Here is a 57,671-nt window from a genome sequence, read left to right as displayed (position 1 = left end):
TCGCACCAAAACACGGGCGTCAACATAGTCTGTGACCAATTCCTCGACTTCAACATCTGCAACAACGCGCCCGTTTTCGATCAGCGGATATATCTTGGCAAGGGTGCCATTGGTATCAGGACCCAAGCCGGAAATAGCGATTTTGGCACCCTGGACCAACGCAGCGGCATGGCGTTCAGGAATGGCGAGCCGAAGAAAAAAACCGCCGCCTCCGATGCTGGCAATTTCTTCGCCCGGCATCACCACCGAGCCTTCTGTCAGCGGCACACGTAAAACACGGCCTGAGATTGGAGCGAGCACGGCCCCTTCAGCGGTTCGCTGTGAAAGAACATCCGCTTCTGCCCTGACTACGTCCATGCGACCCTCAATCACTTCGACTTGGGTGCGCAATGAATCCACGCGTTGTTTGGTGGTCACGCCTTGTTTCAACAGGCTTTCGCCACGCGTCAGTTCAGTTGACGCATTTTGCAGCTGGGACTCGAGTGATCGCATCTGAGACTCGACCGCAGCCATCTGCAGGCGCAGTTTTTCGTCTTTGACAACACCGATCACCTGGTTTTTTTGGACTTCAGTTCCTTCAGAAACTTCGATCGTTTCCAGAACGCCTCCTAAGCGGCTCCTTGCGGGCACTCGATCACGCGTCTCAACGCGCGCAAAGACAGCCTTCCATTCCGGCACTTCAACCAACCGGGACATTTCGCCGGCAGTTGCTTGGGATGAAACGAAAACCAGGATTGCCAGGGTAAGCTTCCGGATAGATCCAATCATGCGTTCAACTCCACTTCGCGACCCCAAACGTCTTGGGGTGGTTGGTATGATTATTATATATTCCATTTTCTGCAATTGTAAGGGTGACCACCCTCTTTTCCCTCGCCGGTGCGATCAAAGTCATTTTTGTACGAAATGAAATTGCGAGTTATTTGAACCGTTCCTAAAGACGGTTCCCATCCAATCATCAGCCAGACAGATGAATTTCCAGCCACTTGGCCCTTCTCAACTTTTTCGACACGTATATGAAAAGCTCCAGCAGCGTGAACCTACTCCTTTCAACTACTGAACCCAGAAGCTGTGTTTAAAGAAATCGCTGAGTTCAAGCACCCAACTCGCAGGTGGAAGGTGCCATATTGCCATGCCCATGAAACCCAAAACAAGGACACCGGCGACAATTGCCTCAACCCAGTGCCCGAAGTGATGAACCTTGTTTCCGAAAATCAAAGACTTCAAAACCCTGAGGTGTAATATCGCGTGCCAAAGTGAAAACCCGACGAAGAGGGTCATCAGAACACTGTGAATGTCCGCCCATTCGTGGCGATCAAGGCCAAGAACGTCCCAATCCGTTTGTTTGGACAAGCGGCCTTTTGGTGCAAAATATAGTATGGCTCCGCTTGCCAACATCGGAAGAAAGGAAAAGGTCACACCAAAGGCGGACAAGGCCCGACCGGAGACATGTGAAACTAGCTTAAATCGTGAAACACTTTGCGTGGTCATAGAGCAATTCCCCAAATCTGAAAATGACACCCAAATACTACTTCATGCGTTCCTCGCGAGCTCTGATCCAAAACAAACCACATGATTGTTCTGAGCCACCTTTGGCCAAGTCACGCTCAATCTTGCCAGATAAAAAATGAGGCTTCGGTTGGAGATGCATTCGAACGGGCCCCATTGAGAACGACCAATTCCAATGAAATGCTGACGGTTTTGATTTGGCTCCGAATAGAAAAACAGAAGGCATTCTTGATCTGCCTTAAAGCCGTCGGGAACCGCTCCTCTAAAATGACAGGACACTGGAGGATCAACATGCCCGATCATGGTCACAGTCATCAAGAAGTTGCAGCACGTATAAGTGCACCACCTGGAACAGGCGTACTTCGAGATGCTGTACTTGGTGCAATTGATGGGTCAGTCACGACTTTTGCAATTGTTGCAGGTGTCGCGGGAGCAGGACTGCCACCTTTCGTCATTGTGGTGCTGGGCTTGGCCAATGTGTTGGCAGATGGTTTCTCAATGGCAGCCGCAGCCTACTCTGGGTCTCGAGCAGAGAAGGACAATTTCCGCCGCATCCGAAAAATCGAGGAACGCCACATCAAAGATTATCCCTTGGGCGAGTGGCGTGAAGCGCGTGCGATACTGGCGCAGAAGGGACTTTCAGGTCGGGTTTTGGATGAAGCAACTGATGCAATTACAAAGAACCATGACCGCTGGATAGCCCTGATGATGGAGGGCGAGTATGGATTGGGTGGAATAAGCCCGCATCCGCTGCGGGCTGCGGTAACCACATTCCTGTCATTCCTCGTCGCGGGAATGGTGCCATTACTGCCCTTCATATTGAGCCTAGACAGTGCTTTCACCTTGTCAGCGTGGATGACGATGGCGAGTTTCTTTACCATTGGTGCGCTGAAAAGCATCTGGTCGCTCAGCCCTTGGTGGCGATCCGCATGCGAGACCCTGGTGATCGGTGGGGCTGCAGCTGCAATCGCTTATGGAGTGGGCTCGCTGTTCAATTTCTAAGGTCCGGGGTTTCCGTTCTCTATTTTCTGAGGTGCCCGGCCAAACATTGGCAGCATTCGGCGCACTTTATTTCGCACTATTTGTACGCGCCATGAACTGATCGCTGGGCCAGGCCCGCCACAATCTACTTTACAAACTATAAGTGACAGTGCCGCTTCAGCCTCCGAACGGCAGGCCATCAAAGGAGGCCCATCCCAATGAAAAGCTGGCGATTGTGATCTTTGATTGCGCGCCGGCCATGCATTACGCGGGGGCTGTCGATCACAGCCACATCGCCATCTTGCCAATTCATCTCGACCGTGCAGGTTTCAGTTAAGTTGCGCAATTCCTCAATTTCACAGATGCAACGATCGACCCGTCTTCCAGCGTGTAGACTGGCGGCTCATAATTGTGGGACGGCCCGAAGATCCCGTTTGCAAAGGCCTGCCAGTTCGACAGCGTTGAAGCGCACCGGCAGGTGATTCAGTAAAAGAGTTTCTTGTGCTGATCGGGATATTCCTTCTTTTTGTCGACACCGATGCACTCAATACAGCCATTGAATGCATCGGTGGCCGGCTGTCTCCAGATTGGGAAGAGTACGCCAAAAATGCCAAGGATCGCGGTTCTCTGGCCGTAATGTGCGTTCTAATTGGAGCAACTCTATATTTGGCTGCCGCCTGCGCCCCTCGACTTATTCTTTGGGCAGCAGCAAGCTGAAAAGCCAAGGCCCTGCCAAGTCGGTTGCTATTGCTGCTTTTCTTAAACAAGCAAGCCTGACTTAGGCAGCCCCCTCATCAGAGAGTGCTGGCTCTGACATTGATGTGGGCAACAAAAAAACCGGGCCTTGTGCCCCTCGTGGGCTTAGGAAAGAACTACGCATGGATGCGCAAGTTCGGCCCAGAGATCGCGAAACAAACTTTCAAGCACAGATCTTGGCGAGGCCTGAATAGGCATTTGGACGAGGCCCATATTCGAGTTGCTGGAAAATCGCACGACCTTTGGCGTGCTGCCGATCAATAGGGCCAAATGGTTGATTGGCGCTTCAATTTTTTTCTGGGTCTGGGGAGTGTGTAATGACGACCCTTGACATCCCCCAATACATTCCCATATCGGAATGCGTTGTGGATAATCGAATTGCGCCACACCTACCCGAGGGGAAATATTATGACTATTAATAAAGCCGTTATGGCATTGGCCGGGTTCATGGTTCTGCTGTCCGTCTTACTCACTTGGTTTGTCTCGCCGAATTGGATGCTCCTGACAATCTTTGTCGGTGCCAACTTGTTTCAGTCGGCCTTTACTGGGTTTTGTCCGGCTGCGATGATCTTTCGCAGTTTCGGGCTGAAATCAGCCTGATCGCTGATCCGCCCAATCGGAAACCACCATTTACAATTTGACCCCGGAATTCTTCAAGACTTCCGGGGATGCTTTTTGGACAGCCTCCCCGCGACGACCGGCCAAGCTTTTGCATTGTGGCTGTATTGCGTTCCACAAAAACTCTTGCAAAAATCGAGCAATTGTCGCCCATTGGCCCAAAATCTAAGCACGATTGTTGAAACTCCACGCGGAAATTTTCGAATTTCCAACCTATTCAATACGCCTTAGGGTGGTGTCAGACAAATTCGAACTCGTCTCAGCTAGGCCAGTGAGACTGCCCTTTATGCCGCACAAAGGCCGCGCCACTCATCCAGAGCAGCGGTACGGTTCATCTTGAAATGATCTCTTTGGGAAAGGCTGCGCTCCTGATTGAAGTGGTTAAAACGGATGCATGGACGGAAACAAATTTCTGCAAGGTTCGCATGCGCCTAAAGCGGATCATGGCACGCTCTCGTCGTCGAAACGGCAAGTGCGAATTTTCAGCGCGATTGTTTTTCCAACGACCCGTTTCCTGTTTCGCCACGTTACCAATTACCTTCATCGCGGCGCCGTATGAGCGAAGTTTGTCGGTTACTAGCACCTCGGCTCTGCCATGACGTTTCATGGTTTTCTTGAGGAATTTCAATGCAACCTTGCGATTCCGGCGTTTCGTAACGTAGGATTCCAACACTTCGCCCTCATGATCCACGGCACGCCATAGATAGTGCAATTCGCCGTTTATCTTCACAAAAACCTCGTCTAGGTGCCATTGCCAATTCGAGCAACATCGAATCCGACTGACACGTTTCCGGCGGATTTCAGCGGCGAACATTGGGCCAAATCTATTCCACCAGTACCGCACCGTTTCGTGGCTCAGGTCGATGCCGCGCTCGTGCAGCAGGTCCTCGACGTTTCGGAGCGAAAGTGGAAATCGAACGTACATCATGACCGCCAGGCGAATGATCTCCGGGCTGCTGTGAAAGTACTTGAAGGGGTCTTTTTTCATCATATGCAGAAGCTACGAAACCGCCCTGCCCGTCTCAACCGAAGTCCTTCTGACAAGACCCCTGGTGACGTTCGAAAGTAACGAAATGGGCTGCGCTTGGTCATGGCGCGACGCTACGAAACCGCCATGGTCTCCTCAAGCGCCATCGCTCTGACAAGACCCGATTTAGCCCGACAAGACCCTAGGTGGTTCTCATTTTTCCAATTAGATAGCTCACTGCTTTTCCGGGTGTGGAAATACAGCTGTAATCCGTCTCGGGGATCGAAACCTCAAGACGGTCGTGCAGCGCAGCCACTAGATTGAGGATATCCATTGAGTCCAGTTCAAGATCGTCTTGCAGGTGCTCTTCGTCGGACACCGAGTCAGGTTCGATATCCGGCGCGACCCTGTTGATCTCGTCCAGAAAGGCGGCTCTGATTTCGTCTTCGGTCATAGCAACTCCGATTTTGATAACCTGCTCTCCAGTTCGAGCATGAATTTTGAAGCCTGCCGTCCGTCACAGGCCCGGTGATCGGCGGACAACACGAATTTCGTGACCTCGCGTGGTTCGACCCGGTCGTCTGCAACCCAAGGCCTGATGTTGGGGGAACCGATACCCAACAACGCCACCTGCGGTGGAAAGATCACCCCGGTCATTTCTTCGGCGCCTCCCGCTCCGAGGCTCGATACCGTGAATGTGCCGCGAGTGAATTCCGACGCCAGCAAGCGCCCTGCCCGGGCGCGCGTCACCAGATCCCGCATGCCTGCCATGACCTCGTCCAGGGACAAGCGGTCAACATCGCTGAGCGCAGGAGCCACCAGGCCGCCTCCGCGCAGGGAAATGGCGATCCCCACATTCACTTGCTTCGAGGCGTGAAACCCGTCCTCGTGGTAGGAACCGTTCATCGCCGGTACAGTGCGCGCCGCGAGCGCCGCGGCTTTGACAAACACCGCCCCGGACAGGACTCGCTTTGTCGGTGGCTTGTCCGCATTTCTGGCAGCGAGCCAGTCGGATATGCGCTGTGTCTCGATATTGTGGGAAACATAGAAATGCGGAATTTCGCGTTTAGAACGGGTCATCGCTGCGGCAATCGCTTTGCGCATTTCTGAAATGCCATCTGCTGCGGGAGGACGTCTGGCCTGGCTTTGTCCAACACCTTCGACATCGGCCAGAACAACCGCCTCACCGGGACCTGTCCCTGCAACCGAAGCAATATCGATACCGGCCTCCTGCGCGGCCAACCGCGCAGCGGGGCTTGCCCGCCCCCCCTGACTCGACGCATGAAACTGTGGTGGTGTTTCATGTTTGACGGTGGCGGGCGTTGCTTTGGCGGGTCTGGTTTCTGCCGGGACCTCGGTCCCGGCCCCCGGCCCCACGCCGGGAACGCCGATGTGGGCGAGTGGTTCACCAACCGGAAGCGTCTGACCAATGCCAGCGATGAGTTCCAGAACCTCTCCGGCTTCAAAGCATTCGATCTCGATCGCGCCCTTTTGCGTTTCAACCACAGCCACGACATCCCCGCGTGCAACGGTGTCGCCCGGCTGTACCAGCCATTCAACCAGCGTGCCCGCTTCCATGTCCGAACCGAGCGAGGGCATGCGGAACACACTCATCTAACCGCGACCCAAGACCGCCCTGGCGGCGGCTATGATGTCGGACACTTGCGGGATCGACGCATCCTCAAGGTGCTTGGGATATGGGATCGGCGCCTCGGCCGAGCAGACCCTGCCGACCGGAGCATCCAGCGTCCAGAATACCTGCTCCATGATCCGGGCCGAGATCTCGGCTGCCAGCGACCCGCTGCGCCAGCCTTCATCCACGATGACTGCCCGGCGCGTGCGGCTGACAGATGCCATGAAGGTTTCATCGTCCAGCGGGCGCAGGCTGCGCAAATCGATCACTTCGGCGTCAATTCCTTCTTCGGCAAGACGCTCGGCTGCATCCAGTGTCTTGTAGAGCGATCCGCCGTAGGTGATCAGGGTAAGATCCTTACCCGGTCTACGGATCGCCGCACGCGCGATGTCGACAGCCCCTGCCCCGGTGTCGATTGTGCCGGAGCGGCTATAGAGCATTACGTTCTCGAAAATCAGCACCGGATCCGGATCCTGCAACGCGGTCCACAGCATGCCACGCGCATCTTCCAGTGTAGCCGGTGCCAGCACCTTCAAACCCGGTATATGAGCATACCAGCCTTCCAGGCTGTGCGAATGCTGCGCCGCCAGCTGTTTTCCTGCACCCGTTGCCATGCGGATGACCAAGGGTACGCCGAACTGCCCGCCCGACATGTGCCGCAGGGTGGCGGCGGTGTTCATGATCTGATCGAGCGCCAGCAGGCTGAAATTCACCGTCATCAATTCCACAACCGGTCGCATCCCGGCGCAAGCAGCCCCGATCCCGGCGCCGGTAAAGCCGGACTCGGACAAGGGCGTATCGCGTACCCGGGTTTCACCGAACTCTTCCATCAACCCCTTGGACACCGCGTAACAGCCGCCATAAGCGCCGACATCCTCACCCATCAGGAACACCCTTGGGTCGCGCTGCATCGCATCCCGCAATGCTTCGCGTACGGCGTCGCGGTAGGTTGTCTCGACCCGTTCTCCGGTGGTTGTCTCGGCAGGTTTCGCCGGTTCAGCAGGCCCCAGAACGTCGCGGGTCAGGGTTGAAACCGGCTCCCAGGTTCCCGCTTCGGCAAAGGCAACGGCCTTGTCGATCTCGGCATCCGCGTCTGTTTCCATCTCTGATATCTCGCTTTCGCGGATCAGCCCGTTTTCGAGAAGCCAGGACTGAAAGCGCAAAATCGGACCCTTTTGCCGCCAGTCTTCGACCTCGGCCTTTTTGCGATAAAGCTGTGCGTCAAACATCGAATGCGCCCGGAACCTGTAGGTGCGGCATTCAAGGAAAACCGGCTTACCGGTGTCGCGGATTTGGTTCAAGGCCTGTCTGGCCGCCACTTCGACGGCGACCACATCCATGCCGTCAACCACGCGGCTTTCGATTTGATAAGCGCTGGCCTTGCGGCTGATATCGGTTTCGGATTCCGACCGGTCCAGCGCCGTGCCCATGGCATAGCCATTGTTTTCGCATACGAACAACACCGGCAAATGCCACAGCGACGCTAGGTTCATCGCTTCGTGGAATTCGCCTTCGGCCACGGCACCCTCCCCAAAGAAACAGGCCGTGGCTGTATTCTCGCCCCGCATCCGGTCAGCCAGGGCAAGCCCAGCCGCCAGAGGCAACCCGCCGCCTACAATCGCGTTGCCACCGCAGAAATTGGTTTCGGAATCAAACAGATGCATGGAGCCGCCGCGCCCGCCAGAACAGCCTTCGGACTTGCCATACATTTCCGCCATGACCGTTGTCATCGGCACCCCGCGCATCAACGCGTGGCCATGTTCGCGATAGGTCGCCACCACCCGGTCCTTTGCCTCCAACAGCGGAATAATCCCGGCGGCAATCGCTTCTTCGCCATCATAGAGATGCAGAAAGCCGCGGATCTTTTCCTGCGTATAGAGTTCGGCACATTTCTCTTCGAAACGCCGGATCCGGATCATGTTTTTTAGCAACTGGTATACGTGGTCGTGATCCAGTTTCGGTTTTGTTGAAAGGCTCATGCTCCGTTCTCCTCCAGCGTCGAAGTATCTCCCTCGGGCAGCCCGAGTTCACGCGCCTTCAGCAGTCGCCTCATGATCTTGCCCGACCGGGTCTTGGGCAGGGTTGTGCAAAAGGCGATCTCGCGGGGGGCGACCGCAGCCCCAAGGCGCTTGCGGGCATGGCCGCGAATATCGCGTTCAAGATCATCGTTAGGTTCCACCCCGGGGTTCAGGGTGACAAAGGCCTTCACGATCTCACCTGCGGTTTCGTCGGGCACTCCGATCACCGCGGCCTCGGCCACCGCGTAATGCTCGATCAGGGCGCTTTCCACTTCGAACGGCCCGATCAAGTGGCCTGACGACTTGATGAGGTCATCTGCCCGCCCGACAAACCAGAAATATCCATCCGTGTCGCGCATCGCCAGATCCCCGGACAGGTACCAGCCGCCCGCGAAGCATTTGTCATAGCGCGTCTGCTCATTCAGATACGCGCGCATCATTGATGGCCAGCCGGGCCGAAGCGCAAGCTCACCCACCTCGCCATCAGGCAATTCACGCAAGCCATCATTGCCGGTCTCGACGATTCCGGCAGTAATGCCGGGCAATGGCACCCCCATGGACCCGGGTTTGACATCCATGCCTCGCAGATTGGCGATCATGATGCCGCCGGTTTCGGTCTGCCACCAGTTGTCGTGAAAGGGCCGACCGAACACGTCACGCGACCAGACTACCGCCTCGGGGTTCAAAGGCTCACCAACGCTGGCCAGAAATTGTAGCGAAGAGAAATCGTAGGGCGCAGCAACATCGGTTCCGGCACGCATCATCATCCGGATCGCGGTGGGAGCTGAATACCAAACCTGAACCTTCTCCCGTTCGACGATGCCATACCAGCGTTTGAGATCAAATTCCGCCTCGTCGACGATCATCGTGACCCGGTTCACCAGCGGTGAAATGATGCCATAGCTGGTCCCGGTGACCCAGCCCGGATCGGCCGTGCACCAGTAGGTGAAACCCGGTTGCAACTCTAGCGCGTAACGACCGGATAATGCATGGAACAGCACCGCCTCATGCACATGAACCGCACCTTTGGGTCGCCCTGTTGTTCCAGACGTAAAATGGATCAGCGCCGGGTCTTCGGGACCGGTCCGGACGGCCTCGAATTCAGCGGATGCGTCACGCAACTCCGGGCCAAGTGCCAAACAGCCGTCGGGCGCGTCGTCCCCCACGACAAGGATATGTTTGAGCGTTGGAAGATCTTTTAAAATGGGCGCGATCTTGCGGGTATAGAGGGATTTCGTTGTGACAAGAACCTCCGCCTTGCCGATCTCCATCCGGGTGCGCAGCGGTTCCGGACCGAAAGCGGCGAACAACGGTGTCAGAACCATACCTGCCTTCAGGGTTCCTAGCGCAGCCGCATAGAGTTCGGGTCTGCGACCCAAAGCCATGAAGACACGCGCGCCTTTTTTGAGCCCCAGATCGCACAGGATATTGGCGAACCGCGAGGACAGAACCGACAGATCGCCATAGCTGAAACTCTCGCGCCTTCCCTCCCTGGTCAGCCAGATCATCGCGGTTTGCTCACCGTGACCTTCGTTCACGTGGCGGTCCACCGCCTCGTATCCGATATTGATCGCCCCGCCAGACAGTCCGCCAACCAATTGCCAACCCAAATCATGCGCAGTCAAAGGGCTTTTCTCCGCTCCGGGCTGCCAGCAGGCGGCGTTTCGGTCTTCGGGCGTTTTCGAGATAATATCGCCCATTTCGGTCTCCTCTCGCAAGAAGACTGCAGGCCGCGCGCCTTTGGTTGCAATGATTCAAATCAATCTGCGCCCGCAGCACCGCGCTCGTCCATGTTTGACTCAGGTCATTGTCACGCCTGGGCGTCGCTTTCATGCTGATGCAGAATTCATCAAACAGGTAGGGCCATGCGGAACAAAGCGCGAGACTACTTGATCCCGACGCAACGCCTGAGGTGGCGCTGCGATCCTGAGGAATTGGGATTTCGGACGACTCGGGACATCGACGCGTCGGACGCGCTCTTTGGGCAGGACCGGGCGATGGAGGCCATCCAGCTGGCGTCTGAAATCCGGCACAGCGATTTCAACCTGTTTGTCTTCGGTCCCGTCGGCACAAGCCGCCGCTTTGCCGTGCAGGAGTTATTGGCAAAACAGGCCGCCAATATGCCGGTGCCGGATGATTGGGTCTATGTGAACAATTTCGACACCCCGGACAAACCCAACGCCCTGCGCCTTCCTGCCGGTATGGCCCAGAAGTTGCGGGGCGAGGTTGAAGAACTGGTTGATGATCTGGCCATCGACATACCGACGCTTTTTGAATCTGAAGACTATCAGGCTGCTCGGCGCGCCATAGATGAAGAGTTCGGCCAGCGCCAGGAAACCGCGATGGCCGAGCTTGCCGAGAAGGCAAAGGATCAGGAGATCGCCCTTCTCAGGACACCTATGGGCTTTATGCTGGCAGCCAAAAAAGACGGAGAAGTTCTTAAGAACGAAGACTTCAAGAACCTTCCTGAAGACCAGCAGAAGAAAATAGAAACCAGAATCGCCACTCTTCAGGAAGAACTGTCCGGGGTGATGCGGAACGCGCCCAGGCTCGACCGTGAGAGACGGCGCCGGATCGAACAGTTTTCTGCAGATCAGACCGGACAAATGGTGCGGGATCGGGTCGGGGACTCAAAGAAAAAATTCAAGGGAATCCATGCACTTCAAGCTCACTTCGACGTCCTGTGTGAGAACATGATTGCGAATGCCGAAATGTTCCTCTCGTTTGCCGCCGATGCCGAAGAAAAGCCGCTATCGGGAAAATTGGAAAAGGCTCACCGGGATCCCTGGTTTCACGCCTACATGGTAAATGTCATGGTGTCCCGGCCTCGCGAAGCGCAGAATGGCGCGCCGGTGATCACCGAAGACCTTCCCAACCTCGACAGGTTGACCGGGCGCACTGAGCACGATTCACGAATGGGAACCCTCGTCACTGATTTCACGATGATCAAACCCGGCGCTCTGCATCGTGCAAATGGCGGGTTTCTGGTGATCGATGCGCGCCGCCTGCTTTCCGAGCCGATGGCGTGGACCGCGCTCAAGCAATGCCTGCAGACACAAGTCATCACGATCACCTCGATGAGTGAGCGCTTGAGCCTGATGTCGACAACCTCGCTTGAGCCCGAGCCCATACCGGTCCAGACGCGGGTTGTGCTGATCGGGGACAAGCTGCTTTATGCGCTGTTGGTCACGCTTGACCCGGACTTTGGCGAATTGTTCAAGATCGAAGCCGAGTTCGAGGATGACATAGACCTGACCCCGGATACCCGCAGCCAATTCGCGCGGCTGATCGCGGCGACGACAAAACGCGATGAGTTGCGCCCGCTTGATGCCGGGGCAGTTGCGGGCCTTTTGGACGAAGCCACACGGCAAGCCGGTGACTGCACCAAGTTCAGTCTCAGAATCGGGAAACTGAGGGACATTCTACGCGAGGCGGATCACTATGCCGGTCAGCGAGAACAGGACTTCATCGATGCCGAAGATGTCCGCAAAGCAATTTCCGAAAAGGAACACCGGGCGGCGCGGGTCAGGGATCGCATGCGCGAAACCATCGCACGCGGGACAGTTCAGATCGACACTGCGGGCCAGGCGGTGGGTCAGGTCAACGGGCTGTCCGTGGTGGGTCTGGGCGGCTTCCGTTTTGGACGCCCGGTCCAGATCTCAGCGCGCACGCGTCTGGGCGGAGGCAAGCTGGTCGATATCGAACGCGAGGTTGAACTTGGTGGCCCGTTGCATTCCAAGGGCGTCCTCATTCTCGCGAACTATCTAGCGTCAACTTATGCGCGGGATCAGCCATTTTCTCTGCACGCGAGCCTCGTATTCGAACAGAGTTACGGCAACATAGACGGAGACTCGGCTTCGGCAGCCGAACTGTTTGCGCTCCTTTCTTCGCTGGCAGATGTGCCTATTTGGCAAGGGCTTGCAGTCACCGGTTCCGTCAGCCAGACGGGGCGGATTCAGGCCATAGGCGCCGTCAACGACAAGGTCGAGGGGTTCTTTGAAACCTGTGTCGATCAGGGACTGAGCGGCGATCAGGGCGTCCTGATCCCGTCATCCAATGTGGATCACTTGTTGTTGCGGGAAGATATCTTCGGGGCGGTCGAAGACGGCAAGTTCCACGTCTACGCAATTGAAACCGTCGATCAGGGCATCGGGATTCTCACCGGTCGGCCATCGGGAGAGCGCGGAAAGGACGGCTCTTTCCCGCCCGGAACGATCAATTTCTTGGTCGAAAGCAAGCTGGCAGGGTTTGCGGCCCGGCGCGTGGAACTGGCCTCGCAACGAGGTTCATCCGGTGACCTGAAATGACCGGGAAACAGAAGGGAAAACGCCTGCTGATCGGCGCGGAAAGTTTTGCAGACGCCAAGCCTGCCCTGCGGATTGCCGAAGCCCTGTTGCACCATGGGGTCAGCGATATCGGCGGAAGATTTGTCGAAAACCTGCAGAACACCGAAACGTGGCCTGCGCATGCGCAATGTGTTGTGACCTCAGGCGGCGCATTGTCTGACGCACCGACCGCGGCGCAGCAAAAGCAGCAGTTCGAGCGCGATGCAAAGGCTTTCCGTGAAGACCTGGCGCGTATCGCCAGTGCATCAAAGATTGACTGGAGGTTCGACCGGGAGAAAGGAGACCCCGTCCAACAGCTGGTTCTGGCCGCACGAGATTGGGATATGCTGGTGATAGGCCACAGGCGCCTGAGCCATCAGGCTGGCTGTATCCTTTCCATCCAAACCGACGGATCAAGGGCCGACAGGACCCGGACGCTGACCGATGAACTGTCCCGGGCATTTCGGGCCCGGACAATGGTCATCCCCGGCCAGCAACCAGAGGCAGCGCTGCTAACCTCGATTAACCGGGTCTGCGCGCGTGTTGTGGTGGTCAACGCCGGTGCCGAAACGGTGCAGGAAACGAGCCAGGTCCAAAGACTTCTCGAAGCGGCCCGATGCCCGGTTCTTATCCTCGAAAGTCCGGAGCGAAAGCAGAGGGAAAACGAATGACAAACCATGCAACCAGCGCTTTGATCTCCCGCCGGTCCGCGGGACTGGCCATGTCCGCCATCAAGGAAATGGCTGTTTTGAGCTCCAATATTCCTGACGCCGCGTCTCTGGCTTGGGGACTGCCGTCTTTCAGAACGCCGCAGGCCATACGCTCTGCCACCGAAATTGCTTTGCGGACCGATTCCAAAGCCGGAATGTACACGCTTCCGGCGGGTCCAGCTGAATTGCGTTCGGCTGCAGCATTGGACTTTGCCGCAAGGTTCGGTCGCTCAGTTGACCCGGAACGAAACCTTGTGATCGGCGCTGGTAACATGGAGGCAACAAATACGCTTCTGAATGTCTTACTTGATCCCGGCGACGAAGTCATCGTGACCGATCCGGGGTTTGTTTCGCATATCCAACAGATTTCCAAATGCCAAGGCGTGCCGGTGTTCTGGCCCATGGATGAGGCGAAAGGATGGGAGTTGGACACTGGCGTTCTGCCCGGACTGATGGGCCCCAGAACAAAGGCGATCATTCTGGTGAACCCCTCAAACCCTACCGGGCGGATTTTTTCCGAGGAAACCCTGCGGGCTACAGGCGAAATCGCTCGGAAAAACGGGCTTCTGGTAATCATGGACGATCCCTATGGACACTTCGTCTATGACGATCCAGAATCGTTGAGCAACCTCGCGTCCATGCCGGAATATGCGGACAACGTCGCCTATCTGTTTACTTTTTCGAAAGTGCACGCCATGAGCGGCTGGCGTGTCGGATACATGGTCTTGCCCGAAATGATCCGGAACGAGGTGGTAAAGATCCACGATCTCAACATGATCTGTACGCCCAGAATTTCCCAGATCGCAGCGGTTGCGGCTTTGCGAAGCGAAACGGATCATGTGGCAGAGTTTCGCGCGATCCTCGGTGAGCGCCGTTCGCTGATCTGCGAAAGGCTGGACCGTCTACCGCATGTGTTTCAATACGCTCGTCCCGATGGTGCATACTACGTGTTCCCGCGCGTGCTGGTCGAACACGAAACATCAGCGGAATTCGCAAAGGGCCTCCTGTTCAATACCAAGGTTGCCGTGACCCCGGGCGACGCTTTCGGGCCTTCCGGCAGATCCCACGTTCGCATGGCCTTTTGTGTCGACAGCGACACCATCAACCTGAGTTTTGACCGGCTCGAGGAACGCTTCGGCGTTTGAAGCCCGTGCCACTTGGTCCACTCAGGGAGTTTCGGTCAGGCGGTCAATAAAACCTACGGCATCCGCATCTCTTGATGTTCCTCCAGATCCTACAACTTGATTTCCTAAGCGATCGTTGTACGTTCGTTCCGAACAACAAAATTTCTCACTTACATCGAAAAAGGACGACTTTTGATCTCAGGCCCGGGTTGACCCGTACCGCAACAGCAGGTGCCATTGCTTTGACCCAGCCAGAAGCTTTTCACACGCATTAGAATGAAGGCACAGGTGCCCAAGCCAATTAGGATATTTTCTTACAAACTCCTGTTGGATGAGCCCTTCAAATACGGTTCGAATTGCATTTCATTCCCTAAAGAATTCAGATTGCTCCTTTGGCGATTCAAGATTGGATTTACCCTAACACCGTTCGACAATTCCGTGGTACAGATCGAAAAACCCTAATGCGTGTTGCCTTAGTGTATTTCAATCAGAGCATAAGAAACGTTTGACTTGTAATGGAAAATTTGGTCGGCCTTTCTGTCAGCGACGCGCTCTGGTATGCGATGGTCCTCTTGGCAGCCTCGTATATTCGCGGCTTTTCCGGGTTCGGATTTACCGCGATATTTCTTGCCGGATTAACTCTTATTCTGCCTGTTGTCGAAATCGTGCCCTTATCTATTGCCTTGGAACTGACCGCATCCTCGGCACAGGCGAAAGGCATTGCCCGCCATGTCAAATGGCGCGAACTTGGCCTCCTGCTTACAGCCGGCATAATTTTCACGCCCTTAGGGGTTTACCTGCTAGGCGTTATTGACGACCAGACCCTGAGGTTGACAGCTTTGGTTTTTGTCTTCGCATCGAGCTTGTATTTGGTTTTTTGGCGCACTCGCTTGCGGCAGTTTTCTCTCGGAATTTATGCGCTGGTCGGTTCTGCAATTGGTGTTGTCAACGGTGCGACGGCGCTTAGCGGGCTCGTTCTGGCGCTGTTTTTCAGCTTGTCGAACAAGCAAGCCATCGAGATGCGTGCGACGATGATATTCTATTTATTTGCCGCTGATATATGGGCTTTTTCGCTTTTGATCGGGGCGGGTTACTACGACAGTATCGCGATCACACGCGCCGCAGTTTCATTGCCATTGCTCGCGGTTGGCGTCTGGCTGGGATCAAGACATTTCGCAGCGGCAGGGCCTGAATCCTACAGAAAAGTCGTGCTGTGGCTGTTGTTGATGCTTAGCGCCGTGGGTCTTGTTGGGTTGTTCACGACATTGCTGGGTTAGAGGCGCCGCACAGGTGTTGTCAGACAAATTTGAACCAGTCTCTACAAGGCCAACATCACTGTCCTTTATGCCGCGCAGAGACCGCGCCACTCAGCGAGAGCAGCGGTGCGGTTCATCTTGAAATGATCTCTTTGGGAAAGGCTGCGCTCCTGATTGAAGTGGTTGAAAACGGAAGCATGGACGGAAACAAATTTCTGTAAACTTCGCATACGACGAAAGCGGTGCATGGCACGTTCTCGTCGTCGAAAAGGTAGGTGTGAGTTTTCTGCGCGATTGTTTTTCCAGCGCCCTGTTTCTTGTCTGGCAATATTTCCGATAACTTTCATCGCGGCGCCATAGGATCTTAGTTTGTCGGTCACGATGACTTCCGGCGGCCCATATCTTTTCATCACTTTCTTCAAGAACTTAAGGGCTGCGGTGCGATCTCGGCGCTTCGTTACATAGCTTTCCAACACCTCCCCTTCGTGATCTACCGCGCGCCAAAGGTAGTGTCGTTCACCGTTGATTTTCACGAAAACCTCGTCGAGATGCCAACGCCAGTTCGAGTAACATCGCATCCGGCAGGCCCGTTTTCTGCGTATTTCTGAAGCGAACATGGGGCCAAATCTGTTCCACCAAAACCGTACAGTTTCGTGGCTGACATCAATGCCCCGTTCATGCAGTAGATCCTCGACATTCCGAAGCGACAATGGAAATCGGACATATAGCATCACCGCAAGACGGATAATCTCAGGACTGGTTTTGAAATAGCGAAAAGGAGAGCGTTTTGTCATACTTCGACGCTAAATCTCCGCCCTGCCCTTCACAACCGAGTTTCCTCTGACACCGCCTATTTCTGGGCTGGTTTTGAAGTAGCGAAATGGTGAGCGTTTTGTCATGACCGAAGGCTAGATCGGCACCCTGCCCTTCACAACCGAGTTTCCTGTGACATCGCCTGGCTGGAAGCTAGATCGGCCCCCTGCACACCTCAAGCGAGTTTCCTCTGACATCACCTTCGGATCAAACGACGCGGCGCAACGCGGCGCGCGCTTTACTTAACAGACCTGGCCTCTCTTTCGGTACATCCGCAGATGCCATTCTCTCGACTGGCTTCACTTTGTGGCCGAGCGGCTTCCGAGCAAGGGCGCTTGCGACAACGACGGATGCCACGCCGAGCTGCGCATCGTTGCGAGAGGCTTGAAGTTGAGCCGCCTCTCTTGGATCAATCAACTCACCAGAGGCACTGTCAAACACCAGAGCGGTCTTACGCCCCCGCTTGTTCGTTTGTTCCTCCACTGGTGCAGTTGTTGTTGGCTCATCCTCGCTTGGAACAACCGTAACCGTTGTCTCATCATCAACCTCTACGCGCGTAGCGGCCTCAAGCTCTTCTGCCATAATCGCAAGTTGGTCATGCTCATATCCAAGCAAATGCCCAATCTCGTGACGCAGAACGGTCAGAAGATCCACACCGGAGGTAATGACGTCGCCAGAGGCACTGTCATCGCCTTCGATATACCAGCCAGAACCAGCTGCTGTCGCATCGATCAGGATCGTGTCATCCCCAACGGCCCGCGCCAGAGTGCTACCTTCAAGATCAGTGACAACAAGTGACACACCCTCAAACGCCAGCAGCTCTTCAGCGGAAATCAACCCGCTGGCCGCCCAGTCTTCCAGAGCCTCGTCGAACAACCGCTCAACTTCGGACCCATCCAGCGTTGCCTCGATGTAATCCTCGTTCGAGAGCGCCTCAAAGTTTTGCTGCGCCAACTTCAGAGTGTCGCTGAAGGCTTCGTCGTTGGTGGCCAGGCGGAAGTCATCAAAGGTAGCCGAGCCATCAAGAACGATCAGGCCAAAGCCCCCGTCGGCAAGCGCTCCGTTGAAGCCGTACTGACCAATTGTCGTGCCGTTGACCGAGATTTGAAGACCGGCGCCCTGGATGGTCACCATCAGGTGTTCGGCCTCATTTGCGTTCAGATCAAAGGCAAACGTGCCATCAACGACCTGACCGTCCTCGTCCGTAGCATGACCCACGATCACGCGGTCATTCGCGGCATCCAGAACAACGAACTTGTAGTTGAGTGCGTCATATCGGTCGAACACGAACCCTGACGTTCCCGAACCTTTGATGTCGACTTCCATTTCAAGGATGCTGTTAACACCAAGTCCGACACCCAGATTGACGGTCTGAACCGCAGGCGCCAGGCCCGAGACAACACCCGTCAGAGTGCCCGACGCTTCGGTCCAGCCGCTTGACTGAGCAACACGCGGAAGCTCAGTGACCGGTGGCGAGAAGTCGTCAGTCTCGTCCAGCGTCCAGTCGGGCGGCAGGATCTGCACCTTGAAGTTGTCCACTTTGCCGCGCGAACCATTCATACCGACACCAACCAAACCTTGGTTGAGCGGAACGGGGTCGCCATACACGTCAAGCCGCGGTGTGTAGTCATATGTGAACCAGTTCACCCCAGCCACGGCCAGCGTCACATTGTTCCCGTTGACCGCAACGGTCACCGAATAGTTCTGCCCCGGTTTAATCCGCACCGGTTTCTTGGACTGAACGACGTAGTTCCAACCGGACTCATCGACATAGCCCATCTCGATCTTGTTGGTGGACACGTTAATACCGGCGAATTTGAAGTCGACATCGCTGTGGTAGTCGAAGATGACATAACCGTTGGCTTTCCAGCCGCCGGTGGGCTTGTCCAGATTAAAGGTCGCTTCGACCTCGTAATAGCTGGGCAGGTAGTCATCCAACAAGAACACTGCTGATGCTGTGTCGGATTCGGTCTCCGAAGCGATCGCCAGAGCACCACCAGTTGACGTGAAGCTCCCGTCGTCAGCTGAAAAGCCACCCATGGTGCGGTCATTGAAGTCAGCGGTCCGAAGAATGTCACGACGTCCACCCGGGATGTTGCCGGCTTGCGGGTCCGTGGGGGGACCGGACTGGTCCTGCCAGAAGCCGCGGTCACGTTGCGTTACCAGGCCGATTTCACCATGCGGATTGCCCTGAAGCTGGATCACGTTGGAATAGCGTGAGTCCTGTTCAATGGAACCAACATCGCTTGTCCGGGTAATATCAACACCATCCGAGTAAGCTTGTGCAGCAAGGAAATCCCAAAGCTGCGGCGGAACCTGACGGCTGACCGTCGAGATACCGAACGGGGCGAAGGGCACCAGATAGGCATTGAATTCTCCCAGGTGGTCAATCAGTCGATCGCCACCGGTATTGCCGATCAGGATATCAAGCCCGGCGCCACCAAATACCCGGTCTTCCCAGGACAGATGCGTTTCGGGGGTGTTGTTCAACCCTGCATCAGCGCTATCTGCCGATCCGAAAGCCCCGGTGTCATAGACCGAAATATCGGTACCGATGACATCATCAGCGTTCATCAGGTCATTGCCGAAGCCGCCGTAAATCCGGTCCTTACCGGTACCGCCAACGATCCAGTCATTCCCTATGTCGCCAAAGATGCGATCGTTCCCATCGCTTTCAACAGCCACTTCTTCGCCAATCGGCGTGCCATTCGGCGCGAATGCGACATAGCTGAGGACGTCTTCACCCTCATTGTCCGGCGCATTGAGGAAATACTGTTTCAGACCATCAGGTGCCCCGTCTTTCCAGACCGTACCATCATCATGGAACAGGATAACCCGGCGCGGGTCGTATTCGTCATAGAGATAGAATTCACCCGTACGCTCACGTGTTGGCGTGGGTTCGTTCCAATGCTCATCACCGTCACCAAAGAGCAGGATGTTGCCCGGGTTCCATGGGCGGGTGAAATCGGTCCGTGTCAGGCCAATCGGCTGTTTCGCATTAGGATCATCACCACTGACATCGTCGATGCCAGGTGTGTCGCCGTCACCGAACAGCAGAATATACCCTTCTGCAATCGCTTCGTGACCACCCACGGCATCATCACCAGAGCCACCGTGCAGGTAGTCGGTTCCGAGGCCACCAAAGATCACATCATCTGCGAAATAGGGGTTATGCGCTGTCGGATCGGCCGATGAGACAGGGGCAATCGACGTCGAGATCACGTCAAAGGGCGTCAAGTCGACGGCTTTAACCAGTTCATATTCGATGTTGATCGTTTCCTGCTGCACCCGACCAGGCGTGAAAATGGCTTCGTTCAGCACGTTACCCTGGCTGGTGCGGCGATCCGGGTCAGAGGTCAGCAGTTTGAGCGTTCCGTAAAGATCTTCGGAATACGCCTGACCAAAGGTCTCGCCACCGGCAAGCCCTTCGTTGCGCTGCGTGAAGATCCGGCCATCATCGCCCAGAACACCGTCGATACCGGTACCACCGGAGATCCAGTCGTTGCCCCAGCCGCCGATCAGATCGTCGTTTTCAGCGTCGCCGAAGGCAATGTCGTTGCCGCCACCCAAGTAAACGACATCGTCACCGGTTCCCCCATGCACTTCGTCGTTTCCGCCGATATCGCGCAGCGCCCAGAACCCGAACGTGTTGCGCCAGGTGTCACCATCGACCGCAAAGTTGATGTCGATGTTGGGATCCCCCGCATAGTCAGGGTTGGTGATGAAGTCGCCAGCGATGCCTTCCGGATTGTCGCCAAAAAAATCAGGACCACCCGGGCTGTAGTCAAGCTGACTGACACCGCGGACAATGATCCGTTCACCATTTTCGGAATTGTAGTCGTCATAGTCGAAGGCAAGGTAGAGACCGCCCCGCGTGTTATAAAGCGCGTCATAGAGCGGTGCGAAAACCTCGGGGTCGCTCAGGTCGATGCTGCCGTCCAACACGTCGGTGTTGTTCACGCCAACGATGCGAACGATATCAGCGTTGTCGCCGGCAATCACATCCGCATCAGCGGCATGTCTTGCAAGTGCCGATGTCGACCCATCCGGGTTCTCGGCGCTATTGCGCGCGATTTCGTCTTCTGCGCCAGAACCACCAAACAGCATGTCTTTGTGGTCCGGACGAAGATCCGGGTTGATCAGGCTGAAGAAGCTGGACGAGCCACCAACGATGTCATCCTGACCCATACCGCCAAATACGATATCGCAGCCGCCGCCACCTTCGATGTAGTCGTTGCCGTCGATACCGTTGATGTCGACGCCAGCGCTTACAACCTTCAGCGCACCAAGCGGGTCTTCAGGTCCAAGCGGGTCACGACCGGCACTTACATACCCAGTCGGAAGCACAATGCCATCGACCGTTCCGTCGCCACGGCCAGCAACAGCACCTTCGATTGTACCGTCACCCTGGATGATGTCATTGCCAAGTTGACCAAAGAGCTGGTCATGGCCACCGCCACCCGCGATCAGATCGTTTCCAAAGGTGCCCACACCGGCAAGGCCATCATTGATCTCGAATGTGTGGAATTCGGAATAGTCGATGGAATACTCGTTCCACCAGCTTGGTCCATTCGGGTCGCGATAATCGCGCGCGACGCGTTCACCGTTCTCCAGTGTCACCATCAGGACGCCGCTGCCAGTCTCGGTGATCTCATAGACCCCTGTGCTGACTTCGGTGCCATACCCATCCGACGGTGCAAGATCGGTCCGACCGTACATCAGCGTACCGGCCAGTGTCTGGAACCGAAGGCTCTCGATATCGTCGTAAAGGTTTCCGTCGATCTCGCCCATGCGGCTAAGCACAACGTTGTCGCCAAAGATCAGATCGTCGCCTTCCAGACCGTCCAGCGCATCGTTGCCCGCGCCACCGATCAGGATGTCGTTAAGCTCGGAGCCAAGGATGGTGTCATCACCACCGGTTGCGACTTCGGCTGTAACGATTGCGATTACCGTCGAAAGCTCCGTGGTCTGGATCTTTTGCGGAAGCCCGAACGGTTGGTTCGGATCAACAACAAGCTGTTCAACCTGGCCATGATCACCAAAGATGATATCCGGCGTATCGCCGTCGAACGCGGACCCATTGCCGACGATGATGTCATCGCCTGCACCAGCAATATTTACCTCGCCGCTTGTATCGACCAGACGGTCACCAAGCGGATCACTTACTGGGCTTTCATACGGTGCAAACGTGCCTTCGGCATGTGCAAGCCCTTCGACCAATGACGGCTCGGGGCTGGCGTTGATCGTGGCAACCGTCAGAGCACGGGTCAGGATATTAACGTTAAAGCCGCTGTCACCATAGATATGGTCTGTCCCGGCCTGACCGATAATCGTGTCATTGCCCGAACCACCGGCCAGATGGTCACCAGTTTGGGACCCGATAATCAAGTCATCACCCATACCGCCATAGGCGATGATGCCGACGCTCTTATAGATGCCATTGGCAGCGTCATCAGCGAAGAGAGCCGAAGCGTCGATGATGTCGTGACCGTGAAGGTCAAACGGGTTGGCGACTGCAAAGATGAACTCATCATCTTCGTTTTCTCCGTCCGGAAGCGTCGGGAACGGATCAAACGGTTTCTCACCAAACTCAATGCCATAGGGATCGTTCGGATCACCCGAATACCACACGCCGTCCTGGCTTGTATCACCGTAGATGACCAGTGGGCTTTCAGGGCCTGCGCCACCGGTGACGATGAAGTGATCGCCGCCTTTGCGCTGCTCTCCAGCTGTTGTCCAGTCATAGGTCGTGATAGTCAGCGTCGCGCCGCCATCGTCGCCGCCACAGTTGGCCAGCGCCGCATCCAGAAGAACCAGAGTTTTGTCATCCGGAAGGATATCGGCGATCGTGAACGCACCGGCATAGCCGTCGATGAAGAGAACACCACCAGCAACGAACCCAAGTCCGGACCAGGTTTGGTCCTCATTCAGCGTCACGATGGTTTCAAGTTCACCAGTAGAGGTGCTTCCTGCAACAACCTCGACTTCGACTGTTACATTGACCGTCACCGTGACCTCATTGGCCTCGACTTTGCTGATGAGGAACAGCTCCTCAGGATGGCTGCTGATCGTTACAGTATCAACGTCGGCGTAGCCCATCAGGGACCCATCGTTCGGAGCGCTCAGAACCAGCAAGGAGTCTTCACCCCAGCTGGCAAACGTTGGTGTGACGCCGTAGTCACTGGCAACCGCATCCCGGATGTTCTCAATCGTACGCGTGAAGCTCTCACCTTCCAGCTGGATCAAATCGCCAACGGCAAAGTCGGCTTCGACAAAGCTACGTCCATCCAGACGCGCTGCGTCTGTATTGTCACCCACTGTGTCCAGATTGAATTTTCCCAGCACATCGACATACAGGTTGCCGCCGCCGTGAAGCACAGTCAGCCCGCCATGGCTGCCTTGGACCCAGAACGTGTCCGAAAGCTCGGTCAACCCGTCAAGGCCCGTGCCTTCAACCACGATCTTCAAGTTGTCGTCGCTAAGTTCAACAATGCGATACTCGCGGCTTTCGTCGCCGATACCAACATGGATCAGGTGACCTTCCAGGAAGCCCGCCTCGGTCCAGTCTGCAGCACCGGTGGTGCCGTCATTGGTGTTCCAACGCAGCGTTGCACCCGCAGATGTCGCGGCAAGAACGTCAACTGTCAGAAGCTCGATGACATCTTGATCCACTGCGACCAGCTTGGTCGAACCGCTGAAGTCAACGCCCGCAGGCAATGTCGTCGCGCTGAGGATCAGAAGCGAGTTGTCGGACGGATCACGATAGGGTTCGTCCGTCTTCGGATCGATATCCGTCGGGGCATAGGCCAAAGCGTCTTCAATGCCGATGACATGTCCCAGATATACCTGAGTCCCATTGTCAGCCACCGCAAAGACGGACTGACCGACAAGGAATCCCTCGCCTTTCCAGTTAAAGCCTTCTCGCGTGATGACCAGTTGACCTTGGAACTCGGGCTGGTTGTCGTAAAGGAAGTCAAAATCACGATCAGACCATTCGGCAATCGCCGCGAACTCGTTCTCGGCCGAGACCGCGGGCGCGGGGTTAAGCGTGCCTTCGACTTCGACCAGGTCATTGCCTTCGCCAAGCATGACGTTGACAACTTCAACCGTGCTGACCTGGTTGTCGTTTGTCACACCGCTAGCACCAAAGTTCACTTTGCCAAAGCTGACGCCGCCAGGGAAGGTCAGGGTCGTGCCCTGTTCGCTTTCAGAGCCCTCGCCAAAGAGCGGTCCTGTGACATTGGGGAAGACCAGATCCGGTCCCATACCAAAGCCCGTCAGGGTGGTTTCGGTCAGAACGCCAGATGTGTCGGCCTTCGATCCATCGTTGAAGATGTTCAGAACGTCGATCTGCTGGCTTTCCGGCGGTTGCGCGCTGATGGCGATCAGGAAGCTGTCTTCCTCGCCCGGCAGTTTGACACCGTTGGTAAGCGAGCGGTCGGCACCGGACGGGCCACCTTCGACAGCCAGCGGACCACGAAGATCGCTCAGGCGGTGCGCCTTGACCGGGAAGATTTTGACACCTTCGCGGGTGGTCGGCACTTCGTAATGGGGATCAGCCGTCAGCTCGATCTCCTGAAGCATGTAGTAGTCTGCCGTCGTGAACACCGCATTTGCAGCAATCCGCGTTACGGATACCTGATCATCGGCGGCATCAGTCAGCCAAGCAGCGCTTGAAACATCCGCGTTCGGGTCAAGGGTGAACTGGATCGTATGATCCTGCGAGTCGTTGAAGCCGCGGATAATCGCAATCTTGGCTTCGATTTCGTTCACACCATCCGAGATACGGACCCACTGGCCTTCCAGGAAACCTTCTTTAAGCCAGCCTTGCACTTTTTCATTTCCGGCTCCGAAGGCTTCGGTCCGGACAAGTGCCGGTGCACCATCCACCGTGGTGTAGGACACAGTACCAGTCCACATGTCCCGTTCAGCCAGACGCGACAGGACGACCTCGTCCAGGACTTCGACGGCCGAAATCGGTCCGCCGACAGTGTCCAGATCGCTTTGCACCAATGTGAGCACGTGATCCGTGACCGAAAGAACCTCGAAGTCGCCATCCGCGATACCAGAGACACTGATCCGGATCAGGTCCTTTGCGTCCCAGCCTTCAGAAACAAAGCTTCCGAAATCTTCGCCGGTTCCGCGTGTCAATGTCGCGTTGGCGCCTGTGTCATCAAATATGATCGATCCAACGAACACTTGCGAAGCCCGCGGGCCGCCGACTTCGACGTAGTCATCAAGGGTGACACTTACGCCATTGATGCTTGTGACATTCGCAAGACCATCCGTCACGACCGCTACGTTAACATCCGCAGTCGGCGCTTTCGTCAGACGCAGGTTGTATGTGTCCGGGACGGATTCGTCTGCCACAGTGCCCAGATCATCAGGGATCAGCACCGTATCGCGACCGCTGATCAGAACAACCGAACCGGCTGTGTCGTTATCGATTACTTCGATATCCAACAGCCCGGTGCCGGAGCGCAGGTTCGGGAACACATAATCGTTGTTCGCATCAACCGTAATTGGCCCTGTCGGCGCATCACGCGTCACAGAGACACCCGTCAGATCGGTCGGCGTAATACCGGATCCGTCGACATCAAGGATCAGGGTCAAGCCAGCTTTGTCGAACCCTTTGATGACGCCGCCCGTGATCCCTGACGCCCCAGTAATGGTTACCGTTTCGCCAACCTCAAAGCCGCTGGATATCCAGCCACCGGAGGTCAGGCTAAATGCAGCAAACTCAGTGACACCCTCGTCATCAGACCAGGCAGTAAGCTCCATATCGGCCGTGATCGACGCAAGGTTCCGGCCAAAGCCGATGACGGCTGTTTGAGGGTCTTCTCTAGCGTCATCATTCTCTGCCAGAATTGTGACAAGGACAGCTTGATCCCAATTGCTTGCATCGAAGGAAATCGTGTTCGTTGCAGCATCAAAGCGACCAGTTCCACCATCGCTCAGTTCGATGGCTTTGTCCGTCAGATCGGTCAGCCCGAGGTCCCCGTACAGCCCACCAAGGTTCAGTTTGATAACGACTGTATCGCCAGCTTCCGGCGCTTTTTGCAACTGAACCAGAATTTGGTCGGTCAGTTCCGTTCCGCCACTGGTGCCTTCGACAACCAGACTGCGGGCGTCTTCGACAAAATCGGTAACGATGCCCCCAACGATGGTTGCCGAACCGTTTTCGATTTCGGTCACAAGAACGCCGGGCGTGTCGTTGTCGCGGACTTCCACTTCGACGTTGCGCACGTCGATGGCATCATAGTCCGCCGCGTTGGAAATCACCGAATGCTGAACCACTGTGATCCGGTCGCCCTCGGCGCGCAGATCATCAACAGCCAGAAGATCAACAGTTTGCGCTATATGCCAGTTATCTTTGGTAAATTTCAGGACCACTGCACGGTTCGGAACGTAAAGTGTGGTGCCGTCCATAACAATTTCGCGAAGGAAATCTTCATCTACCATCTGGTTCGTTAGGGCCAGATAGTCGACACCAAGGATGCTGGCCTGAGCAACGGTATCAGACGTCGTGTCACCAGAGGACATCAAGAGGCTGTCCCCCTTGCCGCCGGGCAAGCCATCATTCGGCAAGGTGCCGTCTTGTTCTTCCTGCGGCGAACGGGCACCCGACACGGTCACGTAAACCACGTCGTCATCCGTCAACGCGCGGGCAAGACGAACGGTATAGCTGTCGGTTTCGCGAGACGCGTCGCCTTCACGCACAGCCGTAAAGCCGTCTGTGCCTTCGTCGATGACAACAAGGCCTTCGCCGTCGGTGGTGACGTTGTATTGCAGCCCATCGATGACAGATCCGTCATAGAGGTAATCATCAGAAACCACGATGTGGTCCGCAGCACCGGAAACACCTTCCAGTTCGCGTGTGATGATGTCTTCCTGAACATCGCCAGCGACGTTGATGATATCAGACCCCAGACCGCCAATGACGCGGTATGCGACGCCGAAGGCTGTCGAGCGGACGTAGAATTTGTCATCACCTTCCAGCCCGTCAACCTCGACCACTTCCACGGTCGAATAGCGCACATTCAGGCCTGCGCCGAAGATGCCCTGGTCGGTAATCGCAATGTCATCGGCAAATTCTGTGCCCAGGATGACAAGCTTGTCAAAGCCGGTTCCGCCTTCGACCGACACCGGGGCATTGATGTTGTAACGCACCTCATCCTGGCCACCGCCAGCGCGGATATCCGGAGCTTGCGCGACCGAGAAGCCCAACCCGATCTGCGGGCTGGCAACGCCATCTTCGTCCAGAACGATGATGTCGTCCTTCGTATGGCCAACAGTGATAAAGGCGTCGAGGAAATTGATGCCGCCGTCACCATTGCGATCAGTGGTGTATCCGGCCCCACCGTCAGACAGCAGTGCCTTCAGCTCAACTGCGTCCGCGCGGCCAACAAATGCAAGATCGCCATTTGCATCGATCTCGTTCAGAAGGTCCACAGCGGCCTGAAGGTCGGCAATGTCAATCGAGCCGTCTTCGTTCCAGTCATAATCCGTCGTTGCCGAAATTGCGAAGGCGCGAACGATAAACAGGTCGTTGTCATCATCGCCTTCCAGCCGCAATTCAGACTGGTTGGAATAGACGCGGAATTCATCGTTGCCGCCACCGCCTTGCGCCAGAAGCGGCGCTGAGGACCCACGGCTGAGCCAGCCGCGTGTTGTCGGTTTGAGATCAGGGAAGACATCCTGCGCCAGCAGGTTTCCGTCCGCTTCGTTACGGTTTTCACCAAAGATCTGACCGATCTGGAAGACGTCATTGCCTTCGCCACCGTCAATCGTCGTGATGACCGTCGTATCGTCCGAGTAGAAGTGGTCGTTACCACCCTGCCCTTCGATCGTCAGACGACCGTTCAGACCGCTGTCGTAGGAAATGCGCTGCACTTTGGCGCTGTCGAAGGTTTCCGGCAGAACATCCTGATACCCATCAAGTGTGCCATGCAACAGCGCGACATATCCGGGGCGATCCGCCACTTCGCCAGGCAATTCAGCTGCCGTACGCAGAAGGAAGATATCGTCATTGGGATCGTCAACACCATTCAATTCGCTGTTAAAGCCGTAGATGAACGCTTCGTCCACACCATCGTCCTCTTCCCCAGTGTCGAGGATGTTGATGATGTAATTCCGCTCATCGTCCTGACTGCCCAGCGTGAACACTTCGTAAGTATCCGTGTCGGACTGCCCGTCAAGCGTGAGCGTTTGACCGGCCAGAACCGAGAGTTCAACGGTCGTGCCGTCCACAATGCTTTGCGTATCATAGGGTTCGGTCGCATAGGTGATCGTCGTGATCGCAGGCGAGGTTTGTGTCGCTGTATCCTGCAGATAATAAACAACAAAGCTGTCCTGCCCGTCATCACGGGCATCAGGCGTTGCATAATCACCTGTCACAGCATCGGCAGAACCATAGGCCCGCGTTTCCGAACCAAGGTAGATGTAGCCATCATTACCCCAGGCGATCTGACCCGTTGATCCTCCGGTATCACCGAACTGAATGAGGTCCACATCGGTATTGCCGAAAACCCTGGTGATCCCATCCGCAGAACCGTCAGTCTGGATGTCACCGTCTGTGCCCCAGGGCCGCCATGTGCCAATCGGAGCGCTTCGGGTGGTTCCCGTCGGGGTGCTGGGCGAGCCCGGAACGCGGTTGCCCAGCGTAACCATGACGGCACCTGCGATGATCTGACCGCGCAGCACGGCGCTGGCGCCATAATCTTCGTCGGTGTTGGACAAGTCGCCTTCGTCATCCACAAAGATGTCGATGCCCTCAGCCGCCACAATCGCACTGTTTTCGTGGGATGCAAAATCATCCCCCACGCGCAGTTCGACATAACCTGCCTCGGCAAGGATCAAACCATGCGGCAGCGGCCGCAACGAGTCATCATGACCGCCAGGCGCAACATCATTGGTTTCAGCAAAGCGGGCTGATCCATCTTTGATCAACAACAGATCCTGGTTCTGGCTGTTGTCATTTGCTTCACGGACCACAAGGACGATGTCACCTAGGTAGCTGTGACCAAGCGCAAGGCGCAATTCTTCGTCGGTTTCGGTGACAACCACATCGCCATCGGCCTCAAGTCCCACGTCGTCAATGTTCGCGATCAAAGACGCATTCGTACTGAGATCAAAGCGGCTATTGATTTCAAACGCATTGGCCTTCGTACCGATCGATCCGCCATTTGCGTCCAGATCAATGGACCGGGCAATGATATTTGCGGCTGTCGCATCGTCACCATTTGCATCAAGGATCGAACCCGACGTCGTTCTCAGGCTGACATCATGGCTGGTCGAAACGAGATAGACTCTCAGGTCGCCCGACACCTCGTCGATGAAGATGCCATCGGTTCTTGTGGCCGGTGCGGCGTCATAGGCCCGCAGGACACCTGTCGCGTTGTCGGAATTGGCGACATTGATTTCAAGGAAGTTCCCGATTTCGCCGATACCACCGGCTGCACCGCTATCATACACCACCGGTGTCACGATCTGTGCGGATACGTCACTTGGATCCGGATTGACAAATCCGGGCGCCACGTTGCCCACCGAACCGGACGCAGACACCATCGTTATGTTGCGGCCTGAGACATCTGCCGCGTTGGTGTTGTCATCGTTATTCGCATCAATAATCGACATCGGCGAATACAGCAAAACGTCCGAACCGGTCGATCGGACTTCTTCCAGCCGCATGTGGCCGGTCACTTCGGTCAGCGTGATGTAGCCATCAGTTACGACCGTAATGTCTCCATCATTGTAGTTCAGGCCGTCATTCGCGATTTCGGTGAGGGCAAGGACATTGATCAAGGGCTGACCGGCAGTGGTGTTGGCAGCTTTGACAATGATGTCACCGTTTGCATCGGCGGTTGTGTATGCGCCGTCGCCAGCTTGCAAGCCCGCCAGAATGCGATCTTTCGAAGCTCGCTCCAGACCACGGAAATCATAGGTGGTCACGGCAATCGGCGTGCTGACAAGGCTGTCCCCAACGAAACCTTCGATGGGACCGATATATGAATTGAACCCGCTATCGGGATCGAAGAAGAATTCGAAGTGGTTGCTTGAGTCCGGGTTGGTCGGAGATGTGGCCGAAGGATTGTCGTCCCACTCAACCGCGATACCCACGCGGCCAGCGACGCTGCTCTGGTGCAGGCTTTGCTGCAGAAGAACGTCTGCCGTATTGCCCGCGGCGATGCGGTCAACGTTAACAATATACTCGCCAGCGGCCGCGCCTTCGCGTTTCAAGGCCCGCAGATCAAGGTCAATATTGTCGGCGGCATCAATGGTGATCGCTTCCACAACTGTGAAGGTGTGATCGTCCGACAAATTGGCACCCAAAACAAGGTCTTCTGCCGCGCCACCAGGGGTCAAAAACAATTGCAGCGACTGGCCGTCTTCGCTGACCAGAGCATAGTAGTATGCCCCGTTGGTCAGGCCGATATCGGCATTGGACGACGTATACTGAATCAATTGGCCATCGACGAATTTGCTGCCTTGGCCCAGGAAGATCGTGTCGCTCAAGGCGCTGACCTGGCTGGTTCTGAAGGACAGGCTTTCGGGCAGACCCGCAACGCTGACCAAATCAACATTCAGGCGCTCGCTGTTCGAGCCAACATCGTTTGCCGCGTCGACATTCAGGATGTTGGTGATGATCAACGATTGTCGGCCAACAGGCGACGTCACGCCGCGATCTTTGCCAGAGAGGATAGAGCCAAAGCCTCCTCCACCGGTGTTGACGATGGACGTTGTGCCTATCGGATTGTTGATCGTACCATCGATGATGATGTTGCTGTTACCGGTGTTGATGATCTCGATCAGCGTCGGCGCGACCTCGGCATTGATTGTAAAGGTCAACGGTGCCGTATGGGACGGGTTGAGCCACACCAGAGGCTTGTCGCTTGACTGAACATCGATGTTGTTGATCTCGATATCGCGGTCCGAGGCATTTGTGATCCGCACACGTTCCAGCGTTTCACGGAAGGTCCAAACACCGTTGGAGCCGTCCATATAAGCCGAGTCAAAGGCGACGTCGCCCGGACCCGGGTTGCCGATGTCGTTGACGACAATCAGGTCACTTTGGATTTGACCGGCATCAAGCCGCGAGTTCGAACCCTGAGCGCGGTCATCGATTGTGACATTGATCGCTTTTTGAATGAAACCACGGTCATCGATGAGCACGTCCCGGACGACATCCAGCTCGGGCGAACGTCCTGATAAGATCGTCACGTCGCTATCGAAATCGATATCTTCGTCAAAGTCTGTGCTGTGATCGCCATGTGAATCCGAACCACCAGATGCCAGCGAGCGTTTCGAATGTCGCGCGCTGTTTCCAACTTCCGTGTGTCCACCGTTCGAAGTGGTCACATAGAACGCGAGGCGGAACTTGCCATTCTGGAATTGCGCCAGTTCGGTGAAGTCACCGTCTGGGTTCGCAACACCCGGGGTTTGCAGTTCGATCCGGGGGCCAGCCGTAACCTCGGCGTTATCAAAGCCCCTGACCAGACCATCCAGATCCTGCTGAACGGTCGTATCCGAACTGACATACCCAAACAGACCCGAGGAACGGGTATAGGCCGATGCCGTGGTCCGGACATCATCAAACGAGGTGATGAAATCGACACCACGGTAGCCAATGACTTCGGCATCCGTGTTCACGGTTATGACGTTATCTGCCTGATACTTGGCCGTCGCATCTGCGGTGCCTTCGGAATAGAACCCGCCGCCGCGCGCATCTGAAGAAGCATTGACGTTGGTTGTCCAGCCCGAATTACCGTCGGTGACGTCGCCAACAGTTGATTTCAGTATCACCTCTTGCGCTTCAAGTTTGGCCCGTGTGCCGATTGAAACATCTGCGCGCGCGCTGTCTGTGATGAAGTCCGAGCGGCCATCTGCGTCGCCGCCGAAACCATTGCCGCGAGCGGTCGAAGTTGACTTGCCGCGGACGGCACCTGAAACGGCCAGCTTGGCCAGGTTTCCGACCAGAACAACGGCATCATCACCGATGATCGCGTCGACATTATAGTCAAGGTTGATGCGGCTGTCGGCGTCTGCGACACCTACAAAGCCACCGGTTTTGGAGGTTGCCGAACTGTCGCTGCTGGCATCTGCCGCTGCATTTATCCGGAGATCACGACCTGCGATGATCTGGCTATTGGCGCCAATAAGCGCGTTGCTTGTCAGAACGGTCGTTGTCCGCGAGTCGACATTGCCCACGGCCACAAACCCACCGGACCCGTTTGTCGTGCTAACGGTTTGGTGGACATCAGCCAGCGTGGTGATGGTTACATCCTGACCGGCACGCAGGAAGTCCGCGTTGATCGCGCCACTTACGTTGGAGGTCGAGGTCAAGTCGGCGCTGTTTTGCTTCACACCAACGATCGAACCGCTCGACCCTTTTGCGGTTGCCGATGAGATACCGTCACCAGACTGCGGCGCGAACAGGCTCAGCGGAACACCACCTGGCCCAAACAACGTGCCGCCACTGGCGAAACTGGTCAGGTCAATCCGAAGATCATGGGTCCCCGGACCGGCACTGATGTCTTCGGCAAGTGCCCCAATAAGGTGTTGGGTGACGCCCCCGGCATTGACCACAAGATCAAGCCGCGCGCCGCCCGGGGTCAGGGAGAGCCCGAATTCCGTGCTGCTGACATAGTCGACATAGTAGGTTTGACCAGAAACAAGATCCACCAGACCGCCGTCGCTGTATTGCATGGGAAGATCGGCCAAGCGGATCAGCGAGTGGGTGTCGGAATTGCCCGGATCCGTCAGGTTGCCCGGCAGGTGATCATCCGCGGTGGTCAAATTATCGAACGGATAGCCCTTGTTCGGTGTCAGTGCGATGATTTCGGTGTCGAAGCTGTCGACGTCGCTGGAGCTGGCCTGCACACTTGCATTTGCATGGGGACCGGCCACCAGCCCTGCGTCCGTGCGGCTTAACCGGATCGTGTCACCACTGATGGCATCAATCACGGCCGTTCCACCAAGCGGCAGACCAGACAGATCAATGCTATCGCCAACAATAAAGCTTGACACGGAGTTCCAATTGGTTCCGCCACCCAACTTCAACGTTACATAGTCGGTTGAGCTTACGTTTTGGTATCCAACCGTCATCGACTGGTCGACACGATTGAAGTAGCTGAGGTTACCGCTAAGCACGATCTCAGACGCCGAGAGGCTGCTGATTGTGTAGGTGTCGTTATTGCCAGCACTGCCGGTGATTATGATCTCTTCACCAGCCTTAAAGCCGTCATCAATCCAGCTGCCGGCATCATCTCTGATAATGCGATCCGTGCCACCGTCATTCACATAGTACACGCTAACGTTTTCAGCAAAGGCGCGTTTGAGCGCAATGGTGCTGTCGTTGATCTTGACCACGCGGTAGAGCGTGTCCTGCGCCAAACCGCCAATCGGCGTCGCGCCGATATCGTCGAAGCTTTCGGTTGAATCATCAACAAAATCTAAGCGGTACAGAATGATATCGTTGGTTTCCAACCCATGGCTGAACGGCTGGCCTTCGCTGTTCGAACCGTCGGTGATCGCGAAACGGATATAGTCGTTGTCAATCGTTGAAAGGTTGAGGTAGCCGCCGGAAATCGTATTGCTTGAGCTGACGTCCACCTGGCGGTCTGTAAAGACCAGCGCCTCGGGTGCCACATAGGTAACCGCCTGATCATCCCCGAAGCCGTGGGTGAACCCGAATATGGTGTTGTTCTGGCTTGCATCCGCGTCAGCAATGTCATCGACGCTCGAAGGCAAAAAGGATTTGAAGGCACTATCCGGGTTAAGCGCAATTGCCTGACTTGTCGTCAGCTTGATCGTCAGAGCATCCACCACGATGACGTAGTAGGCCGCCTCATCCGTCAAACCGGGCAAATCGGTGCTGTCGGTGCGGTAAATCACTTTATCACCGGCACGGAAGCCATGCTCGGATTCGAAGGTAATTTCCTCAGTCAGCGGATTGACCGTCGCGCCGTCGAACTCGGCGCCCAGGGCGATGGTATTGGCATCAATATAGATGGTCGAATATTCACGATCAAAGTACTCGATCGTATCCACCCCGTTCGAGTTCGTAATCGTTTCGGCAACCGATCCGTCGAGCCCGCCAATGACACCGCCATTATCGACGTATTCGACAAGCTGGCCTGTTTCGAGACCATGTGCTGTAACAGTCAGCGTATCATCATCAATGCTGATACCGTCGATGCTAAAGGTCGGGACAACGCCCGTGCCGGGTGTTGCCGATGCGTCAAGCGCAACAGTGCCTTCGGCGTCAACAACGGCTCCGCTGTCGATGGTCGCTTTGACCACGGGCTGAAGACGCGCAACGGCAAATGACCCACCTACATCGACGCCACCGCCAGAGGAGCCTTTGGTATAGGCATCGGCCTGCGGCTTGGCGCCTGCGGTGACAGTGATATTACCGGTACCGCCGTTGTCATCGGTCACAAGGATCGAGGTATTGCCGCCAATATAGGCATTGGCCGCAACATAATTGCTGTCCAGAGTGAAGCTGCTGTCGGAATCGCTGAGCGGATCCCAGTTGCTGCTGTTCTCCTTGGCGTTGGCATAGGCCACTGACGTATTCGAAGCCGAAGACACCAGACCGCCTGAGGCGGATTCCGTTTTAGCGTTTGCGGTGTCGTTTGTTGTTGCAACGATCCCGATGCCGCCGACAACAATATTCGGCGTTGTAGAGGCGCTGCCTGTCGACGTGATACCCGCTGTCGAAGACCCGTTGGCTTCGGCATAGGTGTCGGTTTCGCCAACACTGACGATAATGCCGACATTCAGGCTTTCGACGTCCGCATCAGCGTCGTTTTTCGCTTTGGCAGAAATGCTTAGCGTGCCGTCAAGCGTCACGTTGGCATCGCCTTCAAGATAACTGTTGAGCGTCGGCGATGCGATTGCACGCGCCTCAGTGAACTGGAAGCCCAAAGCGGAAACCTTGCCCGCTTCGCTGTAAGCTTTCGATTTACGGCCTGCGGCCACGTCGAAGTTGTGAAGGGCACTGATGTCGAGCGTTGAGCCGCCGACAGTCGCACCGCTTTCCACGAAAGCAGACAGCGTCGGAGACACCACACTTGTCACTTCCATCGAGCCGACACCGGCAAGAGACCCGGCCTTGGCCGACCCGGATGCATCCGCCCTGCCGTCGGAAACGGCATGGACCTTGATATCACCGGCAACCGTACTCGTCGCATCTTCGCCGATCGATGCCTCGACCACCGGGGTGACTTCGGCTTTCGAAATGGGAATTGTGACTTCGATCAAACCACCGCCTGCAGCTTCGGCGCTTGCTACGGCATCAGAGACAACAACCGCTTTGACGGTCACATTCTGACCGCCCACGATGTCACCATTCATTTTCGCCTTAACGCTTCCGTGCGACTTGGCCGTGGCAATCGAAGCACCGACAGCCAAAGCGCCGAGGGAGAATGCGAACGCCTTGGCTTCAGTGAAGAATGCGCCATGCGCATCAACCAGCACGTCCCCAGCACCCGTATTGATGGCACCAAAGGTCGTATCGTCGGCATCAGCCGTAATTATGGCAACCACATTGGTATGATCCTCGGCAGTCGGCACCGAGCCCTGGCCGGAGAACAAACCGCCGCCTCCAGCACCGGTTTCGACGAAAATACCGCGACCGCCATCTTTCGTGATGGTCCCGTTTGCAGCGCGTGAGTGGTTATAAAGGGCGACGACATCCAACCCTTCGCTATCGGACTTCAGGTTGTTGCCGACACGGGCGCGCACATCAGACGCGAAATCCGCACGGCCAAGTGTAACACCCGCTGCCGCGACACCGGCAGTGATGCCGACAATATCGACGTCAGCTTTGTGCGACGCGCGGGCCTCGACAGTGATCTGACCATCGGAGTCGATTTCAACGTTGTCACCAATTTCAGCGCGAACTTTGGACTCGTTGTCGACGAAGACAAAGTTGAACGACCCGGCAAAGCCCCCTGCGGCGCCAGCATGAAGGTCAACATCAAAGTCGATTGTGGAGTTCGCCTTGACCGAAATATCGCCCACTTCATGCGGGACGGACACAGGGTCCTCGCCCGGAGCGGCAGGCAATTCCGTCGCCAGGCCAATATCAACGTTATCACCAATGCGCGCATGCGTTTCGATTGTGCTGGCATTGCCATCATCAGCGCTGATTTTGCTGAAGCCGACACCAATCGCGACCCCACCAACTTGAAGGCCGACAACATGGGACGTGAAGTCCTGATCGGTGTTTGCAAAAATCGACAAGCTGTTGGCGTCACGAATTACGGTGTTGTTGGACACCTCTGCCAGCAAGGTACTGTTATCGTTTATGACTGTGACAGCACCACCCAGAGCGGCAAGACCACCCGAGCCCACGAAAGCAGTATAATCAAGATCACGTTTGCCGAAGCCACCAACTGTGATGTCACCCCCAGCAGTGATCGTTCCACCCAGCTTGGCTTGAACCTTGCTGGTGACATTCAATACGGTGACAGCCGCACCCGCGCTGACCACGCCGACCCCGACGGCACCGTCCAGAACTTTGACAGTAATTTCTTCCGACGCATCAACGTTGACGTCATCGCCAGCGTTGATGATGACACCGCCCTCGACGATGGCATTAACGCCGCGCTGCGGCCCGACAGAAGACGCGGTAAGCGAGCTGTTCATATCCGCGCCGGTAAAGCTGTTTTCATCCGCCCCAAGGGTCAGGGCCGTCGCATCAAGAAGCTTACCTGCCCTGTCATCAGCCGAGTTTTCATCAATGCCTGCATGAGAAGAGTCATCCATGCTCGACAAGCCGGTGTTGACGTCATCAGACGTGTCATCAAGGTTACCTTGGGTTGCGGACGATGCGTTGTTGGCATCGCCGTCATCCTCAAGGGCGTCTTGCGATGTGTTTACGTTATCTCCGCCAGTATTTTCGCTTTCGGAGTTGTCATAGGACGACCCGAAGTCCTCACCGATCGACCAGACATTGATCGATGCCGCAAGGCCAACGACACCACCTGCACCGGCGATCGTGTAGCCTTCAAGATTGCGCTTGGCCAGCGCGTTGACGCTCAGATCTGTTTTGGTGTTCAGAACCGTGCCCGCACCGATCGAGGCGTTCACGTCGTTCTTCATCGTGCCAAAGCTGACCGCCCCGGCAATGCCTGCAATGCCGACGCCGACACTACCGGCAGCGTCGACCAGGCTTACAGCATTGGTTGCGCCCACATAGACGCCTTGATCAATTGTATCAGCAGTTTCGGAATTGCGTGTGTTGATTTGTGCGTTTTCGCCAATGCGCGCGGTTGCGTCGCTGTCGATCAAACTCACGGTCACGGCACCCGCAACACCGGCGTAAATACCGCCAGCCGCCGCAACGCCGATGTTGAGAAGACTTTCAGTGCTGTCCGCCTGAACGATCAGGCCATGAGCGGTGGCTCGGTTGAAGCTGCCGTCACTTTCTTTCAGGCCGTCGATAAGCACACCATCAATGCCGATGCCCCCATTACCGCCAGCATCGATTATCGCGTTGTCGCCAATCGTTGCGGTAGTGTCTTTGTCAAACAACATGACCCCGACACCGGCCCCAACGCCGCCGCCGCCGATACCGACGGCCACAGCCCCGGATACCATGAGCATAGAACTGTCATCCTGAGCGCGAACCACGACATCGCCGCCCGCCTCGATATCCGTGACGTTCAGAGCCGAGCTATAGACTGTTGCAGAGGTCACATCGGTCAACTTCACGACACTGACGCCGCCGCCGACGGACCCAGTCCCGCTAAGCGCCAAACCGAAGGAAACAACAACGAAATCGGATCGCGACTTTGCGTCTACGATCACATCGTTGGACGCATCGATTGTTGAGCCTGCACCAACCCATGCCTTGGTCGTGAGACCGACGACCGAAACATCCACACCCGGAGCTGCTGCTGCGGTTCCCGCGAAGGCCGCGCCAACCCCAACACCGACATGATTGAAATCAGATGCCGCGCCTACAATCACAGACTGTCCTGCGGTCGCGGTCCCATCGTGTTGGTTGATCGATGCACCGGCACCAATGAAACTGGAGGTATCTGAATTGACGACATTCACAGCCGCACCAACAGCAACGCCAACGGAGCTGCCCCCCGCGCCGCTGATTGCGAAGGTTTCAACGTCATCCTTGGCCGTGGCAGAAACCGCGACACCTTGGAAATTGTGATCGGTCGCCGCTAGGGAGACCCGTTTTTTGGTCAAGCCCTGCGCATCTTCGTTTGAGGAATCTTCGATCCCGTCGCCGTCATAATCGCTTTGGACTTGCCCGGTGAGTTCAGCATTCTGGCCGACTCCAACTTCAAGGTCATCCTTGCTGGGCGCATTTGTACGAAGGGCGTTCTTTGTCGGAGCTGTTGCTGCGCTGGCTTCAAATGCGCTGTCATCCATCGCTGCGGTTTCAGCTTGGTAAGAGGTGTTATAGGCGCCGGTTCTGGCCTCGAGGGACTTGTTCCCAAGGCCCGTTACTTCAGATCGCGCGCCAATGAAGGCCTCTGTCACTTTGTTGACCACTGCAACACCAGCTGCAACGCCAACACCGGCGCTGCCACTGATTGCAATTCCGCCAACAATCAGATCAAGTTCGGTTTCATCAACCGCTTCGACACGGACCGATCCCTGCGCGTTGATGTCCGCGCCTTCAAGCGCGTTATCATAATTCGCGGGGTTGTCATAAAGCCGTTGTTCATCGCCAATATATGCGCGGGTTGTCAGGCCCAGGACGAACACATCCGCCGTCAGGTTGACCGCCGCGGATGTTGATGCCGACGCGGACGCCGACACGGTCGAGATGTCTTCGATGCTATCCGCATCAACAGTGACATTGCCATCGACGCTGGCATCGACGTCATTGTCGATAAAGGCGGTTGTCGTCTTGGTCAGAACGTGGACATTCACCCCTGCCCCAACGCCCGCACCACCGGCAGACGCGGCTACCGACCCTGCGATGGCGAGCATGTCGGTCGTATCCGATGCCTTCACTGTGACATCGGGCGAGTCGTCAGCGCTTTGTGCTGTGATCGTTGTGCCGCGCCCGATCGATGCTTCGGTCGTTTCCGTCAGGACCGAGACGATGACAGAGCCGCCAACAGCAGCGCCGCTGGTGGAAACGCCGGCCGCCGCAGCGATCATTTTCAAGGTGTCCGTCGAGGTGGCGCCGACCGTCAATCCAACGTCGCCACCGGTAATCAGCTGAGCGTTGCCTTCGACGATCGCTTTGACCGTATCTTCGTGAATAAGCGTGGTGTTAGACACACCCGCGCCCGCGCCACCCAGGCTAAATGCGACACCACCGGCAAGCATGAAGATATCGGCGTCGCCTTCGGCCAGAATCGACACATTCCCACGCGCATCAAGCACGGTGTTATTCGCTTCTTCGCTTCCACCGTTTTTCACTATGGCTGAGGTGTCCGTGAAGAACACAACAACGCCGATCGAGGCCGCAACTGCGGTCCCGCCGCCGCTTGCTCCGAAGGTTGCGGCGATTGATGTAACCGTATCGGTACTGTCAGCCTTGACCAGGATATCACCGGTTCCGGCCACAAGGTCGGCACGCGACCCGATTTGTGCCAGGGTGTCACGTGTGATGACGTTCACATCAAGTCCGATGCCTACACCACTGTTACCCAAAGAGATTCCGAGTCCACCAGCACCAGTGAAGATTTCCAGAACATCGGTCGCCTTCACTGTGACGCTGTCGGCAGCATCAAGCATGGCGTTCGTTCCGATGGTGGATTTCGTCTCCATCAACACCACGTTGACGTTAACCGACCCACCAACTGCCGTGCCGCTGTTGCCGGCTGCAGTGCCCGAAGCAAAGCTGGAGAACGGCAACTCTACTGACGTGAGGATATCATCGGCTATTGAATTTTCGTCTGTCCCATCATCCAGAAGCTGCAGCGTATCGGTCTTGGGCAGAAGCTTCGCATCCGAAACAACCTCAACAGATCCACCACCCTGAGCGATCAGAGACGCGCTGCTCCCGACATCAACTTTGGTGTCGAAGTTGTTGAAAATATTGACTGCAATGGCCAAGCCAACGCCCGTGCCACCTTTAAAGCTCAGCGCGGCGCCCCCAGCAAGGTTCTGCACCTCGTTATAAGAACTGGCGCTAACGACAACGTCACCGGACGTCGCCGTCAGGGCCGCGTTGTTGCCAATATCAATGTCCGTTTGAATGTCGACATAGTTGACCGCAATACCACCTGCAATCGAGGTGTTGCCGGTCGCGGAACCGGCAAGAGCTTGAACCTGGAAGGTGTTGGGGTCATTCACATCGGGCGTCGCAGCACGAACTTCAACGCTGCTCCCGGTCAGAACAACACCGGTGTCTTCTATATCGACCTCGTTTTTCAGGTCTGCAATGTTCACGCCAATCGCAGCAGATACTGCATTGGAATTGTTGGTGGCAACGGCCTTTGAGTTCGCGATCGCCCGTGTATCCACGGCCATATCGGCCGCCACAGTGACAGCCCCGGTTCCAGTGATGGATGTCCCAGTCTTGATTGTCGCGGTGTTATCGAGGTCAAGGTAGTTCACGACAACCGCCGCCGCGACTTTCGTTCCCGCCTTGCCGCCGGTCAGTTTGCCGGACTGGGCCGATGAATTGCTGTCTGCCTGCGTCAGCGACCCATCGGTGACGTTGCTGTCCCCATTTGCGGTGGGTGTCGCCGTGCCGCCGGATTGATCCTTGGCAAAGTTCGAATTGTCCGTGGTTTCCTGATCCGATGTTCCCTTGCTGCTGGACTGACCTTCCGCGCCGGCTTTGGCTTCGGATGTCACGTTCACATCAGAATCAGCGATGATCTGAACTGTCCCGGCCCCGGACGCATCACGTCCTGCAAGCGCGTCTGTATCGACTTGTACGATATTGAGTGCCAACGAGATGCCTATGCCGGTTTTACCCCCGGAAACTTCGCCATCAGATGTAGTGGTGACCGTGCCGTCATGCTCGGCTTTGACGCGGAAATCGCCGCCGCCAAGACCAATGGCACCATCACCCAGGGCTTGCGTGCCCGTCGATGCTTCGGTGCCATTTTCCACATAGGCAACAGCAACTGCGCCACCGATATTGGTGGCTGCGGAGCCTTGCGAACCGGCTTTCGCATCGGTCGTGACGGTGTTGTCACTTTTCGCATCGATAGTAACGCCGTTTGTGGTGCCGGTTACCGACACTCCGTCTTCAAATCGGGCCCGTGTCTCATCAAGTGAGATTCCGAGCGCAATGGAAATCCCGGCGCTAAAGCCGCCGCTTGTGCCGGATTTTTTCTTGGCTTGTGATGACCCAACAGCGTTGGTTTTGTTCTCGATGTTGCTTGTTGCATCCAGATCAACCGACCCGCCATTCAATGTGAGGCTTGCAGCTCCGTCATCAACCAGATTCTGATCGGCGCCAAAGATCGCCTCGGTGGTGGTGTCCGCCAGGCTCAGGGCAAACGAGCCGGCGACACCGGTGCTGCCGCTGGAGGCACCAGAATTGGCCTCGGCTTCATATGTGTGTTTGTCATCGCCACCAGCAAGCACGCGCATCGTTGAACCAAGGGACAGCCCATCCGCCGTAATGGAGGTGCCGTCGCCAACAATGGCCCGGTTCGACAGGATGCCAACGTTGATCGCGACCGCGATACCGACAGAGGTTCCCCCTGCCTTGGTTTTGGCGCTTCCATCCGCTTTGGTAGTCGCGGTTTGATTGGCACTGGTGGTTACCGAAACCACGCCCGTTCCCGCATCGTCGTTGTTGTTATCAGCAATGATGGTCAAATCGTCTGCCACCGAGGCCGAGGCCGTCAGGTTGGCCACATTAACGCCGATTGCAGCGGCCACAGAAACCGAATTTCCGTTTTTGGTCGCACTTTTCGATCCGGTCAGCGTTTTACCACCTGTCGAGGTGTTCGATTTGCTCTGGCCGGCTGCCGTTGCTTCGTTCTTTTGCTGATCCGCTGTTGTTTTGCTTGTTTTGGTTTTGTCGGAGCCATCTGCGGACGCAAAGACCTCCATCGTGGACGAACTGTCTGCGTCAGCGCTCAGTTTGACGGACCCATCGGCGGTTACATCGCGTTCCAGCGACACGCTGCCAATGTCATCGACATAGGACACGCCAATTGTGAACCCAACGGCCGTTCCCGTTCCTTTGACGCGACTATCTGCTTTGGCGACAGTTTCACCGGAATGGTCGGCAGAGGCATCCAGTGTGCCGCCAAGCGTCAATGTTCCACCGGTTCCTACACGCGCTATTGTCTCGCGGTTCATAACGGCGATGGTAAGCGATCCCGCACCTGTGGTGCCGCCGCCAGTCGAGCCTGATTTCGCAAAAATTTGGGTTTCGTGATCACCCAGAGCGTCCAGGGTCAGGTCGTTCGCACCAACCAGAATAGCGCCATCAGCGACCTCAGACTCGGTGTGGATGTCTTCGACACCAATCGCGATTGAAACGCCAACACCAGTCGTGTTCGCGCCCCCACCAAGAGTGGTGGTTGCCCCGGCGGCAACGGCGTCAGTCACGGCATCTGCGGTACTCGCTGTGCCGTCACGTGTCGGCGCATTGGATTTGGATTCGGCATCCAGCACAACGTCACCACTGCCGGTAATCGTGGTGTCCGACCCGCTTTCAAGCGCTGCGCGCGTATCCAGATCGGTAATCGACAGCGCAAAAGAGCCCGCCACACCAGTATCCACAGAGCCAGACACGCCCGAAAGAGCAGATGCGCCCGAGCTGTGCGTGGTGTCGCCAGCAACATCACGCATCTTGGCAGACAGCGTGACGCCATCGCTTCCTAGATTAAGGTCAGCCCCGGTCGCCACGGTGGCCGTGTTGCTCATTTCACCGACGTTGATCGCAACCGCGATCCCCACGCCCGTTCCTGAACCGGCTGTTGCCGTGCCGTCTGCAACGGCGTCGGCTTCCATGTTGTTCGTTGATTGAAGAACGACACCGGTTGCGTCGATCGTGACGTCTTCGATCTCGGTCGTTGCTTCGGTATTCGTGACGTTCAGGGACAACGCCGCAGCGACGCTGACATTGCCACCGCCGCTACCGGTGGCCGTCGTGTCTTTGCCACCCTTCTTGTTGTTCAGGTCCGTGCCGCTTTTGGTTCCGGCGAAATTCTCTTGATCACTGGCTTGCGAGTTGGCGTTCTTGCCGCCCTTGTTCGCCTGCTCACCCGCCGCGGTTGCAACCGATTGTGCAACTGACTTGCTGGCGTTATCTGCCTTGAGCGTGACCTTGCCACCACTATCCAAATCGCGTCGCGCCTTGGACGAGGCGCGGTTGTCGACAAAGGCCAATGCGATACCGGCACCGATTGCCGTCGCACCGCCTGAAACCTCGCCCCCGGCCAGGGTCAGGCTCGCGCCCGTGTTATCTGCAGAGGACGATATCTCACCGGTCGTGACCAGCTTGCCACTTGTTCCCAGATCGGCGGTGGTCAAGTTATCAACGATCGCAATTGCGACAGCGCCGCCAATGGTGGTCCCATTGCCGGAGCCCGATCCGCTGGCGCCTGCCTTCGCAGTTGTCGCATCGGTATGATTGCCCGTCGCCATCAGGGATAGCGCGTCAAGGTTCGAGGCCGCACCGCCGGTGTAACCCGCATCGTCAAGCGCACCGCCCTGGATTTCGGCACGTGTCGTATTCACACCTTTGTAAAGGACAAACGCCGCACCAATCCCAAGGCTGGCAGTACCGCCCTTGGTGTCTTCGTTCGGGGTCGCACTGGAGGTCACATTTGTCGTGCTGCTGGCGACGAGAGACAGATTTGCACCGTTGAATTCAATTAGCGCGCCATCAAGGACAAGCGATTCAACATCCGTGGTGACAAAATGCAGGATCAACGCACCGGCCACACTGGTTTTCGAGGGATTGCCTGCGCCGGAAACCGTGGTCAGGCTGTAGCCTCCGGACCCGTCCAGGGTCGCGGTCGCGGTGACGCTTTCGGTGTTATAAGATGTCGTGCCGTCAAGGTGCGTCGAGACATCGGCCTCAACAACGCCAACACCAACCGCGATGCCGACACCTGTGGCCGTCTCACCTGTGTTTATGCCACTTGCCGACGATGTAACTGTATCGGTTTGAAGCGCTTTCAGGCTGACACTGCCAGCCGCTTGGGTGGAAATGCTCCCGCCCGTATCAATAAGGACAGATGTCTCAGGCAGATAAATCGACACCACAACAGCGCCCGCAAAAGAAACGCTACCACCGGTCGAGGATTCAGCCTTGTCGATATTTTTGCCATCTTTGTTCGGGTCGTCCAGGCGTGCCTCGGATTCCTGATCACCGTTCGTACTGGCGTCAGACCCACCCGATGTTGAGGTGGCGGTCGTTGTCAGCGTGCTGTTGGTGGTCGCCCCCAACGCGATACTTGTCGGCGCGACGCTTCCCCCAAGATCAGCACTATCGCTGACCTTGACTGACGTTTCCACGTCTGCAGCTGTCACCGCGACAGTAGCACCCGCGGTGCCCCCCGAACCGTCCGCTTCGGTGGTTGAAACCAACGTAGATGTCGCAAGGATATCCACAGTGGCACCAGCATCAACAGTGGACGAGCCGAACAGACCGATCTCGGACTTTGTAAACAGGGTCGTCAGTGCAATGGCGGCATCAACCTTGGTGTCGGTGTCCGATCCATCCGCCTCGTCTTCGCCGGTCACAGTCACGGTTACGGCTGTATCCAGGTCAACGGACCCACTTGCCGACAAAACGCCCGCAGTCAGATCGTCACCCAAGGTTCCCAAGGTAATCGCGGCTTTTGGCAAGCCGATGATGATTGACCCGCCAATCGGCCCCAGACTGAAGCTTGTTGCTGCCACATCGACAACTGCCGACGCGGTCATGACAATGTCACCGGCGGTCGATGTGACGCCGCCCAGCACACTGATCTCGGCGTAAGGTGCCGCAAGAATGAAACCGTCAACAGGTCCGGTCGGGATCAACCCGTTGCCCTGAGCCGACGCGTTGAAGTTGACCGAACCGCCGGTCACTGACCCTCCTTCTGCAACGGTAATCGTCTCGGCATTGATCGCGATCGTTCCGGTCGTGGTCAGGCTTCCGGCGAAGGCGACTTCATCAAGACCATCTTCTCCGTCAATCAGCAGATTGGCAGCGCCAAGGTCGATCGTGCCTTCCAGCGTAATCAAATCACCGTCAAGGAATTGATTGGGGTCGATCCCAGCGAGTTCAGGAACGACGGGCAAAAGATCCGCCAGAAGCGGGGGAATGCCTTGATCATCGCCAAGCGTGATCGTCAAACTGGACGTCGGGACGACAAAGGCCACCTGTTCAAACGTCGCAACCAATTCATTGTTCGCAACGGTAATTTCGTTTCCGCTTTGGCGAACAACGGCGTTGTCAGAAACAGCCGAAAGATCGACAACGATGTCAGCAGCGGACCCCGATACGGTAACAGGCTCTAGGCCGGTGAAGGCCAATGCCTCGCCGTCCACAACCACTTCGCCAGACGTCGGACCCGTCGCGATGTATTCGACTGTGGTTGCCGATCCGGTATCAAGGTTCAACGTATCGTATCCAGCGTCACCGCCATCGAGACCACCGTCAAGACCACCTCCGGCAGACACATTGAAGGTGTCTTCGGTTCCGGCGGAACCTTCCAGGGTTTCAACGGCAACAAACCGCAAACCTTTTACGCCGCCGGAATTCTGTCCGTCAACAAACCACTCAGTGTCTTCTGCTGGACCCGCGAGCGTGTCATCGCCAAGCCCGCCATCAAAGAGGATGGAAACGCCAGCCGGGAAATTACCGGCAACATCAAGCGTCAGGCGGTCCGCCCCATCGGTGCCGTAGATCGTCAGATCTGTTGTATCTGCCAGGGCCTTTTCATGTACCAGATCGCCGGTTTCATCGTCGTAGATTTTGAACGCCAGGGCAGTCGCATCAAATTCCAACGTCCAGCTGTCACCGCCGCTACCATCGATGTCCGACATGGGGATAAGGTCGGCCGACAGAAGATAGCGAGGCTCAAGAGGTTCAAGGGAGACAGCCGAAACCTTAACAGGCACACGACCAGCTTGGGCGTCACGGAATGTTCGCAATAGACGGTGCCGCGATTCAGCTGACAGCCAAGATCGTCGAGAGCGCGACGACTTCACTTCACCTTCATTAACTTTTTCGGCACCAGTAAAAAACGACTTCGCGAGAAATGGAAATGCCATTTTCTCTCTCCCCAGGTTTTTAAGTTTTGCGCATGGCAGAAAAAAACAGCGCGGGAACGAGTTACAAAAACACAGGCAAAAAAATCTTCCTCGACGCCAAGAATTTGGCGCATGGGACAATGTGCCTCACAATTATGACATACTCTTGGCAAAAGTTCTTATTTTTCTCCAACACAACGAGAAACATTTGATTTTGCCTGTCTTTTTTCACGCCCTCTCTTCAAAATATCGATTCTTTAAGGTGGTAAGCGGATGCAAACGCCCATCCTAACTCTCGTCAAATGCGAGCGTGCAGCGATGTCCGGCAGGTAACTTCCGCTCGGGATTTGGCAGCTCTAGAAAGACAGAAAATGTCGCGCTCGCCGCATCAAATACACTGTCGATGGATGTGACTGTGGCGGTGTATGTACCCTCCAAGGGCGCGGCGGGTGTGATGGTCGCCGTGTCGCCCACCGCGATGGCGCTGAATTGCTGGACAGGCAGGAACGCTTCGATGATGAGCGGGTCGTGCTTGACGATTGTCAGCAGATGGTCGTCGTTTCCAACATACTCACCCGGCACCAGTTCGCGCGAATTCACCACACCGTCTGCAGGGCTGCGAATGGTCCGTTGTCTCAAGACAATTTCCGCCCGCTTCAGTTCTTGTTCGGCAATTTCACGGTTGAGTTCTGCCTGAAACAACAAGCTTTTCGCCGCGATCAGTTCTGCTTCAACTTGGTCAAAGGTTTCGACCGTCACCACTTCTTTTTCCAGCAGCTGTTTGACCCGCTCATAGCGCTTTTCGACCATGGAAAGTTGTTCGGCCTGTGCGTCTATCACAGCTGTCGAGTTTGCTCTCGTGCGGAGAAGCTCAACGGTGCTTTGTTCAACAGCAGAGTTCAGCCGCGCAACAATTTGCCCCTTGGTGACCACGTCACCACGATCCACAAGAACTTCGTCCAACAAGCCGGAAACCGGGCTACCGAGGTCGATCGTCTCAGCGGGGTCCATGAGACAGTCATAACCATCTGCCAGCACAGGGGTCGCAAGCATTATCGCAAGCGGAAACACAAAACCTTTAATCATTCCATTCCTCCTACGAACGACAGCAACTGGTTCAGCCGTCGATCTTGGCGCACGAGATCTTGTCGCGCGCGCGCATGCATTTTTTCGGCGCGTTTCTGGGCCCGGTCGAACAGACGCAGCCTTACTGCGAGCGAGACGACGGGCAGTTGGGAAATCAACTTGGAGGCAGTCGCACTGATGACATCAAGCAGCGCGTCTTCCAGCGACAAAATCGTCGAAACTGACCCTGGCTCGCCTCGTCGTCCAGCCCGCCCGGCGAGTTGACGGTCAATTCGTCCAGCGTCGTGCCGTTCGGTCAGGACGACATGAAGTCCACCGGCTTTGACCACGTCCTCTTCCAGCGAGATATCAACCCCACGACCTGCCATGTTCGTCGCGACGGTAATTCGCCCGCCCTGCCCCGCCGCGGCAATAATGCGAGAGCTTTCTTCCACGGTTTCCGCATTTAAGACGTCGTGTTCCAGCTTTGCTTCAGTAAGCATTTCCGACACCTCTCGCGAGGCAGCGACGGACCGTGTTCCGATCAAAACTGGGCGGCCAAGTGACACCTCCCGGGACACCTCGCGAACCACATGGGCCCATTTCTGGGTCTTCGTTCGAAAAACTCGTGGAAGACGGAAACGAAGCCGTGATCGCACGCGCGGGGGTATTCTGACTGTGTTCAGACGGAACACTGTCAGAAGTTCACGCTTCACTTCTTTTGCGGTACCGGTCATTCCAGAAAGCCGCACATAACGGCGGAAAAACCGCTGATAGGTCATCCGCGCAATGACCAGGTTCTGACCGGTAATCTCGACACCCTCGCTTGCCTCAACCAACTGATGCAGCCCATCAGACCAGGACCGATCCGGCTGCAACCGGCCCGTGTATTCGTCCACAATCTGCACCTTGCCGTCGTTGACCAGATACTGCTCACCGTTCTTAAAAATATACAGAACGGAAAGCGCCTGACTTACCACTTCTTCGCGCCGGATCGGGCTCTCCCAGATCCCAGTATGTTCGCGTGCAAGGTCTGCGATGGTTTGCCTTCCTGTATCGGTCAGCCGCAGTCGCTTTTCGTCGCCGATCAATATGAAATCCTTGTCGCGCCTCAGCGCGCGCGCAATGTCCAGTGCGATGCCCGTCCAGACCGCTTCAGCCTCGGGGTCACTGCGGCGTGAAATAATCAAGGGGGTTCGCGCCTCGTCGACGAAAACACTGTCCGCCTCATCTACGATCGCAAATGGAAGCCCGCGCATCACTGGTGGTTTTGTCGTCTCTGGCTCGGCAATACGGCGCAACTTGGCACGTGTCCCCAGCGGACCCTCGCGCCCGAAATCAATTCGATCACGCAAGTAGTCGAACGCGATTTCAGTGTTAGACGCATAAACGATGTCGCACCGATAGGTGCTTCGGCGATCATCAGGTGATGAGTCCTCCAAAATCACACCGAGCCGCAATCCGAGCCGCTCGTAGATCGGGCCCAGGTTTTCGGCGTCACGTTCAGCCAAATAATTGTTGACGGTAATCACATGCGTGGGGATGCCGGCCAGCGCGGCGGTTGCGGCCGAAAGCGCCGCCGTGATCGTTTTCCCTTCGCCAGTATCCATTTCAATCAGGGCGCCGCGCAGCATCGCCAAAGCGCCCCGGATTTGAACATTGTGGGGCCTTAGACCAAGCGTGCGAAAGATGGTTTCGCACACCAGAGCGACGCCATGCCTGCGGGACCGGTCGGACAGAACATCGCGCCTGAGACGGACCCTTGACCTGGCGATTTCCGCATCGAAATCTGCGTCACTCATTGCCTTCAAACGCCGAGAAATTCGGCTTATGCGAGCCAGATCGAACCGGGCGCGAAACGGGTAAACCGCGTCACGCATAGGTCGGGTGAGAGCGCTTAACGCTCCCTCACCTATTTCGTCGATCCGGCTACGCTCCTGATCCACACGCTCGGGGTAAAACCGAACTTGAGGCGGAGCGAACCCAGCAAGCAAAGAAGTCTGTGACATCGTGCTTAGCTAGTTTTGCTATTTTTCGTTTTCTTTGCAGCCGGTGCAGCAGCCTTTTCAGGAGCCGCATCAGCCTTGTCTGCGGGCGCATCCGCCGGAGCGTCCGAGCCTGCGAACTGCCCCAGCATTGTCTGGAAGTGACGCATCGAATGCAGGTGAAGGAACGTGCATTCCAATTCATCAGTGTCAAACATCTGGCGCAGCGTTTCATCGTCGATTTCACGCAGTTTGTCGCGGTTGACCGACATGAAACCCGACAGCGACCGGTTTTCACCGTCGGCAAGGTTGAACTGCGCTTGCATCGGCTGAAGAAGCCCCAGATCGTTCAGACGCTTGCAATATGCCTCGGTGCGCCGGAACTGCCCCTGGTATTCCTGCAGAAATCGCAGGGTGTTTTTCAGATAGACGGTGTGGTTGCCATCGGTGTCAAACAGGCGCTCGCCACTACCGTCGCGATTACAGCCCGAGTAGTCTTCGTCAATGTTGAGGATGAAGTTGTTGTTTTCCTTGTCAGTCGAGAAAACGAACGGATAGCGGCGAACGAATGCAGGGACATAGGTGCCAGCTTTCCAAGCGCCGTCTTCAACAAAGAAGTTCTCATGATCCTTCACGCCAAGGATGACCGTCGGCATAACCCGGTCTTCGTTCCCGGCGAAAACAATCGGGTAGTTCCCAGCCGCTGCCGCGAATTCAATGGCGGTAAGCGGGACGGAATTAACCTTGGAGGCAAAACCGTAACCATCTGCGCCACGGACGCTAAGATCGCCATGCTCCGAAACCGTAACCGGACGCGCGTTTTGATAAAAAAGCAATTGAGTCGCCATTAGATATTCCTCTTCCTGTTGGTCTTTTCTAGTTTCAAACTCCGGCATCCAAGGATGCGAAATACTTCAAGAATACCCGCGTCGTTGCGCGGTATATTCGCGAGGCCAAGGGGCTTTTCCCATGGCTAAATCGAACAAAGGCGTGCTCTCCATAGACTGACACCCCGGGTTGGCCATCCAGCGCGAGGTCCAGCAGCAACACGGGCTCCAACGTACGTATCTGATCACGAGGCGCAGCGGGATCCAGGGCAAAAAGCCCGCCCCCTTCAAAGGACAACGCCCGCGATGGCAACGCCCGGGTAAGGCCTGGAACCGTGCGCAACAAACTGGCCGAATGGATATAATCCTGGTCCGAAGACAGTCGCACATCAAGCGCGTGGGTTTGGGAGCGCACAAGATCAGCCTGTGCCTCGGGAACGGCGACACGAACAACCGGGTCCCTAAACTGGGCGACCACCGCAACCAGATCCCCACGCTGCACGAACCGACCCAAAAGGTCGGCTGAGACAGGCAAAATCACTTTACCATCCACAGCCGCGCGCACTGTCATTTCGCCGATCCTTTGCGCGATCAGCGCACGATCAGCCACGGCGGCCTTGAGTTCTTCTTCCATGATCCGAACGCCGGTCTGATCGAACAGATCTTCGGCCGCTATGCGTCGTTCGATTTCTTCTATCCGCGCGTCCGCAAGAAGAAGGCGCGCATGAACGAGCGGATCTGACAAGACGACCAAAGGGGTTCCCGCGGTGACGTTCTGCCCCTCGGAGACAAAGACCTCTTCAACGATGCCACCCGCCGTCGCGTTTGCGTAGGATTTGGAGGCTGGCAGTATGATACCTTTTGCCATTGTATTGTGAGGAACCGGGACAGCCAAAACCAAGCCCGCCAAACCAGCGACAACCGTTCCGGCAGCCAAAACCGCCCGACCGCGTGTGCGCCGCAAAGAGGGGCTGGTGAAGACGAACCAGATCCCCTTGAGCAGTGGGAGGACAAGCATCAAAAACAGCGCCCATATCGCAAGAGCGATCCCAACCACAAAAAACCTTGTCGCAACAAGTCCAATAATCGCGGCGGTGATGAACAGCCGATAGACATAGGCCGCCACAGCATAAGAGACGAACCACGCCCGTTCGTTGCGTGCCGTCACGGGGGTCTCGGCGTAGGGCGTGCCGAATACGTACTTCTGAACGAGATAGGCCAGATACTTGTTCGCCCTCTGACCCAGGTTCGGAATTTCAATAATGTCGCAAAGCACGTAATACCCGTCGAAACGCAAAAGCGGATTTCCGTTGAACAGAAGTGTCGACACCCCGCCGATCAACATGATGTTGAACGCGAACGCACGGATCAGGCCTTCCTCTGCCCCGGCCCAGACGATCATAGCCAAACCCGCCAGAAACATCTCGACCAAAATACCGGCGGCGGCCACAAGGGCACGTTGCCATTTGTTCTGGAACGCAATGCTGTCTGATGCATCGACATAGGGAACAGGCATGAACACGAGGAACATGATGCCAATTTCATGCACCTCCCCGCCCCACCGCTTGATGGCGTAGGAATGGCCCAATTCGTGAAACGCTTTGATGACCGGATAGGCAATCAAGAGCAAAACCAGGTTTTCCGCCGACAAAACACGGTCAGCCACATTCGCTGTAAGCGGGCCGAAGTTCAATACGGCAAGGACCAACGCATAAATCGTGACGCCGAAGAAGATGAGCCAGCCGAACCAGGTAAACAACGGTCGGAAAATCGGCATTGTCGCATTGAGAAACCCGTCCGGGTCAAAGACAGGAATACGAAGCGCCAGTGGGTTGATCAAGCTTTTGACAAGTTTCGTGCGGCGCGTACGGCGGCCCCGGTCAGAAAGCTCGATAATGTCCGGGGGTATGTCTCCGGTCAGCACGTCAGCTGAATAAAGCTGTCCGACCAAACGGACCAGCTCATCTTGCGTCACCGCGTCAATATCCAGGTTCGCGACCGCTTCTTCCCAAATCTCTTCAAGTGTGTGCGCACCATCCATCATGGCAATCAGACGGTAGGCTTCGGGCCGGAAACGGTGGAACCGTCCGGAAATACGGTCTTGAAGAACGTGCCAGACAGTACCCCGGTACAGATGCCGGTGAATACGTGCATGTCCCCGCAGACGGGGCCGGAATTCCGACACGCGATACCATGACGCGCTTGTCCAGTTCCGTTTGGCGCTCATGGCTGCCACGCCCACAGTTTGAGCCGCAGCCAGTCGCCCAGATCATGGAGCAGGACCCAAACCAGCCGCTTTTCTTCGATGGTGGTCCTTGAAATGCCTTCCATGCCCGGGCGCAGCTTGTCGATTTCACCCAGCAAATCAGCTTCGACACGGAAGAAGTTACGCCCTTCGCCCTGTCGCGCCAGAGGCGTGATCAATGTCACCCGGTAGTCCAACGGCTTTTCCGGAAAAGCCGACAGGCGCAAAACGCCAGTTTGACCATCTACAATCGAACGGATATCCGTTTCGCTTATCTCCAGAACGACCCGGAACCCGTCCAGCGGCGCGATGCGGAACATGGTCTGGCCCCGTTCAATCGACGCGCCAACCGATTGCGACAGATCTCCCTCGATCACATAACCCGCAAAAGGTGCCGTGATCCGCGTGCGGGCCAATTGTTCATCAATCAGCAGGATTTGCGCTTCGGCCTGTTGCCGTTGCGCGCGGATGATACTGGCCTGCGCCGGGTCACGGTCCGCAATTGCACGATCAAGTTCACGTAGGCGTTGACTGAGCGCGGTACTCAGCCGCAGACGTTCCAGAGACAAATCATTTTCGTCGAAAACAGCCAACACCTGATCCGCTTCAACCAAATCACCTGCCCGCGCACGTTGTGACGCCAGATACCCGTTGAACGGCGCAACAATGCTTCTTTGAACGGTCCCTTCCAGACGTGCGGGCGCACTGATCGAATAGTCGATCGGCGTGTACCAAAGCGTTGCAGCCACGAGGCCGACCAGCAGCGTCGCCAGCTTTTTGCCGAAATGTGAAGGTCCCAGCAGCGCTTTCGCATAGTAAAGCAAAGATGCCCCAATTTTGCGCGGCAGCCATCGGCCGGAAAGACGACGGTCCTCGATAATCGGGCCAGCGATACTGGCAACGCCATCGGCGACTTCCATGTCACGAGGTGTGAAAGGCAGGTCTTCGCGGCGTTCAAAAGTCAACGCGCCAATGATTTCGTCATTCGACAAAAGCGGGATCGTCAAAACCGAACCAACCCCGTGCGACTTGGCCAGGTCTCCATGCGCAATGGCGACCCTGAACTCCCAATCTTCGGGGGTGGGCCAAAGAACAACGGCCTCCTGATCGGTCGCCTCGACCATCGCGTGGGCAACCTCGCGGATCATGCTGGCGCGTCGACCAAAACTTGCCGCACTTGATACAGCCTGCACCTTCATACGGTTTCGCTTGCGCAGCCCAAGACTGACAGTTTCGCAATCCAGCCTGCGCGCCAGATCGGTGACCAATGCTAAACCCGCTTCGTCCAGACGAGGCCGTTCAAGCAGGGTTGCCAACACATCGAACGCAACTGTGACCCGCTCACGCAGGTCGCCATCCTTCGCCTCTTGTTCCCGTCGCAACAAGAGCTCGATCCACGAAGCCCCCCACTGAATGCGGCGAAACAGGGTCGACGTTAAAGCCGCGTTTTTCGGCACGTGAACGGCGACAGCCCCAAACAAACCATCCAAGGCCATGATTGGGTAAGCTAGAATACGTCTTTCGGCGTCCTCACCAAACACCACACTTTGCCGCGTTCGCACGGCTTCCGCTGCCGCTTGCGAAAGTTCGTCTTCAATCGGCCCGCCAGCGGGCCAGCTTGCGATGGGTTCAAACGGGCCGACATCCAATGTCTCGGTCGCGACAAGCAAACCTGTCGCCATACCGTCGATCTGGCGGATCATAATGCCCAACCAGGCCTCGAGATATTCGCCAACGGCCTCGGCATCCTGAAAGCGGGCCCAAATTGTCTGATCTAGGATCGCATAGGAAACCTGTCCGGGTTTCTCCGAATCGTTAGCAGAACTCGTATGGTGTGCATCACTCATCCGTTACACCCTGTCCACGTTGCCAAGGTGATTGGTGATCGTCTGTACAAGGTTTTTTGCTAGCGCGGCTTACACAGCCCCAATCACCCAAGTTGCCACATCGGTGCTGGTCCATCGTCACTCGATAGAAAAAATATCCCGATGAACACAGCAGCAATAATCTCCCCGCCAATAAAATTGGTCTTGGTCAATCTCCGCAAATCGCCGCAATTCGCACTCGAAAACTGAACGCCTATATACAACACAGTAGGAAAATAAAAAACGACGAATCACGACAAAAACTAAGATTCTCAGTATATTGTGCCTGTGAACTTGTATTTTGCCAATGTCCGTCGTCAGAAAGTTCAGGACAGACAGCGGTTTAGCCTAGATGGGTAACCACGGAAGTAATCGGATTCGAACGTCCGGAGAGTCCCAATATTCCCCGCACTTTTCAGCATCCTGAGAACGTTATCCTGAGCAAAATCCTCGATGTTGGTCCTATCGAACAGGCCATGCACAAAGCGATAACGAGCCACAAACCTTGGCATAGCGCTAACAGCGTGGCCGCTGGCCTGAAACCATTTACTGAACAAACCTCGAACATAGTGTGACAATCGAAACAATCTCGCAAGAAACTGAGAACTTAGTGAGAACAAGGAAACAACCGTGTTCAGACAGCCGACATAAACGTCTGGCCGCTTGGTGACCAACGCGAAATGGAACGAACCGCCACCACAAACGACCCAAGCCCAAACATGCTCTCCGCAAAGCCAAGCCGCGCTCCGACACCCAAGCTCATATTGGAAACCGAATCCATCCGGACTTAGGTCGAGGCCTGCTCATCCATGTGAGGAACTGCGAGAGACTGTCGACCTGATCGTCATGTTTACCGTTCGGAAACAGCATGAGTTCGTGGCGGAACTCGGCAAGCCAGGGCGCGTCCTTTGGCACTGCAATACGACCGCCTTCTATCATTGGTGTGACAGCTAGCAGGCGTGTGGCTTTGTCATGCTTCGGAACAATACCTGTGACATTGAGGTGGGTGTTGCGCTTCAGGTCCTGCGCCATCTGGATGCCAGACCCGGCTTCCTCTATCAGGATCTAGCTGGCGTCGACCCTCTTTGCATCCGCTTCTACCCGGCGACGCAACTCCGGGAACTCAAGCTTGGCCCTTTGCACATCGATCAGCCAAGCCGAGGCGCCCCGCACCAACCAGGTGGTGCAAACCGAGAAGTCATTGGCCTCCTCAGCCTTGCTGGCAGTGTCCCAGCTTTGCACAACTTGATCGCCCGGCAATCTGTCCGGCTGCTGGTCATAACTCTGGAACCAGTCCCACTTTACCAGCCCGCCGCCCACCGGCGCGGGCCGCTGTTGGTACTGCGCGGCAAACACATACGATCCCATTTCCTCGCGCCGTCGATCCAGGAGATCACGCGGCAAGCGCTCAGCGTGCAACAGATCGCCTTCCTTGCGTAAGAAGTTGCGTGCTCCGCTGAGATCAATCTTGCAAGGCTCTTCGGCAATGGCAGGCAAATCCAGATGCTCCCATCCCCCCTGCTCCAGAAGTGTACCCGCCAGATCCCCCTCATGCACACGCTGCTGGATCAATACAATCGGGCCGTTCTTTGGATCATTCAGCCGGCTCAACAAGGTCGAGCGGAACCAGTCCAACACCGCGGTGCGCTTGACCTCAGACCCCATGTCCTCAGGCTTGTGTGGGTCATCAATCAGGATGATGTCCCCGCCACGCCCTGTCAGCGTGCCATTCACAGACGTCGAGAAGCGCCCACCGCCTTTTGTGGTTTCAAAATCACTGCGCGCTCCCCGACCCCGCTTGATCCGCGTGGCAGGAAAGCAATCCTTGTACCACGGCGCCTCCAGCACCTTCAGGCAGTCCAGTGCCAGTTTCTCAGACAGACCTTCTGCATAGGAGACCGCCAGAACCCGCTTGCGCGGGTCCCGGCCAAGCAACCACGCAGGAAAGGCCACCGACGCGGCAATGGATTTCAGGGACCGAGGCGGCATGGTGATAATGAGCCGGGTGACCTCACCCCGTTCCACGCGTGCCAGTTGATGGGCAATTGCATCAATATGCCAATTGTGGTGATAGGGGGTTCCGGGATCCACCGTGAGAAAGACGCGCTGGATAAAGCCCGTGAGGTATTGCCTCATCAAAGCGTTGAAGAGATGAACCCGGTCCAGATCATTGGCCATTGTCGTCACCCTCCTCCGCCATCTCTTTGACAAGGTCCTCCAACACCCGCTTCACGATGCCTTCTTCCCCAGCAATCAGGCTGCGTTCCTTGCTTTGCGCCTCCCGCTCGGCTGATCGCTCCGCAGCCAGGCCGATCATCTGCGTCAACGCGCGGTCTTCTCCTCTCAACGCCTTTTCAAGAAGGCGCAGGACAAGGGCTTGCGAAGAAGCGATCTTGGAGGCTTTGCCATTCTCGTTGACTGTCACCTTTCCGTTCAGTGCCTCATCAACGATAGTGCCGAAGTTCCGGCTGCCTTTCGGCCGTCCCTTGGCGTTACCGGACTGACCTTTCTTGAAGCGGGTTTTCTTGGGCGGCTTGCCATAGCCAACCTCGAAGTCATCCTCATCCTCGCTCATTGCACCATCTCCTCTTCAAGAGAGGTGAAGGACATCTGGTCGCTCGCCCGAACAGGGTCTTTACCCGTTTCCTTTTGCCATCGGCGCAGGATCACATCGACATAAGCCGGATCAATCTCCAGACCATAGGCCACCCGCCCGCAGCGTTCCGCCGCAATCAGGGTGGACCCGGATCCCAGGAACGGATCCAGCACAATATCCCCGCGTTTGCTCACATCGAGGATTGCGTCTTTGACCATTTCAACCGGCTTGGCTGTGGGATGGGCTTGCAGTTCTTCCATGCGTCCCGCGCGGAAGGTGTTCACTCCGGCATAGGTCCACAAGTTGGTACGGTTGCGCCCGAACTTGCCAAGCTGGACATTGTTGCGATGCGCCGCCTTGCCTTTGCGGAGCACAAACACCAGTTCATACTGCGAGCGATACAAGCCACCCATACCGCCGTTGGTCTTGGCCCAGACACATACATTCAGCCATTGATCGAACGCCGCAAGCGCTGCGGAGCGGATCTCACCAACATGGCGCCAATCCATACAGGCAAACCACACGGCCCCATCGTGGCTGTGCGCAGCGCAGAGCGTGAATGTCTCCTGCAAGAAGCGCTCAAAGTCTTCCTCGCTCATCTCGCCGGACGCCTCGGCAAACTCGCGATGCTGAACCTTGCCATTCCCGCATACATGTCCTGAGATGGGCACATTGTAGGGTGGGTCCGTGAAGCCAAGACCCGCCTCTGCCCCATCCATAAGGCGGGTATAGTCGTCTGCGTTCCGGGCATCACCGCAAAGAACCTTGTGAGCCCCAAGCAGCCACAGATCTCCCGGTTGGCAAACGGGGGACTTGGTCGTGTCTGGTTCCGGCACCACGTCCTCGGGAGCGGGGCTGGGCTTCGCGTCTTCGATGATCAGATCTATCTCGGGCACCTCAAAGCCGGTGATCTCCAGATCGAAGTCCAGGGTCAACTCGGACAGATCGGCAAGCTCTAACGCCAGCAGGTCCATATCCCAGGCCGCATTCAGCGCGATCTTATTGTCGGCCAACATCAAGGCGCGTTTCTTTGCGGCGCTCAGATGTGTGATCCGGATGGCCGGGACTTCACAGAGCCCCAATTGCAACGCGGCCGTCAGTCGTCCATGCCCGGCGATCACGCCATTTGCTTCATCTAAAGCGGCGAGCTTGAAAGCTGAATCATGGGATTCCCATTTGGTTTGATTTGTGATTCATCCTGATTGGGAGGATGTTTTATGTCAGCAGCGC

The 57,671-nt window shown here is 56.3% G+C and carries 24 protein-coding genes and 2 pseudogenes (1 of these 26 running past the window's edge); 7 read left to right on the top strand and 19 right to left on the bottom strand.

What is annotated here, in order from left to right; all coding sequences use genetic code 11:
• Together BUC32_RS16100 and BUC32_RS16095 are read right to left on the bottom strand one after the other, a co-directional pair.
• Positions 1-768: the 5' portion of an efflux RND transporter periplasmic adaptor subunit gene (locus BUC32_RS16100; protein WP_139280757.1), read on the bottom strand. It extends 213 nt beyond the left edge of the window; the window shows 768 of its 981 coding nt (coding positions 1-768); it begins with the start codon at positions 766-768; its stop codon lies beyond the left edge, outside the window.
• A gap of 282 nt (positions 769-1,050) precedes the next feature.
• On the bottom strand, positions 1,051-1,488 hold the full coding sequence (locus BUC32_RS16095; RefSeq protein ID WP_073255228.1) for a DUF4405 domain-containing protein: 438 nt from the start codon (positions 1,486-1,488) through the stop codon (positions 1,051-1,053).
• Between the two features lie 81 nt (positions 1,489-1,569).
• On the opposite strand from BUC32_RS16095, the gene BUC32_RS16090 reads away from it, so the two are divergent.
• Positions 1,570-2,508, top strand: coding sequence for a VIT1/CCC1 transporter family protein (locus BUC32_RS16090; RefSeq protein ID WP_322788024.1), 939 nt, complete (start codon positions 1,570-1,572; stop codon positions 2,506-2,508).
• A gap of 178 nt (positions 2,509-2,686) precedes the next feature.
• Here the strand turns inward: BUC32_RS16090 and BUC32_RS21245 are convergent, their stop codons facing one another.
• Positions 2,687-2,833, bottom strand: a complete 147-nt coding sequence (locus BUC32_RS21245; protein ID WP_407695253.1) for a TauD/TfdA family dioxygenase — start codon at positions 2,831-2,833, stop codon at positions 2,687-2,689.
• Between the two features lie 149 nt (positions 2,834-2,982).
• Here BUC32_RS21245 and BUC32_RS21240 point away from each other — a divergent pair.
• Both BUC32_RS21240 and BUC32_RS16075 read left to right on the top strand, forming a co-directional pair.
• Positions 2,983-3,204 (top strand): annotated as a pseudogene (locus BUC32_RS21240) (diacylglycerol kinase); the annotation flags it as partial.
• A 447-nt stretch (positions 3,205-3,651) separates the two neighbouring features.
• Entirely contained in the window at positions 3,652-3,843 is a 192-nt protein-coding gene (locus tag BUC32_RS16075) for a YgaP family membrane protein (protein ID WP_073255222.1), read from the top strand.
• A gap of 302 nt (positions 3,844-4,145) precedes the next feature.
• Here BUC32_RS16075 and BUC32_RS16070 read toward each other — a convergent pair.
• The 5 genes and pseudogenes from BUC32_RS16070 to acsA all read right to left on the bottom strand — a co-directional run bounded on the left by BUC32_RS16070 (position 4,146) and on the right by acsA (position 10,179).
• Positions 4,146-4,852: pseudogene (locus BUC32_RS16070) on the bottom strand (IS6 family transposase).
• A gap of 178 nt (positions 4,853-5,030) precedes the next feature.
• Positions 5,031-5,282 carry an acyl carrier protein gene (locus tag BUC32_RS16065; RefSeq protein WP_073255219.1) on the bottom strand — a complete coding sequence of 84 codons (252 nt, stop codon included), beginning with the start codon at positions 5,280-5,282 and terminating at the stop codon, positions 5,031-5,033.
• Positions 5,279-6,427, bottom strand: coding sequence for a dihydrolipoamide acetyltransferase family protein (locus tag BUC32_RS16060; protein ID WP_245815197.1), 1,149 nt, complete (start codon positions 6,425-6,427; stop codon positions 5,279-5,281). The genes BUC32_RS16065 and BUC32_RS16060 overlap by 4 nt, the downstream gene beginning before the upstream one ends.
• 15 nt (positions 6,428-6,442) lie before the next feature.
• On the bottom strand, positions 6,443-8,440 hold the full coding sequence (gene pdhA, locus BUC32_RS16055; RefSeq protein ID WP_073255213.1) for a pyruvate dehydrogenase (acetyl-transferring) E1 component subunit alpha: 1,998 nt from the start codon (positions 8,438-8,440) through the stop codon (positions 6,443-6,445).
• A complete protein-coding gene (gene acsA / locus BUC32_RS16050; RefSeq protein ID WP_073255210.1) occupies positions 8,437-10,179 on the bottom strand; it encodes an acetate--CoA ligase in 1,743 nt (580 codons plus the stop codon). The genes pdhA and acsA overlap by 4 nt, the downstream gene beginning before the upstream one ends.
• A gap of 165 nt (positions 10,180-10,344) precedes the next feature.
• Between acsA and BUC32_RS16045 the strand changes: the two genes are divergently transcribed.
• The 4 genes from BUC32_RS16045 (at position 10,345) to BUC32_RS16025 (ending at position 15,915) form a co-directional block, all read left to right on the top strand.
• On the top strand, positions 10,345-12,786 hold the full coding sequence (locus tag BUC32_RS16045; protein WP_073255207.1) for a Lon protease family protein: 2,442 nt from the start codon (positions 10,345-10,347) through the stop codon (positions 12,784-12,786).
• Positions 12,783-13,475, top strand: coding sequence for a universal stress protein (locus BUC32_RS16040; RefSeq protein WP_073255204.1), 693 nt, complete (start codon positions 12,783-12,785; stop codon positions 13,473-13,475). The genes BUC32_RS16045 and BUC32_RS16040 overlap by 4 nt, the downstream gene beginning before the upstream one ends.
• A complete protein-coding gene (locus BUC32_RS16035; RefSeq protein WP_073255201.1) occupies positions 13,472-14,659 on the top strand; it encodes a pyridoxal phosphate-dependent aminotransferase in 1,188 nt (395 codons plus the stop codon). The genes BUC32_RS16040 and BUC32_RS16035 overlap by 4 nt, the downstream gene beginning before the upstream one ends.
• Positions 14,660-15,153: 494 nt before the next feature.
• Positions 15,154-15,915, top strand: a complete 762-nt coding sequence (locus BUC32_RS16025) for a sulfite exporter TauE/SafE family protein (RefSeq protein WP_073255195.1) — start codon at positions 15,154-15,156, stop codon at positions 15,913-15,915.
• A gap of 65 nt (positions 15,916-15,980) precedes the next feature.
• Here the strand turns inward: BUC32_RS16025 and BUC32_RS16020 are convergent, their stop codons facing one another.
• The 11 genes from BUC32_RS16020 to BUC32_RS15975 form a co-directional block, all read right to left on the bottom strand.
• Entirely contained in the window at positions 15,981-16,688 is a 708-nt protein-coding gene (locus tag BUC32_RS16020; protein WP_073255192.1) for an IS6 family transposase, read from the bottom strand.
• Positions 16,689-16,914: 226 nt separating this feature from the next.
• Positions 16,915-45,879: an LEPR-XLL domain-containing protein gene (locus BUC32_RS16015; RefSeq protein ID WP_073255189.1), complete on the bottom strand. Its 28,965-nt coding sequence runs from the start codon at positions 45,877-45,879 to the stop codon at positions 16,915-16,917.
• Positions 45,880-46,146: 267 nt separating this feature from the next.
• Positions 46,147-46,944 carry an efflux RND transporter periplasmic adaptor subunit gene (locus tag BUC32_RS16010; RefSeq protein WP_073255186.1) on the bottom strand — a complete coding sequence of 266 codons (798 nt, stop codon included), beginning with the start codon at positions 46,942-46,944 and terminating at the stop codon, positions 46,147-46,149.
• Positions 46,941-48,803 (bottom strand): preprotein translocase subunit SecA, encoded by a 1,863-nt coding sequence (locus tag BUC32_RS16005; protein ID WP_281248996.1) that lies wholly within the window; start codon positions 48,801-48,803, stop codon positions 46,941-46,943. Before BUC32_RS16005 ends, BUC32_RS16010 begins: the two co-directional genes overlap by 4 nt.
• A 134-nt stretch (positions 48,804-48,937) precedes the next feature.
• Positions 48,938-49,756 (bottom strand): SapC family protein, encoded by an 819-nt coding sequence (locus BUC32_RS16000; RefSeq protein WP_073255245.1) that lies wholly within the window; start codon positions 49,754-49,756, stop codon positions 48,938-48,940.
• 34 nt (positions 49,757-49,790) lie between these two features.
• The gene (locus BUC32_RS15995; RefSeq protein WP_073255180.1) at positions 49,791-51,962 is read right to left on the bottom strand and encodes an HlyD family efflux transporter periplasmic adaptor subunit; all 2,172 of its coding nucleotides are present in this window, start codon (positions 51,960-51,962) and stop codon (positions 49,791-49,793) included.
• On the bottom strand, positions 51,959-53,827 hold the full coding sequence (locus BUC32_RS15990) for an HlyD family efflux transporter periplasmic adaptor subunit (RefSeq protein WP_073255177.1): 1,869 nt from the start codon (positions 53,825-53,827) through the stop codon (positions 51,959-51,961). The genes BUC32_RS15995 and BUC32_RS15990 overlap by 4 nt, the downstream gene beginning before the upstream one ends.
• A gap of 777 nt (positions 53,828-54,604) precedes the next feature.
• On the bottom strand, positions 54,605-54,904 hold the full coding sequence (terL, locus tag BUC32_RS20205; RefSeq protein WP_281248995.1) for a phage terminase large subunit: 300 nt from the start codon (positions 54,902-54,904) through the stop codon (positions 54,605-54,607).
• A gap of 6 nt (positions 54,905-54,910) precedes the next feature.
• The gene (locus tag BUC32_RS15985) at positions 54,911-56,023 is read right to left on the bottom strand and encodes a hypothetical protein (protein WP_083599359.1); all 1,113 of its coding nucleotides are present in this window, start codon (positions 56,021-56,023) and stop codon (positions 54,911-54,913) included.
• Positions 56,013-56,420 carry a DUF5681 domain-containing protein gene (locus BUC32_RS15980; protein WP_073255174.1) on the bottom strand — a complete coding sequence of 136 codons (408 nt, stop codon included), beginning with the start codon at positions 56,418-56,420 and terminating at the stop codon, positions 56,013-56,015. Before BUC32_RS15980 ends, BUC32_RS15985 begins: the two co-directional genes overlap by 11 nt.
• Positions 56,417-57,562, bottom strand: coding sequence for a DNA modification methylase (locus tag BUC32_RS15975; protein ID WP_073255171.1), 1,146 nt, complete (start codon positions 57,560-57,562; stop codon positions 56,417-56,419). The genes BUC32_RS15980 and BUC32_RS15975 overlap by 4 nt, the downstream gene beginning before the upstream one ends.
• Positions 57,563-57,671 lie beyond the last annotated feature (109 nt).

This window comes from Shimia gijangensis (assembly GCF_900142085.1).
Taxonomy (GTDB): Bacteria; Pseudomonadota; Alphaproteobacteria; order Rhodobacterales; family Rhodobacteraceae; genus Shimia; species Shimia gijangensis.
Note: the sequence above shows the minus strand (reverse complement) of the source record. Positions and strands in the feature narration are given on the sequence as shown.

What these genes read in the sequence shown, in the direction of transcription:
- BUC32_RS16005 (WP_281248996.1), bottom strand. Translation starts at nt 48,803, where the DNA reads ATGCGTGACGCGGTTTACCCGTTTCGCGCCCGGTTCGATCTGGCTCGC.
- BUC32_RS16060 (WP_245815197.1), bottom strand. Translation starts at nt 6,427, where the DNA reads ATGCCCTCGCTCGGTTCGGACATGGAAGCGGGCACGCTGGTTGAATGG.
- BUC32_RS16015 (WP_073255189.1), bottom strand. Translation starts at nt 45,879, where the DNA reads ATGGCATTTCCATTTCTCGCGAAGTCGTTTTTTACTGGTGCCGAAAAA.
- pdhA (WP_073255213.1), bottom strand. Translation starts at nt 8,440, where the DNA reads ATGAGCCTTTCAACAAAACCGAAACTGGATCACGACCACGTATACCAG.
- BUC32_RS16065 (WP_073255219.1), bottom strand. Translation starts at nt 5,282, where the DNA reads ATGACCGAAGACGAAATCAGAGCCGCCTTTCTGGACGAGATCAACAGG.
- BUC32_RS15990 (WP_073255177.1), bottom strand. Translation starts at nt 53,827, where the DNA reads ATGAGTGATGCACACCATACGAGTTCTGCTAACGATTCGGAGAAACCC.
- BUC32_RS16090 (WP_322788024.1), top strand. Translation starts at nt 1,570, where the DNA reads ATGATTGTTCTGAGCCACCTTTGGCCAAGTCACGCTCAATCTTGCCAG.
- acsA (WP_073255210.1), bottom strand. Translation starts at nt 10,179, where the DNA reads ATGGGCGATATTATCTCGAAAACGCCCGAAGACCGAAACGCCGCCTGC.
- BUC32_RS16000 (WP_073255245.1), bottom strand. Translation starts at nt 49,756, where the DNA reads ATGGCGACTCAATTGCTTTTTTATCAAAACGCGCGTCCGGTTACGGTT.
- BUC32_RS15980 (WP_073255174.1), bottom strand. Translation starts at nt 56,420, where the DNA reads ATGAGCGAGGATGAGGATGACTTCGAGGTTGGCTATGGCAAGCCGCCC.
- BUC32_RS15985 (WP_083599359.1), bottom strand. Translation starts at nt 56,023, where the DNA reads ATGGCCAATGATCTGGACCGGGTTCATCTCTTCAACGCTTTGATGAGG.
- BUC32_RS16025 (WP_073255195.1), top strand. Translation starts at nt 15,154, where the DNA reads ATGGAAAATTTGGTCGGCCTTTCTGTCAGCGACGCGCTCTGGTATGCG.
- BUC32_RS16010 (WP_073255186.1), bottom strand. Translation starts at nt 46,944, where the DNA reads ATGATTAAAGGTTTTGTGTTTCCGCTTGCGATAATGCTTGCGACCCCT.
- BUC32_RS16045 (WP_073255207.1), top strand. Translation starts at nt 10,345, where the DNA reads ATGCGGAACAAAGCGCGAGACTACTTGATCCCGACGCAACGCCTGAGG.
- BUC32_RS16095 (WP_073255228.1), bottom strand. Translation starts at nt 1,488, where the DNA reads ATGACCACGCAAAGTGTTTCACGATTTAAGCTAGTTTCACATGTCTCC.
- BUC32_RS16035 (WP_073255201.1), top strand. Translation starts at nt 13,472, where the DNA reads ATGACAAACCATGCAACCAGCGCTTTGATCTCCCGCCGGTCCGCGGGA.
- BUC32_RS16040 (WP_073255204.1), top strand. Translation starts at nt 12,783, where the DNA reads ATGACCGGGAAACAGAAGGGAAAACGCCTGCTGATCGGCGCGGAAAGT.
- BUC32_RS16020 (WP_073255192.1), bottom strand. Translation starts at nt 16,688, where the DNA reads ATGACAAAACGCTCTCCTTTTCGCTATTTCAAAACCAGTCCTGAGATT.
- BUC32_RS16075 (WP_073255222.1), top strand. Translation starts at nt 3,652, where the DNA reads ATGACTATTAATAAAGCCGTTATGGCATTGGCCGGGTTCATGGTTCTG.
- BUC32_RS15995 (WP_073255180.1), bottom strand. Translation starts at nt 51,962, where the DNA reads ATGAGCGCCAAACGGAACTGGACAAGCGCGTCATGGTATCGCGTGTCG.